Origin of the sequence: Pseudomonas sp. 10S5 (assembly GCF_035019745.1) — a bacterium.
Classification (GTDB): domain Bacteria; phylum Pseudomonadota; class Gammaproteobacteria; order Pseudomonadales; family Pseudomonadaceae; genus Aquipseudomonas.
Window position 1 is genome coordinate 115,343 of the sequence record NZ_JASJVL010000004.1, and the last position, 57,671, is coordinate 173,013.

Annotated in this window: 51 protein-coding genes, 1 tRNA gene and 1 pseudogene (2 of these 53 running past the window's edge); 27 read left to right on the top strand and 26 right to left on the bottom strand. The window is 55.7% G+C overall.

Annotation, left to right across the window (positions count from 1 at the left end; translation table 11 throughout):
* From QN378_RS05370 to QN378_RS05395, 6 genes are all read left to right on the top strand, one after another.
* On the top strand, positions 1-516 hold the 3' portion of the coding sequence (locus QN378_RS05370; RefSeq protein WP_322203050.1) for an IclR family transcriptional regulator. 249 nt of this gene lie to the left of the window's left edge; the window shows 516 of its 765 coding nt (coding positions 250-765); its start codon lies off the left edge, out of view; it ends in the stop codon at positions 514-516.
* A gap of 34 nt (positions 517-550) precedes the next feature.
* Positions 551-1,777 (top strand): amino acid deaminase, encoded by a 1,227-nt coding sequence (locus tag QN378_RS05375; RefSeq protein WP_323546364.1) that lies wholly within the window; start codon positions 551-553, stop codon positions 1,775-1,777.
* A gap of 21 nt (positions 1,778-1,798) precedes the next feature.
* Positions 1,799-2,758 carry a sugar kinase gene (locus QN378_RS05380; protein WP_323546361.1) on the top strand — a complete coding sequence of 320 codons (960 nt, stop codon included), beginning with the start codon at positions 1,799-1,801 and terminating at the stop codon, positions 2,756-2,758.
* Positions 2,759-2,960: 202 nt separating this feature from the next.
* Positions 2,961-3,878, top strand: coding sequence for a DUF4123 domain-containing protein (locus tag QN378_RS05385; protein WP_323546360.1), 918 nt, complete (start codon positions 2,961-2,963; stop codon positions 3,876-3,878).
* 147 nt (positions 3,879-4,025) lie between these two features.
* On the top strand, positions 4,026-5,024 hold the full coding sequence (locus tag QN378_RS05390; RefSeq protein ID WP_323546356.1) for a hypothetical protein: 999 nt from the start codon (positions 4,026-4,028) through the stop codon (positions 5,022-5,024).
* An 11-nt stretch (positions 5,025-5,035) separates the two neighbouring features.
* A complete protein-coding gene (locus QN378_RS05395; RefSeq protein WP_323546355.1) occupies positions 5,036-7,189 on the top strand; it encodes a lipase family protein in 2,154 nt (717 codons plus the stop codon).
* A gap of 308 nt (positions 7,190-7,497) precedes the next feature.
* Here the strand turns inward: QN378_RS05395 and QN378_RS05400 are convergent, their stop codons facing one another.
* On the bottom strand, positions 7,498-7,773 hold the full coding sequence (locus tag QN378_RS05400; RefSeq protein WP_322169494.1) for a peptidylprolyl isomerase: 276 nt from the start codon (positions 7,771-7,773) through the stop codon (positions 7,498-7,500).
* 204 nt (positions 7,774-7,977) lie between these two features.
* On the opposite strand from QN378_RS05400, the gene QN378_RS05405 reads away from it, so the two are divergent.
* Complete coding sequence (locus tag QN378_RS05405; RefSeq protein WP_322203062.1) at positions 7,978-9,150, top strand: PilT/PilU family type 4a pilus ATPase; 1,173 nt, start codon at positions 7,978-7,980, stop codon at positions 9,148-9,150.
* A gap of 10 nt (positions 9,151-9,160) precedes the next feature.
* On the opposite strand, the gene QN378_RS05410 is transcribed toward QN378_RS05405, so the two are convergent.
* The 11 genes from QN378_RS05410 to QN378_RS05460 all read right to left on the bottom strand — a co-directional run bounded on the left by QN378_RS05410 (position 9,161) and on the right by QN378_RS05460 (position 22,640).
* Complete coding sequence (locus QN378_RS05410) at positions 9,161-11,116, bottom strand: acetoacetate--CoA ligase (RefSeq protein ID WP_323546350.1); 1,956 nt, start codon at positions 11,114-11,116, stop codon at positions 9,161-9,163.
* Positions 11,117-11,128: 12 nt separating this feature from the next.
* Positions 11,129-11,911 (bottom strand): 3-hydroxybutyrate dehydrogenase, encoded by a 783-nt coding sequence (locus tag QN378_RS05415; protein ID WP_322203066.1) that lies wholly within the window; start codon positions 11,909-11,911, stop codon positions 11,129-11,131.
* A gap of 10 nt (positions 11,912-11,921) precedes the next feature.
* Positions 11,922-13,313 (bottom strand): GntP family permease, encoded by a 1,392-nt coding sequence (locus tag QN378_RS05420; RefSeq protein ID WP_322203068.1) that lies wholly within the window; start codon positions 13,311-13,313, stop codon positions 11,922-11,924.
* A gap of 330 nt (positions 13,314-13,643) precedes the next feature.
* The gene (locus QN378_RS05425) at positions 13,644-15,056 is read right to left on the bottom strand and encodes a sigma-54 interaction domain-containing protein (RefSeq protein WP_322203070.1); all 1,413 of its coding nucleotides are present in this window, start codon (positions 15,054-15,056) and stop codon (positions 13,644-13,646) included.
* Positions 15,057-15,134: 78 nt separating this feature from the next.
* Positions 15,135-16,718: an ABC transporter ATP-binding protein gene (locus QN378_RS05430; protein WP_323546345.1), complete on the bottom strand. Its 1,584-nt coding sequence runs from the start codon at positions 16,716-16,718 to the stop codon at positions 15,135-15,137.
* A gap of 1 nt (position 16,719) precedes the next feature.
* Positions 16,720-17,742 (bottom strand): ABC transporter permease, encoded by a 1,023-nt coding sequence (locus tag QN378_RS05435; protein ID WP_322203074.1) that lies wholly within the window; start codon positions 17,740-17,742, stop codon positions 16,720-16,722.
* On the bottom strand, positions 17,742-18,812 hold the full coding sequence (locus tag QN378_RS05440) for a microcin C ABC transporter permease YejB (protein ID WP_323546342.1): 1,071 nt from the start codon (positions 18,810-18,812) through the stop codon (positions 17,742-17,744). The genes QN378_RS05435 and QN378_RS05440 overlap by 1 nt, the downstream gene beginning before the upstream one ends.
* Positions 18,813-20,681 (bottom strand): extracellular solute-binding protein, encoded by a 1,869-nt coding sequence (locus tag QN378_RS05445; RefSeq protein WP_322203078.1) that lies wholly within the window; start codon positions 20,679-20,681, stop codon positions 18,813-18,815.
* Between the two features lie 282 nt (positions 20,682-20,963).
* Positions 20,964-21,245: a peptidylprolyl isomerase gene (locus QN378_RS05450; RefSeq protein WP_323546338.1), complete on the bottom strand. Its 282-nt coding sequence runs from the start codon at positions 21,243-21,245 to the stop codon at positions 20,964-20,966.
* A gap of 109 nt (positions 21,246-21,354) precedes the next feature.
* Entirely contained in the window at positions 21,355-22,443 is a 1,089-nt protein-coding gene (locus tag QN378_RS05455; protein ID WP_322203082.1) for a 3-deoxy-7-phosphoheptulonate synthase, read from the bottom strand.
* Positions 22,444-22,487: 44 nt separating this feature from the next.
* Complete coding sequence (locus tag QN378_RS05460; protein ID WP_322203084.1) at positions 22,488-22,640, bottom strand: hypothetical protein; 153 nt, start codon at positions 22,638-22,640, stop codon at positions 22,488-22,490.
* Between the two features lie 471 nt (positions 22,641-23,111).
* Here QN378_RS05460 and QN378_RS05465 point away from each other — a divergent pair, with 471 nt between their 5' ends.
* On the top strand, positions 23,112-23,867 hold the full coding sequence (locus QN378_RS05465) for a carbon-nitrogen hydrolase family protein (RefSeq protein ID WP_322203086.1): 756 nt from the start codon (positions 23,112-23,114) through the stop codon (positions 23,865-23,867).
* Positions 23,868-23,888: 21 nt separating this feature from the next.
* Positions 23,889-24,323, top strand: coding sequence for a GNAT family N-acetyltransferase (locus QN378_RS05470; RefSeq protein ID WP_322203087.1), 435 nt, complete (start codon positions 23,889-23,891; stop codon positions 24,321-24,323).
* 161 nt (positions 24,324-24,484) lie between these two features.
* Here QN378_RS05470 and QN378_RS05475 read toward each other — a convergent pair whose 3' ends face one another.
* The gene (locus QN378_RS05475) at positions 24,485-24,718 is read right to left on the bottom strand and encodes a DNA-binding protein (protein ID WP_322203089.1); all 234 of its coding nucleotides are present in this window, start codon (positions 24,716-24,718) and stop codon (positions 24,485-24,487) included.
* Positions 24,719-24,799: 81 nt separating this feature from the next.
* Between QN378_RS05475 and QN378_RS05480 the strand changes: the two genes are divergently transcribed.
* The 5 genes from QN378_RS05480 to QN378_RS05500 all read left to right on the top strand — a co-directional run bounded on the left by QN378_RS05480 (position 24,800) and on the right by QN378_RS05500 (position 28,551).
* A complete protein-coding gene (locus QN378_RS05480; RefSeq protein ID WP_322203091.1) occupies positions 24,800-25,153 on the top strand; it encodes a helix-turn-helix domain-containing protein in 354 nt (117 codons plus the stop codon).
* 195 nt (positions 25,154-25,348) lie between these two features.
* A complete protein-coding gene (gene uvrY / locus QN378_RS05485; RefSeq protein WP_322183950.1) occupies positions 25,349-25,993 on the top strand; it encodes a UvrY/SirA/GacA family response regulator transcription factor in 645 nt (214 codons plus the stop codon).
* 1 nt (position 25,994) lies between these two features.
* Positions 25,995-27,818, top strand: a complete 1,824-nt coding sequence (gene uvrC, locus QN378_RS05490) for an excinuclease ABC subunit UvrC (protein ID WP_322206856.1) — start codon at positions 25,995-25,997, stop codon at positions 27,816-27,818.
* Between the two features lie 32 nt (positions 27,819-27,850).
* A complete protein-coding gene (gene pgsA / locus QN378_RS05495) occupies positions 27,851-28,411 on the top strand; it encodes a CDP-diacylglycerol--glycerol-3-phosphate 3-phosphatidyltransferase (RefSeq protein ID WP_322203093.1) in 561 nt (186 codons plus the stop codon).
* Positions 28,412-28,475: 64 nt separating this feature from the next.
* Positions 28,476-28,551: transfer RNA gene (locus QN378_RS05500), tRNA-Gly, on the top strand.
* An 83-nt stretch (positions 28,552-28,634) separates the two neighbouring features.
* On the opposite strand, the gene QN378_RS05505 is transcribed toward QN378_RS05500, so the two are convergent.
* Positions 28,635-29,936, bottom strand: coding sequence for an MFS transporter (locus QN378_RS05505; RefSeq protein ID WP_323546331.1), 1,302 nt, complete (start codon positions 29,934-29,936; stop codon positions 28,635-28,637).
* A 288-nt stretch (positions 29,937-30,224) separates the two neighbouring features.
* Here QN378_RS05505 and QN378_RS05510 point away from each other — a divergent pair, with 288 nt between their 5' ends.
* Together QN378_RS05510 and QN378_RS05515 are read left to right on the top strand one after the other, a co-directional pair.
* A complete protein-coding gene (locus QN378_RS05510; RefSeq protein WP_322206857.1) occupies positions 30,225-31,352 on the top strand; it encodes an MFS transporter in 1,128 nt (375 codons plus the stop codon).
* 59 nt (positions 31,353-31,411) lie between these two features.
* A complete protein-coding gene (locus QN378_RS05515; protein ID WP_323546328.1) occupies positions 31,412-32,506 on the top strand; it encodes a LacI family DNA-binding transcriptional regulator in 1,095 nt (364 codons plus the stop codon).
* A gap of 67 nt (positions 32,507-32,573) precedes the next feature.
* Here the strand turns inward: QN378_RS05515 and QN378_RS05520 are convergent, their stop codons facing one another.
* The 3 genes from QN378_RS05520 to QN378_RS05530 are packed head-to-tail and all read right to left on the bottom strand — an operon-like array spanning position 32,574 to position 36,711.
* Positions 32,574-34,184, bottom strand: a complete 1,611-nt coding sequence (locus QN378_RS05520) for a GMC family oxidoreductase (RefSeq protein WP_323546325.1) — start codon at positions 34,182-34,184, stop codon at positions 32,574-32,576.
* A gap of 17 nt (positions 34,185-34,201) precedes the next feature.
* Positions 34,202-35,989, bottom strand: coding sequence for a thiamine pyrophosphate-binding protein (locus tag QN378_RS05525; RefSeq protein ID WP_323546322.1), 1,788 nt, complete (start codon positions 35,987-35,989; stop codon positions 34,202-34,204).
* The gene (locus QN378_RS05530; protein ID WP_322203106.1) at positions 35,986-36,711 is read right to left on the bottom strand and encodes a ThuA domain-containing protein; all 726 of its coding nucleotides are present in this window, start codon (positions 36,709-36,711) and stop codon (positions 35,986-35,988) included. Before QN378_RS05530 ends, QN378_RS05525 begins: the two co-directional genes overlap by 4 nt.
* A gap of 398 nt (positions 36,712-37,109) precedes the next feature.
* Here QN378_RS05530 and hisD point away from each other — a divergent pair, with 398 nt between their 5' ends.
* Together hisD and QN378_RS05540 are read left to right on the top strand one after the other, a co-directional pair.
* The gene (gene hisD / locus QN378_RS05535; RefSeq protein ID WP_322203108.1) at positions 37,110-38,393 is read left to right on the top strand and encodes a histidinol dehydrogenase; all 1,284 of its coding nucleotides are present in this window, start codon (positions 37,110-37,112) and stop codon (positions 38,391-38,393) included.
* Between the two features lie 233 nt (positions 38,394-38,626).
* Positions 38,627-38,775, top strand: a pseudogene (locus tag QN378_RS05540) (hypothetical protein); the annotation flags it as partial.
* Between the two features lie 287 nt (positions 38,776-39,062).
* On the opposite strand, the gene QN378_RS05545 reads toward QN378_RS05540, so the two are convergent.
* The 4 genes from QN378_RS05545 to QN378_RS05560 all read right to left on the bottom strand — a co-directional run bounded on the left by QN378_RS05545 (position 39,063) and on the right by QN378_RS05560 (position 43,287).
* Positions 39,063-40,142 (bottom strand): ABC transporter ATP-binding protein, encoded by a 1,080-nt coding sequence (locus QN378_RS05545; RefSeq protein ID WP_323546320.1) that lies wholly within the window; start codon positions 40,140-40,142, stop codon positions 39,063-39,065.
* 5 nt (positions 40,143-40,147) lie between these two features.
* Entirely contained in the window at positions 40,148-40,939 is a 792-nt protein-coding gene (locus tag QN378_RS05550) for an ABC transporter permease (RefSeq protein WP_323546318.1), read from the bottom strand.
* A gap of 32 nt (positions 40,940-40,971) precedes the next feature.
* Complete coding sequence (locus QN378_RS05555) at positions 40,972-41,910, bottom strand: ABC transporter permease (protein ID WP_323546316.1); 939 nt, start codon at positions 41,908-41,910, stop codon at positions 40,972-40,974.
* Positions 41,911-42,117: 207 nt separating this feature from the next.
* Complete coding sequence (locus QN378_RS05560; protein ID WP_323546315.1) at positions 42,118-43,287, bottom strand: ABC transporter substrate-binding protein; 1,170 nt, start codon at positions 43,285-43,287, stop codon at positions 42,118-42,120.
* Between the two features lie 596 nt (positions 43,288-43,883).
* Here QN378_RS05560 and QN378_RS05565 point away from each other — a divergent pair.
* Together QN378_RS05565 and QN378_RS05570 are read left to right on the top strand one after the other, a co-directional pair.
* Positions 43,884-45,062 (top strand): thiamine pyrophosphate-dependent enzyme, encoded by a 1,179-nt coding sequence (locus QN378_RS05565; RefSeq protein WP_323546312.1) that lies wholly within the window; start codon positions 43,884-43,886, stop codon positions 45,060-45,062.
* 27 nt (positions 45,063-45,089) lie between these two features.
* The gene (locus QN378_RS05570; protein ID WP_323546309.1) at positions 45,090-45,317 is read left to right on the top strand and encodes a twin-arginine translocase TatA/TatE family subunit; all 228 of its coding nucleotides are present in this window, start codon (positions 45,090-45,092) and stop codon (positions 45,315-45,317) included.
* Positions 45,318-45,341: 24 nt separating this feature from the next.
* On the opposite strand, the gene QN378_RS05575 is transcribed toward QN378_RS05570, so the two are convergent.
* The gene (locus QN378_RS05575; RefSeq protein WP_323546306.1) at positions 45,342-46,208 is read right to left on the bottom strand and encodes an XRE family transcriptional regulator; all 867 of its coding nucleotides are present in this window, start codon (positions 46,206-46,208) and stop codon (positions 45,342-45,344) included.
* 592 nt (positions 46,209-46,800) lie between these two features.
* Between QN378_RS05575 and QN378_RS05580 the strand changes: the two genes are divergently transcribed.
* The gene (locus tag QN378_RS05580) at positions 46,801-47,052 is read left to right on the top strand and encodes an acyl carrier protein (RefSeq protein WP_323546304.1); all 252 of its coding nucleotides are present in this window, start codon (positions 46,801-46,803) and stop codon (positions 47,050-47,052) included.
* 311 nt (positions 47,053-47,363) lie between these two features.
* Here QN378_RS05580 and QN378_RS05585 read toward each other — a convergent pair whose 3' ends face one another.
* On the bottom strand, positions 47,364-48,134 hold the full coding sequence (locus QN378_RS05585) for a DeoR/GlpR family DNA-binding transcription regulator (RefSeq protein WP_323546301.1): 771 nt from the start codon (positions 48,132-48,134) through the stop codon (positions 47,364-47,366).
* 150 nt (positions 48,135-48,284) lie between these two features.
* Between QN378_RS05585 and QN378_RS05590 the strand changes: the two genes are divergently transcribed.
* Both QN378_RS05590 and QN378_RS05595 read left to right on the top strand, forming a co-directional pair.
* Positions 48,285-49,319: a glycoside hydrolase family 3 N-terminal domain-containing protein gene (locus QN378_RS05590; RefSeq protein WP_323546298.1), complete on the top strand. Its 1,035-nt coding sequence runs from the start codon at positions 48,285-48,287 to the stop codon at positions 49,317-49,319.
* A 2-nt stretch (positions 49,320-49,321) separates the two neighbouring features.
* Positions 49,322-50,344, top strand: a complete 1,023-nt coding sequence (locus tag QN378_RS05595) for a glycoside hydrolase family 3 N-terminal domain-containing protein (RefSeq protein WP_323546296.1) — start codon at positions 49,322-49,324, stop codon at positions 50,342-50,344.
* On the opposite strand, the gene QN378_RS05600 is transcribed toward QN378_RS05595, so the two are convergent.
* From QN378_RS05600 to QN378_RS05610, 3 genes are all read right to left on the bottom strand, one after another.
* The gene (locus QN378_RS05600) at positions 50,334-50,558 is read right to left on the bottom strand and encodes a hypothetical protein (RefSeq protein WP_323546467.1); all 225 of its coding nucleotides are present in this window, start codon (positions 50,556-50,558) and stop codon (positions 50,334-50,336) included. The two genes, QN378_RS05595 and QN378_RS05600, sit on opposite strands and share 11 nt — an antisense overlap.
* Positions 50,559-50,645: 87 nt before the next feature.
* A complete protein-coding gene (locus QN378_RS05605; RefSeq protein ID WP_323546293.1) occupies positions 50,646-52,244 on the bottom strand; it encodes a choline dehydrogenase in 1,599 nt (532 codons plus the stop codon).
* Positions 52,245-52,316: 72 nt separating this feature from the next.
* A complete protein-coding gene (locus QN378_RS05610) occupies positions 52,317-53,810 on the bottom strand; it encodes an APC family permease (RefSeq protein WP_323546290.1) in 1,494 nt (497 codons plus the stop codon).
* 221 nt (positions 53,811-54,031) lie between these two features.
* Between QN378_RS05610 and QN378_RS05615 the strand changes: the two genes are divergently transcribed.
* The 4 genes from QN378_RS05615 to QN378_RS05630 form a co-directional block, all read left to right on the top strand.
* Positions 54,032-55,063, top strand: coding sequence for an SIS domain-containing protein (locus QN378_RS05615; RefSeq protein WP_323546287.1), 1,032 nt, complete (start codon positions 54,032-54,034; stop codon positions 55,061-55,063).
* Complete coding sequence (locus QN378_RS05620) at positions 55,060-55,974, top strand: ROK family protein (RefSeq protein ID WP_323546285.1); 915 nt, start codon at positions 55,060-55,062, stop codon at positions 55,972-55,974. The genes QN378_RS05615 and QN378_RS05620 overlap by 4 nt, the downstream gene beginning before the upstream one ends.
* Positions 55,975-56,057: 83 nt before the next feature.
* A complete protein-coding gene (locus QN378_RS05625) occupies positions 56,058-56,843 on the top strand; it encodes a DeoR/GlpR family DNA-binding transcription regulator (RefSeq protein ID WP_323546283.1) in 786 nt (261 codons plus the stop codon).
* 115 nt (positions 56,844-56,958) lie between these two features.
* On the top strand, positions 56,959-57,671 hold the 5' portion of the coding sequence (locus QN378_RS05630) for a sugar phosphate isomerase/epimerase family protein (protein ID WP_323546281.1). The gene runs 172 nt beyond the window's last position; only the first 713 of its 885 coding nucleotides appear in the window; it begins with the start codon at positions 56,959-56,961; the stop codon falls past the right edge of the window.

Consider the following 57,671-nt stretch of genomic DNA (forward strand, 5'->3'; position numbering starts at 1 on the left):
CATTTCGACTTCACCCGTGAGGCGGAGGTGTCATTGGCCGAAATCGTCAGCCAAACCCGTGAAACCGCTCAGATGTGTTTGCTCAATGGGCGCAAATACACGGTTGCATTGATGAAGGAAGGTGAGCGGCATTTTCGCATCTCGTCAGACATCGGCGAAAACGCGCCGATTCCCTGGACCGCTTCCGGGCGCTTGCTGCTCAGTCATTTAAGCGATCAGGAAATCAACGACCTCATCGACCCCGAAGACTACGTACTGCCCAGCGGCGAGCTGCTGCCCATTGAAACCTTTCTGCGGGAGATTCGTAAGGCAGGTGAAGACGGGTTTTTTTCCTTCGACAGCGTGGCCGATACCTTCACCCATTGCTTCGCCGCGCCGGTCAAGGACGAACGGGGCGTTTGCGTCGCCACCTTGTGCATCGTCGCCCCCCGTGCGGATGCCAAAAACAATTACAGCGATTACCGTCGGGTGCTGATCGACAGCGCCAACGGTCTTGCGCGCCGAGTCAACGAATAGCGCGGCTCGCGTCGCGCTGATCAGGAGAACAGTCATGAGTTTTGCAACGGCCGACTTGAACGCTACCGCAGTAGAAAAGGGCGCTGCCGCGCCGGGCGACAGCCTGGTTCGCGACGTCAGCCTGCCCGCGTTGGTGATTCATCAGCAGGCGCTGGAACATAACATTCGCTGGATGCAGGCCTTCGTCAGCAACAGCGGTGCCGAGTTGGCACCCCATGGCAAAACCAGCATGGTCCCGGCGCTGTTTCGCCGCCAACTGGAAGAGGGCGCCTGGGGCATAACCCTGGCCACCGCCGTGCAGACCCGCGCCGCCTATGCCCATGGCGTGCGTCGGGTGTTGATGGCCAATCAACTGGTCGGGACGCCGAACATGGCGTTGATCGCGGATTTGCTCGATGACTCGATGTTTGATTTTCACTGCATGGTCGATCACCCAGACAATGTTGCAGCGTTGGGCGAATACTTCGGCGGACGCGGCCTGCGCCTGAACGTAATGATCGAATACGGCGTGCATGGCGGCCGTTGTGGCTGCCGCACCGAGCAAGAAGTGTTGGCGCTGGCTGAATCCATCGCCGTCCAACCGGCGCTGGCGTTGACCGGAATCGAAGGCTACGAAGGCGTGATTCATGGTGACCAGGCCATTGCCGGCATCAAAGCCTTTGCCGCCTCATTAGTGCGGTTGGCGGTAGAGCTGCAAGACAAAGGCGCCTTTGCCTTGACCCGGCCCATCGTCACTGCCTCCGGTTCGGCCTGGTATGACCTGATCGCCGAAGCCTTCGACGCCCAAGCGGTTCGCGAGCGTTTTCTCAGCGTGCTGCGTCCCGGCAGCTATGTGGTGCATGACCACGGCATTTATAAAGACGCGCAATGCTGCGTGCTGGACCGTCGCAGCGAACTGAGCGAGGCATTACGCCCCGCGCTGGAAGTCTGGGCCCACGTGCAATCAATGCCGGAACCGGGTTTTGCGGTGATCGCCATGGGCAAACGCGACGTGGCCTTCGACGCTGGGTTGCCAAATCCTTTGCTGCGCTACCGCCCTGGCGTATTGCCTTCAAAAGGGGATGATGTCAGCGCCTGCACCGTGACAGCGGTCATGGACCAGCATGCATTCATGACCATCGCGCCCGGTTGCGAACTGAAGATTGGCGACATCATTTCCTTTGGCACCTCCCATCCTTGCCTGACCTTTGATAAATGGCGCTCAGGCTGCCTGGTGGATGAAAACCTGAACGTAATCGAAACGCTGAACACCTGTTTCTAGACCGAGGAGCTTGCACGTCCGATGAGCGCATTGATCAGTCACCATCACCCGCGCATCGCCTTGATCGGCGAATGCATGATCGAGCTGCAACAGCACGCCAACGGCACCCTGCAACAGAGTTTTGGTGGCGACACCTTAAACACAGCGGTGTACGTGGCGCGCATGCTCGGCGGCACGTCCCAAGTGGATTACGTCACCGCATTGGGCGACGACAGCTTCAGCGATGCCATGTGCCAAGTCTGGGCTGACGAACAAATCGGCCTGAGCCGGGTTCAACGTCTACCGGGGCGATTGCCAGGGCTCTATTGCATCCAAACCGATGCCAATGGCGAGCGGCGGTTTTTGTATTGGCGCAACGAAGCCGCAGTGCGCGATTGTTTTACCACGCCAGCAGCCGAGCCGATTCTGGCGGCGCTGGTGGAGTATGACGTGCTGTATTTCAGCGGCATCACCCTGGCGGTACTGGGCGAGCAGGGTCGGGCGCGATTGTTGTCGGTGTTGATCGACGCCCGAGCCCGCGGCGCCCGCGTAGCTTTCGACAACAACTACCGCCCGCGACTCTGGGCCAGCGTCGAACAGGCGCGCGAGGCCTATCGGGCGGTATTGCCGCAGGTGGATTTGGCATTGTTGACCGAAGACGACGAGCAGGCCTTGTTTGGCTATACCGACTCGGAACAACTGCTGGCGGTGTATCGGGACTTAGGCATCAGCGAAGTAGTGGTCAAGCGCGGGGCCAACAGCTGCTTGGTAGAATCCCAAGGCGAACGCTTCGAGATCCCTGCGCACGCAGTGACTCGGGTAGTAGACACCACCGCAGCCGGCGACTCATTCAGCGCCGCGTATTTGGCCCAACGGCTCAAAGGCGGCAGCCCGGAACAAGCCGCGCACGCGGGGCATCGGCTGGCGAGTTTAGTGATTCAACATCCGGGGGCGTTGATCCCCAAAAGCGTGATGCCCATGCCATTACGTATTGAGTCGTAAGGGTAGGAGTGAACGTGTTTGCGATGGAGCGCGAAGCGGTCCCAATCGCTGGCAAGCGGGCTATTACAATGGATCGGTGGACCTGAATCTAGGTTTTCGCTGAATTTAAAGAAGTTTCCTACACGCAACATTGAATTGGATGGCATTTTTTTTTGGCGTCATCGCCCAGAGTCAGTCCTTACGTTGAAACAAGGAGTGACGAATGTCTTATCTGGCCGATACCCAAAAAAACGCCACAAATTTAACGGGGGACCAACAAAATAACCTTTTAAAACTCTCGTTCCCCAATCAATGGATCTCCGAGCAGACTCGACTCGCGCGCCCGACGTATTTGATTCTTAACTCAGATGGTGAACAGGAAAATCTCCAAGCGCTACTGACCCAGCAACCCACACCAGAGCACATTAATGTCTACAGTCAAACACCCATAAGCAGCATGGCGGCAGGACCGTTCATCTTCAAAATCAGCAGCACCATTAGGCCGCTGCTCACTTCATTGCTCGCAACCCCCGAGTGCAACTGGGGCTGGCTGGTCAGCTGCAAAGGCGACCAGATTGCGGCCATGGCCGACCATTGGCGCGTACGCATTATCATCGGCCAACGGCCTGAGCAATCGCTGTACCGATTCCACGACAACCGCGTGATCGCGCGGGCATTGAACCATCTTGAACTTGAATCACTGCCCCAATACCTCGGACCAATCGCTGGCCTTTGCTATTGGAATGGACAGGACTGGGCTGCGGCGGAAAATCCGAGTCCTGGTATCTACCCGGTGCCGGCAAATCCGGCTTGGCTGACGGTTCCGGTGCCGGCAAAGAGTTTGAGGGCAGTCCTGCGTCACAATATTGAACTCTATCTTCGTGGGAAACATGCTCTAGAGACATACGAACTGGAACAAAGCATGCCTGTCAGTGACTGGTTAGACATACAACTAGACATGGCAGAGCAGTGGGGATGGGCTGCGCCGGAGAAGTTGCTGTTTTTAATAACGCAACGCCTCAAAGAAGAGAAAGGAAAGATTATTCAAGACTGGCTCCCACTACAGGGCGAGGCGCCGCAGTTGCATTTCGATCGGCTTTATAAAGAAGCGGAATATTGGTGCGATGAGAAATTGCAGTAATGCTAGTCAGGATTAATGACGGCGAATGGAGTGGTTTAGTTTGACGAAAATACAGACCTTTATCGTGGCGCTGTGTATATTTCTGAATCCGGTGACCTTGAGTATTGGCGGGCTAGCTTGGTTTGGAAATGCTTTAAGTAATAGACCATGTCCCTATGGTGGCTCGCAGGTTATATTGAAGTACATCATCCAACCGAAAAGCCTGCTGGACTCCTATGGTTTGAGCGTTCCGTTTGGAATAAGCGCACTTCCGACGGTGATTATTTTGGATATGTTAACGCTTCCAAAAGACTCTCACGGCTGCGCTTCATGGCACGAGGCTATATTTTGAAAAAGCGTGGAATTTTTATAACTGTAGATAAAGCTAAGAATCGCTTCAAGCACGTTGCAGGTGTTTGTACTCTCCTGCTTGTAAGCGGTTGTAGCGACACGGGTAAGGATCAGTTTACGTTAAAAACGGAAATGCCTGCCAATTTTAAACTTCAAGCTGATGCCCACTATGTGCCGGCTACTGGGGAGGTGTGTACTGCGCGGCGTCGAAAAAATGGACGTCTCATAGACAAGAAACGCTTCATAAGCGAAGTGCAGGATTCTCAATATACGGCGGTTTTCAATATTCCTTTGGCGATAGTGGAGAATAATTGTCCGTTGGTATTGGATGGGTTGAAGCTGGATGTTGAGGGTCGATGGGGGCCAGGCCGGTGGGACCTCGATGGAGATATCGCAGGCATCTCATTTCGTGACGGAGCCCCTGTCGATAACGTGAAATCTGGCAGTATAGAAAACACACTTTATAATGGCGAATGTCAGTGGTTTTTTAGGACTGCGGGGCCTGAGCGCTACATTATAAAAGTTTTGAGATGCCGAGCTATTGATAGTGACGGTGAGGTCCTAAAGCATTCTGCGGGAGGTATTCTTCGTCGCGATACATTAGGTGGAAAAACAATAAGCATGGGTTTTAAAGTGGCCGATAGTGAAAAGCCTTATTTTAATAAATATTGGTTTAAAACTGTGGCCGGCTGGAAGCCCTGCGACGGACATTGGGGCGGTGATATGGAGGAGCTGTGCATATCTCCACCTCAATTTAAAACTTTCAAGATGCCTGATGGTCGTGATTGCAGCGTGTATCCAAATTGCACTGAATAAGGAGTGTTAATGTGAAAGGTCGAGATCAATACGTTCCGTTTTTTGAAAGCAAAAGACTTGCCTGTCCATTACGTGGGCAGCGGATAAGCTTTCAGCTGGTGGATGAAGTTGGAAGCGGAAAAACCTACGCCGGACTGGCTTACAAAATAGTCGACAGTGTAGGTCAAAACTACGACGGTAATTTAGATGCAGAAGGATCTGCCGTTCTGGATGGTTGTTATCAAGGGGCGGTTGTTTTAACTCTAAATGAGGTCTGCTCGGAAAGTAATGGGTTTTATAATAAACTGATGAGCCGTGAATATTACCCCCTTCCTATTACTGAGCTCCAAGTGCGGGCTGAAGAATCCCGGTTCGTTAATAACGACGGTTCACGTGTCGAAAAAAATCCAGCGCAAGTAAACGCCGATGAGTTTTTTCACGTTGAGGTCAGAGATTTAGTCGAGCAAGCAGCTCACCTACCGCCTTTGGTAACGCGTGCCCGCGTTCCGCGGTTAGCTCATTGGAGATGGCCGGAAGCGGCCAACGGGAAAGAACAAGAGCGATGGGGCGTTATTCTGATGCCTAACAAACATACGGTTCTGGAGGTTCGACCATTGCGGGCTTTGCGGCCAATCCTTTCAACCGATAACGAATTCTGCGCCCTGAATCTCTACCAACTGGCACTGATGTCCACCTTGACTTACGTCGGCTTTGGGCAGAATCCTTCGGAGAAACCCGTAGAACGGGTTAGCTTCCCGTTTAGTCCGACTCCGGGCAATTTTTTCGGAGACGCCCTCGCCAGTTACAAAGAAATCTGGCGTGTAAACGACGATCAAACGGACGCGTATTATCCGTTGTACGAAGACGTGCCTTACTCAAAACGGTTTGAAGTCTTGCCGTTCAATCCAAAGCTCTATGAGCAAAATCTTCCCGAGAAAGGGGATAAGCAAGAGCACCCGGCTAACCAGCATTTTTTTGATGACACTGACCTTGAAGAAGATACCGATACTCAGGCCTATATAACCCATCACGATGAAATTATCGTTATCGCAGTGAGGGGTACTCAGGAGGCAGCTGACATGTTCAGGGATGCCGATGCGTTGCAAGTTCCATTTGAAGGTGGCGATGAGCGAGTACACCGGGGGTTTTATGGTGCTTACCTTGCGCTCCGCAATTTTGTAAACCGTTATCTGTCTCGATTTCACTTCGGACAGAAAGTGATTATCTGTGGACACAGCTTGGGTGGTGCAATTGCTACTTTGTTGGCGGAAGCGTTACGCCGTTCAAAAAAATACGACGTTCTCCTCTACACCTACGGCGCACCTCGAGTCGGAGACACCGCATTTGTCGATAGCGCCTCAGAGCTCGTCCATCACCGCATCGTCAACCACAACGACCCTGTTCCAAGCGTGCCTTTGCCATGGATGAATGTAAGAAGGGAGGAATTAATAGGCTTGGCGGTTATACCGTCCGGCTGGGTGGGGATACCTACTGCGATGGTGCGAACCAGCGGTGACCCTTATGAGCACCATGGCAAGCAGCAGCATTTCATGCCGATAAAGCTAAATGACGGTGAGAAGTCGTCGGTGCTATGGGATCCCGGCTGTGACTCCATTGAGGGCGCAGCGATTTGCACGTATTTGCAGAGCCAGCAAACCCGTCAGTACGACGGTGGTGATATGCCAAAGCGAGACGGGCTTATCCAGCAATTACTAGAGAGTAGCGATCACCGGATGGTCGTGAGCTATATACCGTTTACCTGGGCTACTTTACGTCGCTGGCAAGAGACGCAGTTGGCCGGTCAAACGGTTGTCACCGACAGAGAATACCGCGTAATCGAAAAGGCTATAACGCAGCTGGGAGATGCGCTCAAACAAAAAGAAACTCATTCCTATGACTTGCCTCGCGGTTTGCGCTCAATGGCAGAAATTGCCAGCCTGAGGGACGAGATTTACCGTTTGAACACGACCCTTGAGCGTTTGAAAAAATTGAATGCGTCCAAGCTCAAACTAGCCGATGTGTACGGAAGTGCGGCGCAGTCGGAAAATATTGAAGGCAGTTTAAAGCGCTGGACTGCTCATAAAGAAAACGTCGCACGCGTGCAGTTGGCAATGATCCCTTCACGACCTGACGATGTATATATCGCCGGGGTTTATCAGGATCGTGATTTAGATTCGAGGGGGTAGGGTCATCTGTGAAAGACAATTCATAAACAGCCTGTAGAAGCTGCCGAAGGCTGCGAAGCCGCTACGACTCTAAGATTCAATTGACAGGGATGATAGCAAGCAGCCGTAGATGCCGTGGGAGCAGGCTTGCCTGCGAAGAGGCCGGTCATCGCGCCGCTGATGTCGACCCAAAATGTGGGTCGCCTGCATTGGCACTTTCGTTGGCAAGCCAACTCCCACAGAGACTTCGGTAGACACGACAGGGTCGGTGCCGAAGACGTGGCGGACCCTCCTACAAAACCGCGTGTTTGCTGCGCCACAGACGACGTTCAATCCCGATAAAACACTTGAACCAAGTGATACCCGAACTTGCTCTTAATCGGCCCATGTATCACCCGAACCGGTTTTTTGAATATCACCGAATCAATCGCGCCGACCAGTTGCCCTGGCCGAACTTCGCCCAGGTCGCCGCCGCGTTTGCCTGAGGGGCAGGTGGAGTATTTTTTGGCTAATACGTCGAACGCCTCGCCCTTGGCAATACGTTGCTTGAGCTGTTCGGCCTCTTCGGCGGTTTTCACCAGGATGTGGCGGGCGAGTGCTTTCATGGTGCGGACGGTCCTGAAAAAAACGGTGGCTATTATGCCTGTGCTCGGGACGGATTGATTGTTTCTGCCGACAGGTGTGCAAGAACTGCAATATCGGTTTGCGCCCGGCCCTTTATCCATCCAAGCTACAGGCTTTCGTCGGCGATCTAATCCTCATCTACTGCTGACGCTTTATTATTTTTCTTTTTCGTGTGGATGTTGCTCATGGATTTCCAAGCGCTGTTGAAAATTCTGGCCAACCAGGACGGATCGGACCTTTTCCTGTCTACCGGTGCGCCACCCTGCGCCAAGTTTAATGGCGTACTTAAGCCGCTGAGTACCGAGGCCTTGAAGCCTGGCGACGTGGCCAGCGTTGCCGACAGCATCATGGATGCCGAGCAGCGGCTTGAGTTTGAGCGCGAGTTGGAGATGAACCTTGCGGTGTCACTGGCGGGCATCGGTCGATTTCGGATCAATATTTTTAAGCAGCGCAACGAAGTGTCGATCGTGGCGCGCAACATCAAGCTGGAGATTCCGCATTTCGAAGATTTGAAATTACCGCCAGTGTTGCTCGAAGTGGTAATGGAAAAACGCGGGCTGGTGCTGGTCATAGGCGCCACCGGTTCGGGTAAGTCGACGTCGCTGGCGGCGATGATTGATTATCGAAATCGCAACAGTGGCGGCCATATCATCACCATTGAAGACCCGGTGGAGTATATCCATCGGCACAAGAAGTCGATCATTAATCAACGTGAAGTGGGCGTAGACACCCGCAGTTTTCACGCGGCGTTGAAGAACACGTTGCGGCAGGCGCCGGACGTTATTTTGATTGGCGAGATCCGTGACCGCGAAACCATGGAGCATGCGCTGGCGTTTGCCGACACCGGCCACTTGGCTATCTCAACGTTGCACGCGAACAACGCCAACCAGGCACTGGACCGTATCATCAATTTTTTCCCGGAAGATCGTCGCCAGCAGTTGCTGCATGATTTGGGCAATAACCTGAAGGCATTCGTGTCCCAGCGACTGGTCAAAACCCTGGACGGCAAACGGCGTGCGGCGGTGGAAGTCATGCTGGGCACGCCAACCATTCTTGATTTTATTCAGCGCAATGAACTGACTGAACTCAAGGGCATCATGGAGAAGTCCACCAACCTGGGGATGCAGACGTTTGACGGTGCGCTGTTTGACTTGGTGGCCGAGGGCGCGATCAGTGAGGAAGAAGCACTGAAAAACGCCGACTCCAAAAACAACGTACGTCTGCGTCTTAAACTGTTCCGTGAGAAAGGTGCGCCCACCCAGATCACCTCGGCACCCGCCGCCCCCGAGCCCGCCTTAGAATCGACCATGGCGAACTGGGGGCTGGTGGATGAAGAAGGCGGTGCGTTCAAGCCGTAAGTACAGTGGCTTAGTTCGCCAGTTCTTCCCGGTCACGAAACTGCTCTAAGGCAACCGGATTGGCCAGGGCGTCGGTATTTTTTACCGGTTGCCCGTGGACCACATTACGTACAGCCAGCTCTACGATTTTTCCGCTGATGGTGCGAGGAATGTCCGAAACCACGACAATCTTGGCCGGCACATGCCGTGGCGTGGTATTGGCGCGAATCACGTCACGAATGCGCTGCTCCAGCTGCGGGGTCAGTGTCAGCTCATCCTGTAAGCGAACGAAGAGCACCACGCGCACGTCATCTTTCCAGTGTTGGCCAATGGCGACGCTTTCCATCACTTCGGCAACCTTGTCCACTTGGCGATAGATCTCCGCCGTGCCGATTCGCACGCCACCAGGGTTAAGCACTGCGTCTGATCGGCCGTGGATGATCAGGCTGCCACGGGCGGTTTCTTCGGCGTAGTCACCCTGAGCCCAAACTCCCGGAAAGTGCGTGAAATACGCAGCCTTGAGCCGTTTTTGTTGGGGGTCATTCCAGAAACCGATGGGAATCGCCGGAAAGTGCCGAGTACAGACCAGTTCTCCTTTTTCTGCAATTACCGGTTGGCCTTGGTCGTTCCAGACTTCGACAGCCATGCCCAAGCCCTTGGACTGCATTTCGCCTCGGTACACCGGCAATAACGGGTTGCCGACGGCAAAGCAGGACACGATGTCGGTGCCCCCGGAAATCGACGACAGGCACAGCTCGCTCTTGATCTCGCGGTACACGTAGTCATAGCTGCTTTGTGCCAGCGGCGAGCCGGTGGACAGCATGGCCTTGAGGCGAGTGAAGTGGTGATTCAGCCGAGGTTTGATCGAATGTCTTTCCAGTTCGGCGAGGTATTTGGCGCTGGTGCCAAACACACTGATACCTTCCTCGTCGATCATGTCCATCAAGCGCTGAGTATGTGGAAAGAAAGGGGAGCCGTCGTACAACACCACGGTCGCGCCGAGCGCCAGCCCTGATACTAGCCAATTCCACATCATCCAACCGCAGGTGGTGTAGTAGAACAGACAATCCTCAGGCCCCAGATCAGAATGCAGACCCAGTTCTTTGACGTGTTGCAGCAACACGCCGCCGGTGCTGTGAATGATGCATTTCGGCACGCCGGTGGTGCCGCTGGAATACAGGATGTACAGCGGATGGGCGAACGGCACGGCGACAAAGGTCGGTTCGCCGCCTGCGGTATAAAAATCGTCCCACAACGTGACCTTGGCCGAGGTCTGAAAGTCTTCGGCACGGGCTTGTGGCCGGGAGAAGGGAACAATGATCAGTTGCTGCAAACCTGGCAAGCGTTCAAGAATCTCGTTGACCTTGGCAGTCTTGTCGATGAGTTTTCCGGCGTAACGGTAACCGGCACAGGTCAGCAGTATTTTGGGTTCGATTTGGCCAAAACGGTCGATGACGCCTTGGGTGCCGAAGTCCGGTGACGAGCAGGACCAAATTGCCCCGAGACTGGTGGTGGCGAGCATGGCCACCAGTGTTTGCCAGGTATTGGGCATGCACGCCGCGACGCGATCACCCACGCCGATCCCTGCGTTGCGCAAGCTTTGCTGCAAGCCGGCCACCTGCTCGGCTAGCTCGGCGTAGGTCAATTGGGTGCGCTGGCGATCTTCGCTGATGGAAATAATCGCTGGGTAATCGTCGCGACGGCGCAACAGGTGTTCGGCAAAATTCACTGTCGCGCCCGGAAACCATTGGGCGCTGGGCATCTGTGGACCTTCGATGAGCACGCTGTCGGGTGGCGCATGGAACCTGATATCGAAGGTGTCAACGATGGCCTGCCAGAAATCCTCGCGTTGGTCGATGCTCCACTGATGCAGTGACGGGTAGTCGGTCAGCTGCAGGCCATGGCGTTGATTGACCCGACGCCGAAAGTCGTCCATACGACTCGCTTTTATGCGTTGCGCGCTGGGGGTCCAAAGTATTGCAGTCATGACCCACTCCGTTTATTGCGCCAACCAACCGCCATCGATATTCCAAGCAGCTCCGCGTACCTGGCTGCCGGCTTCGCTGCACAGAAACAGCACCAACTCGCCCAACTGCGGGGGGGTGACGAACTCCAGCGAGGGCTGTTTCTCGGCCAGCAAGTCGTGCTTGGCTTTTTCCAGGTTGCCATCTGCCGCGCCTCGGGTGTCGATCTGTTGCTGCACCAGCGGGGTCAGCACCCAGCCGGGGCAAATGGCGTTACACGTGACATTGCTGGTGGCGGTTTCCAGTCCCACCACTTTGGTCAACCCGATCACGCCGTGCTTGGCTGCGACATACGCGGCCTTGCCGGTAGAACCAACCAGGCCGTGGACCGAAGCGATGTTGACGATTCGGCCCCAGCCCTTGGTGCGCATGCCAGGCAGGCACAGGCGAGTGCTGTGAAAGACCGAGGACAGGTTGATGGCGATGATCGAATCCCAGCGCTCCACCGGGAATTCCTCTACTGGCGAGACGTGCTGAATGCCCGCGTTGTTGACTAGAATGTCGATGCCGCCGAATTCGCGATCGCCGTAGGCGACCATGTCGGCGATCTGTATCGGGTCACTGACATCGGCGGGGTGGTGGCCGACTTTACCGCCGTCCTTGCCTGCTGCCGCAACCACATCAGCCATTACCGCCGAAGCGTCGCCGAAGCCATTGAGAATCACGTTGGCGCCAGACTTGGCCAGGCTCAGGGCAATACCCAGGCCGATGCCACTGGTGGAACCCGTAACCAGTGCGGTTTTACCTTGCAGACTCATACCCAACTCCTCAAACGATGCCGGTGGCGTAGAACGTGCCGATCACAACAAAGACCGCCAGCGTTTTGATAATGGTGATGCTGAATATATCCTTGTAGGCCTCTCGGTGGGTCAAACCGGTGACGGCCAACAACGTGATCACAGCGCCGTTGTGCGGAAGGGTGTCCATGCCGCCGCTGGCCATGGCGGCGACTCGGTGCAGCACTTCCATTGGAATGTTGGCCGCATGGGCCGCCGCGATGAAGCTGTCAGACATGGCTGCCAGCGCAATGCTCATGCCGCCTGACGCCGAACCGGTGATACCAGCAAGCAAGGTGACGGTGATGGATTCATTGACCAACGGATTGGGAATGGTTTTTAGCGCATCGGCCAACACCAGAAATCCCGGCAGCGAGGCGATCACCGCACCGAAGCCGTACTCCGATGCCGTATTCATTGCCGCCAGCAATGCGCCGCTCACCGCGCTTTTGCTGCCTTCGGCCAGCTTGCCACGCACCGCACTGAAGCCGAACACCAGCACCGTCAAAATGCCGATCAGCAGTGCTGCTTCCACGGCCCAGATAGCCGTTAACTTGGCGATTTCAGTTTGTACCGGGGTTGCCATGCCTGGCAGGCTCAAGATGTTGGTCTTGCCGTACCACTGCGGAATCCAATGGGTGAACAGCAAGTTCATGATGCCAACCAGCAGCAGCGGTGACAGGGCAATCCAGGCGTTGGGCAGTTTGATATTTTCGGCGGTTTCAGGTTCGTTGCGCAGCTCTGTGCCGTAACCTTCGCCGGCCCGCTGGGCTTTATTGCGTTGACGTTGCAGGTACAGCATGCCGGTGCAAAACACGAATAAAGTACCGATCAACCCCAACCATGGCGCTGCCCATGCGGTGGTGTTGAAGAATGTCGCGGGAATGATGTTCTGGATTTGCGGAGTGCCGGGTAGCGCGTCCATGGTGAAGGAAAACGCACCCAGGGCAATGGTGGCTGGAATCAGTCGCTTGGGGATATCGCTCTGGCGGAACATCTCGGCGGCGAACGGGTAAACCGCGAACACCACCACAAACAGTGAAACCCCGCCGTAGGTGAGCACGGCACATACCAACACGATCACCAGCATTGCCTGACGCGTGCCGAGCAGACGAATGGCTGCCGCAACGATGGCGCGGGAGAAACCGGACAGCTCGATCAGCTTGCCAAATACGGCGCCGAGCAGAAATACGGGGAAGTAGAGTTTGACGAAGCCGACCATCTTTTCCATGAACACGCCGCTAAACGCAGGGGCGACGGCTGAAGGGTCGGTCAACAATACCGCGCCGAGGGCGGCAATGGGGGCGAACAGAATGACGCTATAGCCACGGTACGCAGCGAGCATCAGTAGCCCAAGGGCCGCTAACGCGATGATTACACTCATGGAGTGTCTCCTGGATAGTTATTATTTTTTTTGCGGTCGGGCCGCGTGTGAAACATTGCGGGTTTCGTGCCATTTACTTAACTTGTTGAATTTAATGATTATTTATAAAAAACGGATACGAGGGCTGTCTCTATTTAGAGATTTTCCTAGCCATGACACCACTCGGTCACGCAGCAAGCGCCGGATGTGTACTATCTGCCGAAGGCTGTCAGAAGGGCGGTAGGACCTTCGGCGGATGAAGAGTGCGACCGGTTTTTGATCGAATTCCAGCCTGCGGTAGCTCCTGAAAAGGTCAATTAGGAAAGTCTTGTAATTGAGATTTGAGTCTCTTTAATGAGACTCAGCTATGCCCAGTGCCGCCATTTTTTTGTACAGCGTAGAGCGTCCCAACCCAAGGTGCTTGGCCGTTTCGATAACGTTTCCGTTACAGCTGGCTAAGGTTGACTCAATTAGTTGCCTATCAAATCGCGCACGCGCGGCGCTGAAGGTTTCGGTTTTGGTCGTTGGCAGAGCTATCGCCGATGTGCTGAACGGAATCAGCGTACCGATGGCTGAGCGAATCTCCCCGGTATCCAGCAGCAGATTGTCACTGAGCAATGCGGCGCGCTCCAGCACATTACGCAGTTCCCGGATGTTGCCCGGCCAGGCGTGTTGGCCCAGTAAGGCAAGGGCGCCGTGGTCCAGTTCGTGCTGGCTGCATAGCTCTTCAAGAATGGCGTCGCACAAGGCAGGTAGATCGTCCAATCGCTCTCGTAACGGCGGCACCTGGATTGGCAGCACGTTGAGGCGGTAATACAGGTCGGCGCGAAATTCGCCGCGCTTAATCGCTGCCTCAAGGTCGGTGGACGTAGCGGCGATCAGGCGGACATCGCTTTGAATCACTTCGTTGGAGCCGACCGGTTCGTACTCTTTCTCCTGCAACACCCGAAGCAATTTGCTTTGCAACGGCAGCGGCATGTCACCGATTTCGTCCAGAAACAGTGTGCCACCTTGGGCAATCTTCAGTTTGCCGGGGCGGCCCTTGCGGTCGGCGCCGGTGAATGCACCCGGCGCCGTGCCAAAAAACTCGGCTTCGAGCAGCGCTTCCGGGATCGCCGCACTGTTGATGCTGACAAAAGCTTTGTGCGCCCGTGGCGAGGCGTTGTGGATGGCATGGGCCAGTAACTCTTTGCCGGTGCCGGTTTCCCCGAGCAATAGTACCGGGGAGTCGGCACCCGCGCTGCGCCGCGCGCGGCGTTTAACCTCAAGGCTTGCAAAGCTGGTGCCGATAAAGTGCGCGAAGCTGTATTTGGCTTGACGAGCGCGCAGCAGAGATCGAGTCGAGGCCAGCTCTTCTTGCATACTCAGGTAGCGTTTAAGCAACGGCGACAGTGCGTGCAGCTCATCGAATAAAGCGAAACCGATAGCGCCGATCACGGAGCCAGCGTCGTCGTTGATCGGCAACCGCATGACCACCAATGGGTCTTTAGCGGTGTCCATCATGTCCAGCAAAATCGGTCGACCGCTGTTCACCACGTCCCGCAGCAAACTGCCGGGAATCACGCTTTCACAGGGTTGCCCTACGGCCACACTAGCGTCGTCCAACCCGAAGCGGCGCGCGTAACGCTCGTTAATCCAAACAATGCGAGCGTCTTTGTCGACGATCACCGTGCCTTCGCTGGACTGCTCGATGATTTCGAACAACGAGCGGATCGCCAGGCGCCGGACGCGCCGATAATCCTTGAGGCTGTCGCTGTCTTTCATGATGGCCTCAATATGTTCAAAAACCGGGGCAACGCCCACATTGTTCGTCCATCCGTTATTCAGATGCCTACAACCGAATCAAGCAAACCCCGGATGCGCCGCCGCCAGGAGTTCTTTGGTATATGGATGCTGCGGAGAATCGAACACATCGTGGCTGGCGCCGCGTTCAACCACTTTCCCGTCCTTGACCACGATCAGGTCATGGGCCAATGCCTTGACCACGGCCAGGTCATGGCTGATAAACAGATAGGTCAGACCGTGTTTTTCCTGAAGCTGGCGGAGGAGGGCAACCACTTGCTTTTGCACGGTACGGTCTAGCGCCGAGGTCGGTTCATCGAGCAGTATTAGCGCTGGCTTAAGCACCAGCGCTCGGGCAATGGCGATACGTTGGCGCTGTCCTCCGGAAAATTCATGGGGGTAACGATGCCGACTGGCCGGGTCTAGGCCAACCTCTTGCAGCACGCGAATCACTTCGATTTCACACTGTGCGGGTGTGAGATCACTGTGGACCTCCAAGCCCTCGCTGATGATTTGCTCCACTGACATTCGCGGGCTGAGGCTGCCATAAGGGTCTTGAAAAACCACTTGCATTTGTTTACGCCACGGCCGCATTTCTTTCTGACTCAAGCAATCCAGTGGCTGGCCTTGAAATTTAATGCTGCCGCGAGACTCTACCAAGCGCAGGATCGCCTGACCCAAGGTTGACTTGCCTGAACCCGACTCACCGACGATGCCTAACGTCTTGCCACGCTCGATGCTTAGGCTGATGTCGTCCACGGCCTTGAGGTATTCGTGATGCTGACGAAAAATTCCGCCGCCCATGGAAAACCACACGCGCAGGTTTTCAACTTCCAACACCTTTTCGCGGCTGTCACGGGGCAGCGGTTCTCCCACAGGTTCAGCGTCCAGCAGCAAGCGGCTGTAGGGGTGCTGGGGGTGCTTGAATAGCAGGTGACAATTGGACTGCTCGACGATTTCACCGGCGCGCATCACGCACACTCGTTGAGCGATGCTGTGCACCAGATTCAGGTCATGACTGATCAACAACAGCGACATATTCAAGCGTTGTTGCAGCTCTTTGAGCAGCAGCAGAATCTTGCGTTGTACGGTGACGTCAAGCGCTGTGGTGGGTTCGTCGGCGATCAACAAGTCGGGTTCGCAGGCCAAGGCCATAGCGATCATCACCCGTTGCCGCTGACCACCAGACAGTTGATGCGGATATGCCTTGAGACGCTTGTGCGGGTTATGAATGCCCACCAGTTCCAGCAATTCGACAATCCGCTTTTGCGCGGCTTTGCCACTTAAGCCGCGATGCACCAGCAAGGTCTCGCCGATTTGTTTGGCCAAGGTGTGCAACGGGTTGAGCGAGGTCATCGGTTCCTGAAAGATCATCGCGATACGGTTGCCGCGAATCTCGCGCAGTGTCGAGCCTCGGGCGTCGACCAATTGCTGGCCTCGGTAACGAATACTGCCGGTGGTCAGCGTGCCTGCCTTGGGCAGCAGTTGCAGGATCGAATGCGCGGTCACCGATTTGCCGGAGCCGGATTCGCCGACTAACGCCAAGCATTCGCCAGCCGGTATGTCAAAGCTCACGCTGTTGACTACCTTGTGCCCGCTGAAGGCAACCGACAGGTCGCGAATTTCAATCAGGTTTTCGGACATATCAAGACCTCGGGTCGAAAGCATCGCGCAGCGCCTCACCAATGAATACCAGCAGCGACAGGATCAGTGCCAAGGTAAAAAACGCAGTCAGGCCCAGCCAGGGTGCCTGTAGGTTCTGCTTGCCTTGGCCGATCAGTTCACCCAGCGAGGCGCTGCCTGCGGGCATACCGAAACCAAGAAAGTCCAAGGCTGTCAGGGTAGAAATGGCGCCAGTCAAAATGAACGGCAAGTAACTCAAGGTTGCGTTCATGGCGTTGGGCAAAATGTGCCGCATGATCACCTTGCGGTCACTGAGGCCCAATGCTCGGGCGGCTTTGACGTATTCCAGGTTACGCCCGCGCAGGAACTCGGCGCGTACCACGTCTACCAGCGCGAGCCATGAAAACAGCGCCATGATCCCCAATAGCCACCAAAAATTAGGCTCGACAAACCCCGACAGGATTATCAGCAAATACAGCACCGGCAACCCGGACCAAACTTCCAGCACACGCTGGCCGATCAGGTCGACCCATCCTCCGTAATAGCCTTGCAGCGCGCCCGCTGCGATACCGATCAAAGCACTAATGAGCGTGAGGGCCAACGCAAATAAAATCGATACTCGCGCGCCAAAAATTACCCGTGCCAGCACATCGCGGGCCTGGTCATCGGTGCCGAGCCAGTTGGTCGTGGTGGGAGGGCTTGGTGAGGGCTTTGCCAAATCATAGTTAGGTGTGTCGTCGCTGAACGGAATCGGTGGAAATAGCATCCAGCCGCCGTCATTGCTAATCAACTGACGTACGTAATCGCTGCGGTAGTCGGGCTGAAAAGGGAGTTGTCCGCCGAACTCCTGCTCGGTATAGCGCTTGAACGCCGGAAAATACAACGAATGCTGATAACTCAGGATCAACGGTTTGTCGTTAGCAATCAGCTCGCCGCCCAAGCTTAACGAAAACAGGGCACAAAACAGCCACAGCGACCACCAACCACGACGGTTATCACGGAAGCGCTCGAAACGCCGACGACCTAACGGAGAAAGTCTGAACATCAGGCGTTCCTCGCGCTGAAATCAATTCGCGGATCAACCAGGGTGTAGCACACATCCCCGACCAGCTTCATCAACAAGCCAAACAGCGTGAAGATGAACAGCGAACCAAAGACCACAGGATAGTCGCGTGAAACTGCCGCTTCGTAGCTCATTCGACCCAGGCCATCAAGGGAAAAAATCACTTCGATCAGCAGCGAGCCGGCAAAGAACACGCTGATAAACGCCTGTGGAATCCCCGCTACAACCAGCAACATGGCATTTCGAAACACATGGCCGTATAGCACGCGTTTTTCGCTGACGCCTTTAGCTCTGGCCGTCACCACATACTGGCGGGTGATTTCATTGAGAAATGAGTTTTTTGTCAGGATGGTCAAAGTCGCGAAGCCACCGATCACCAATGACAGTACGGGCAGTACCAAGTGCCAGAAGTAGTCGGTAATTTTGCCGACGGTCGACAGTTGTTCAAAGTTCTCTGACACCAGCCCGCGCACCGGAAACCAGTTCAACGACGTGCCGCCAGCAAACATCACCACCAGCAACATCGCGAACAGAAAGGCCGGCATGGCATAACCGATGATGATCGCCGTGCTGCTCCAGATATCGAAATGGCTGCCATGTTTGACGGCTTTGCGAATCCCCAACGGAATTGACACCAGGTAGGTGATCAGTGTCGCCCACAGGCCTAGGGAGATGGAAACCGGCATTTTTTGCAGAATCAAATCGGTGACTTTTGCACCGCGAAAGAAGCTTTTTCCGAAATCCAGTCGCGCATAATTTTTCAGCATCAGCCAGAGGCGCTCATGCAGCGGTTTATCGAAGCCATATTGGTGTTCGATTTCCTTGATGAGCTTTGGGTCGAGGCCGCGGCTGGCGCGCGAAACGGTGCTGCCGCTGTGCGATTCAGTGGGCGATCCGCCGACGGTATTGGCTGAACCGACGCCCTGCAGACGGGCGATCGCTTGTTCAACCGGTCCACCTGGCGCGGCTTGCACGATAAAGAAGTTAACTAACAGGATGCAAATCAGCGTGGGAATAATCAGCAGCAGTCTTCGCAGTAAATAGCCGAGCATTTAATGGACCTCTGCGGGATTGGCCGATGCACCGCGTTTTTTCGCGAATTGCTCATTAGTCAATGGGGTTGGGCTTATCTCCCACCAGGTTTCAATGGCGTCACCATTAGCTGCCTGAAGCTTCGGAATACCGAAGCGATTCCACCAAACCGTGGACGAACCAGGTGGGTAAAAATTTGGAATCCAGTAGTAGCCCCATTGCAAGACCCGGTCTAGCGCGTGGGCGTAGTTAACCATGGTCGCCTTATCGCCGGCTTTGACCAACCCAGTGATCAGGCTATCGACGGCGGGATTTTGCAACACCATGTAGTTGTTCGAGCCGGGGTCTTTGGCGCTTTTAGCACCAAAGCAGTTGTAAAGCTCCAAGCCCGGCGACGTTGAAACGGGGTAGCCGGCGACAATCATGTCGTAATCGCGCGCCATCACCCGATTAAGGTATTGGGCGGCATCTATCCGACGAATGTCGAACGTGATACCGATCTGCGCCAGGTTACGTTTGTACGGCAACAACAAACGCTCAATGCCTGCTTGAGCATTGAGGAACGTGAAGGTGAACGGTTCACCTGCTGCGTTAACCAAATGATCGCCTTTGGGCATCCAACCGGCTTCTTCAAGCAAGTGCAGAGCCTTGAGTTGCTTATCGCGAATGAATCCGGAGCCATCGGTTTTGGGTGTATGGAACACTTGGGTGAACACCTGCGGCGGAACTTGCCCGCGCAGCGGTTCGAGGATTTCCAGCTCGTCTTCGGTGGGCATGTGGTCGGCAGCCAGTGCGCTATTGGAGAAATAACTGTTTTGGCGCACATATACGTTGTGCATCATCTGCCGGTTGCTCCACTCGAAGTCCCAGAGCATCGCCAGCGCTTCACGGACGCGCCGGTCCCGGAACATCGGGCGATCAAGGTTAAATATGTAGCCTTGCGAACTCTGAACAGCGCCCTGGGCCAGTTGCGCTTTCTGCAAGCGTCCGTCGGTCAGGGCCGGGCTTTCATAGCCAATGGAGTAGCTGGTTGCGGAGAACTCTCGGTTGTAGTCATACGCACCACCGCGCAGGACCTGGCGAGCGACGTCGGTGTCACCAAAATACTCGACGCTGAAGTGATCGAAATTGTAGAACCCTCGACTCACTGGGAGGTCTTTTCCCCACCAATCGGGATCGCGCTCGAACGTGATGCTGCGTCCGGCATCGACCTTACTCACTTTGTAGGGGCCGCTCCCCAATGGAATCTCGAATCCACCGCCGTTAGCAAAGTCGCGGGTTTTCCACCAATGCTCAGGAAATACCGGCAGCGATGCCAGGTCTAGCGCAAGGGTGCGATTCTCGTTATTTTTGAAATCAAAGCGAATCTGAGTCGGCGACTCAACCTCAACATGGGTCACGTCTTCGAATTCCGTTCGATATTGCAAGCTGCCCTGGGTCATCAATAGGTCATAGGTGTATCGCACATCCTCGGCGGTGATGGGTACGCCGTCGGCAAACCGTGCTTTAGGGTTTAGAAAAAAACGCAGCGACAGCCCGTCTTTGCTGCGCTCCATGGTTTGTGCGACCAGACCGTAAACCGTGAACGGCTCATCCAGCGAGCGAACGGCGAGGGGTGAATACAAGAGGCCGTTGAGTTGTGCGACACCCGTGCCTTTGTCGATGTACGGCAGCATATGATCGAACTGGCCAATCTCCAACGCCGAGCGCCGCAGGCTGCCACCTTTGGGGGCATCGGGATTGACGTAATCGAAGTGGGTAAAGTTGGCAGGGTATTTAGGTGCCTCACCGTAAACAGTCAGAGCATGTCCTGGGGCGGCGGACAAGGGCTGAAAGCTAGAAACCAAGGCTAGCGTTGCGACAATCAACGATGAAAAAACGAAACGCATTGCTCGAATCCTGACTGACGTCCGCGAGCGAATATCAGGGTTAAGGGTAAAAAACCAAGACTGTGCAGAAGCCTGCCGGATCATAAGCTGCTTCGTGGCGATATAACGAGCGCGTAAGCAACGGGCCTAACCATGCATCGACACATGCAGTTGCACAATCGGTTTTTGTGTTCAGAGGCATGAATGGCCTTAATGCCACGACTCAGGAGGGCTTTGCGAGTGAACAGCACAAACGAAAACGGCTCGTCAGAGAGACGGGCCGTTTGGCAGTCCGCGTGACAGTTAGTCTTGGCGGCTGGTCACTTCCAGCAAGTGATAACCGAACTGAGTTTTTACCGGGCCTTGCACCGCGTTAATCGGTGCGCTGAAGACTACGCTGTCAAACTCCTTGACCATTTGGCCTGGGCCAAAGGAACCCAGGTCACCGCCCTGACGGCTAGATGGGCAGCTAGAGTTCGCTTTGGCGATTTCTGCGAAATCAGCGCCGCCTTCAATTTGGCTTTTCAGTTCGATGCATTTCTCTTCGCTGGCCACAAGGATGTGGCGCGCAGTGGCTTTAGCCATGGTCATTACTCCTGTCAAAAAAGGGAAAGCCTACCGGATTAAGGGCGGCTATTCTCGCGAAAGTTCCGAATGAAGCCCAGATTGCCGCCCAAGGGCAGAGGGCTGGCGATCATTGTCGCAGGCGCAATGTGCTTGCGGCCTCTTGCAACAACTGTTCGCTGGCATCCCAGCCCAGGCAACCGTCTGTCACTGAAACGCCGTATTCAAGCGTATTGCTCAGGGTCTGACAGCCTTCAAACAGGTGGCTTTCAAGCATCATGCCTACCAGCGAGTGATCGCCCCGCAAACGTTGCTCAAGCACGTCGTTAAACACGACGGGCTGACGTAAAGGATCCTTACCACTGTTGGCATGGCTGCAATCGACCATGATCCGTGGGGTGATGCCAACTTTTTGCAGCCCAGAGCGGACAGCAGCCACGCTCTGGCGGTCATAGTTCGGACCGCCGTGGCCGCCGCGCAGCACAACGTGAGTGTCCGGGTTGCCTTGGGTTTCGATGATTGCCGGATGGCCGTGTCGGTCAATACCGAAGTGTCGATGAGGGTGGGCCGCCGAGCGCATTGCATCGGTCGCAACAGAGACGCCGCCGTCAGTGCCGTTCTTGAAACCGACCGGTATGCCCAAACCGCTGGCCATTTCCCGATGAATCTGCGACTCAGTGGTTCTAGCGCCTATCGCCACCCAGCTCAGCACATCATCGAAATAGCCTGCTGCTATGGGTTGCAAGATCTCGGTGGCAATGGGTAAACCCATGCAGAGCATTTCGCGCATCAGTTCGCGGGACAGGGTCAGACCGCCAGCCATGTCGTCGCTGCCGTCGAGCTGTGGGTCGTATGCCAGGCCTTTCCAGCCGATTGTCGTGCGGGGTTTTTCGACATAGGCACGCATTACCAACAATAACTGGTCGCTGACATCTGCAGCGAGCGCCGCCAAGCGTTCGGCGTATTCGAGGGCGGAGCGTGGGTCGTGAATTGAGCAAGGGCCAACGACGATCAGCAAGCGGGAGTCTTCACCGTTGAGAATGGCGCGTACTGCGTGGCGGTGGTCGGCAACTTGTTTGCTGAGCGCTGTGTCAAGTGGCACGAGCTGTTTGAGCTGCAGGCTACTGGGTAGGCGCTGTAGGACTGGGGCGCTGTCGGTCAACGTCACCGCGTGTGCCATCATTTCGGACAGGTTTTTTACCGCAACGGATGAGTTCATGTGCTGGCTTCCTGGGCGGGCGCGGGTTTATCGCGCTCGACGCCCTATTGGGGTGTTCGACAATTGGCCGTGTCGGCCTTCAGTGTTGGCGTGCCACCCGAAAACGACCGGTCGGAGGCGGCAAGCTGTCCCGAGCGCAGGTTGCTAAATCGCCAGGCGAGGTGAATGTCGTTGCGGTAACCAGTGGCGTAGTTCATGTCGGTGTTCCTCGAGTCAATTCAGTGCAATTCAAAAGTTGTCGGGCCTGAAAAACAAAACCCCCGATCAGGTTGCCGACCGGGGGTAGAGAATTCTCTGGTTGGCGTCCCTGTGAGTGTGGGCGCCGTTTGGGTATCAGGCGCGCCAGCGGCTAAACCAATACCCAAAATAAAAGTAAGTCGGGGCTGTGACCACATTCATTTCGTTCAACGCAGTCAAGACCTCTACCAAGCGGCGAGCGCTGGAAGTTTGGTGTGATTGTGATGGCGATGAATGCAACATGGTCTATCTCCGTTTGATGGACCCGAGCTTACTGCAGGTGCAAGCCGCTGTTCAATTAGAAAATTACATGGTTGCGATTGAGGGTGTTGGATGCTGGTCGCACTGGCGAATTGCACCACAGCGTTCGTCGTGGTGTCATCCAGCACAGGTCTTTACAAACCCGAAGACGTTAATCAAGGAACGGCATTGTGGGAGTGCGTGTCATTGCGGCAGCTCAATCAGTCTCTGTACCAGGGGATATCGACGCCAACATCCAGCGTCATTTGGTTTTTATGCGGGCTGCGATAGAGCAGGGGGTGGAATTTCTGTTGTTTCCCGAATTGTCGCTGACCGGTTATGAGCGCGGCTTGGCCTGTGAACTGGCCATCGATCCCGCTGATGCGCGCTTGCAGCCTCTGCATGAACTCGCACACAGCGGTGGAATGGTAACGGTGATCGGTGCGCCGATTCGCCGCGCGGGGAGTGTTGATGTGTTGATAGCGGCGCTGGTGCTGGGCGTGGCGGTTGAAGTGGGTGTTTACAGCAAGCAGCATCTGCACGCAGGCGAGGAGTTGGTGTTTAAGCCTGGAGAGGGCGGTGACGGTGTGCAGATCGACACTGACTACCTCGTCTTGGCAGTGTGTGCAGACTTCACCCACGCCAGCCATGCGAATGCGGCTGCGCAGTCGGGTGCCACGGTGTATGCCGCCAGCGTGTTGATCTCCGCCGACGGCTACGTTGCGGATACTCGGCTGCTGGCTAGTTATGCTGCCGAACACGGTATGGCTGTGCTGATGGCTAACCATGGTAGCGCGACGGGCGGCTGGATATCGGCGGGCCGAAGTGCCTTTTGGTCAGGGGACGGGATAGGGTTTGGTGCCGCCGACGGTTCGGGTGATCTGCTGTTGATCGCGAGCCGTGACGGAGATAGATGGGTAACCAGAATTGTTCCGATAATGGTTTGATGACCTGAGGTTTACGCAGATATGGACCTGAGGCTGCGCCCGGCGACTCTTGCCGACCTGGATTTCGCCAGCGAATTGACCCGCGTGAATATGCGCCGCTATTACGCGGAGTATGGGCGCGTGTGGCAGGGACAATTGTTCAGTGCTGAGTGGGCGTTACGGCACAGCTTCGTTATCGTCAAGGCGGACAAGCAAATTGGGTTTTTTAGCATCAGTCCCGAGGCTGGCTATTTGTATTTGCGGGATGTGCAGCTGTTAGAGCCCTATCGAGGCGAGGGGGTGGGCACTTGGGTTATGGATCAGATTGAATCGATGGCCGAGGAACAAGGCTACAGAAGCATCCGATTGAAGGTGTTTAAAAGTAATCCGGCGATGCAGTTATACCTACGACACGGATTCGCGGTGATTTGTGAAGGGGATGCGTTGTTCGGGATGGAGCACGTTATCGAGCACTGACTCTGTATTGGTAAGAACCAGCGACACGGGTCAGTGGCGATTGCCTGAGGACTTACGAAATCACCGTTTCTGATTATCGATTCCGCTGCACACCTTGACGCAACCCAGCGATAGCTATTTAGACAGAGCGTCCGTTGCACGACCAGCCCACGCGAAAAACTTCATTCCGCTGACGGTGCAATGTCCGAGCCTTTCTCGGCCGGAATGCTGCCAATTTTCATCCCCAGTAAAACGGCCACTTTGTGTGATTCGCCACGTTTTCCTTTTTTGCGTCCTGCCAGGACTTGATAGGTCGTTGCCGGGTCGATGCTGTGTTCCCGGGCAAACTCTTGGACCGATTTTCCTTGTTGTTCCAACCAAGCCTTAGCTTGTGCAGCAGTACGTATTCCGGGCATAGTTCAAAACCGTTCAAATCAGTTTAATTTTCATGGATTCTACCCCTCGTACAGATAGGGTCAACAGGATTATGCATTCAAATGAATGGAATTGGTTCAAGATTGCGAAAAGAACGAGAGCGCCTAGGTCTCTCGCAGCGAGCATTTGGTGAAATTGGTGGTGTAGAAGCTAATGCTCAGGGGAAATACGAAAGCGGCGATCGTGCCCCCAAAGCAGATTATCTTGCAGCTGTTGCAGCTAGGGGCGTGGACGTCTTATTTGTACTCACAGGCACTGCTACGCCGATTCCTGTCGATAATCTCAGTCATTCTGAGGAGAAAGTGCTCGGCAGTTTCCGGACGTTGCATAAAGAGGATCAAGACGCGATCAGACGCTTGACGACGACTATGGCTGAATTATCAGCCTCGTATTTGACTAATAACAAACCGACGTGAACGGCACGTTAGGTAACTATCCTGTCTTTGGACTGCACAAAAAAATCCCAAATATATGAAGACGTTAGTGGTAGCGTGTCACTAACGCCGTTTTTGCATCGGCTTCGCACCAATATCGAGCTTGTAGCTAGGTCTGGCTCGCTGTTTTTGCTAAGGTGGGCCGCATTCGTCATGACCGCTTTGTGAGGTGTCTGCTTGATTAGGGTGCTAGTTGTTGATGACCATGATCTTGTTCGAACAGGCATTACACGGATGTTGGCCGATATCGATGGTCTCCAGGTTGTAGGTCAGGCTGAATCAGGTGAAGAGTCCCTGAAGAAAGCCCGCGAGCTCAAACCCGATGTGGTATTGATGGACGTCAAGATGCCTGGCATCGGCGGTTTGGAAGCGACTCGCAAATTGATACGCAGCCATCCAGACATCAAGGTCGTGGCGGTGACAGTGTGCGAAGAAGATCCATTTCCGACGCGTCTTCTGCAAGCAGGTGCAGCCGGCTATTTGACCAAGGGCGCTGGTCTGCCTGAGATGGTACAAGCCATTCGTCTGGTATTTGCCGGGCAACGCTACATCAGTCCGCAGATCGCTCAACAATTGGCGCTAAAATCTTTCCAGCCGCAGAGCAGTAACTCACCATTTGATTTGTTGTCTGAGCGTGAAATTCAGATTGCGCTGATGATCGTCGGCTGCCAAAAAGTTCAGACCATCTCTGACAAATTGTGCTTGTCGCCCAAAACCGTTAACACCTACCGTTATCGTATTTTTGAAAAGCTTTCGATCGGCAGTGATGTCGAGTTAGCGTTATTGGCCGTTCGCCACGGCATGGTTGATGCCAGTCTCTGAAATGACCCAAACGTTCGATCCAAGCGCCTTCCTTTCAACCTGCAGTGGCCGCCCCGGTGTGTATCGGATGTTCGATACCGAGTCGCGGCTGTTGTACGTGGGTAAAGCAAAAAATCTCAAGAGTCGACTGGCCAGTTATTTTCGCAAGACAGGACATGCGCCAAAGACCAGCGCCCTGGTTGCACGTATTGCACATATTGAAACCACCATCACCGCCAACGAGACCGAGGCCCTGCTGCTGGAGCAGACGCTCATCAAAGAGTGGCGGCCGCCTTACAATATTTTGTTGCGCGATGATAAGTCCTACCCTTACGTGTACCTTTCGGACGGTGATTATCCCCGTCTCAGCATCCATCGTGGCGCCAAAAAAGGTAAAGGTCGTTATTTTGGGCCTTACCCAAGCGCTGGTGCGATTCGTGAAAGTTTGAGTCTGCTGCAAAAAGCATTTCTAGTGCGGCAGTGCGAAGACAGCTATTTCAAGAACCGTGCGCGGCCGTGCCTGCAATACCAGATCAAGCGCTGCAAAGGTCCCTGCGTCGGCTTGGTCGAGCCCGAGGTCTATGCCCAAGACGTCCGACATTCCGTCATGTTCCTTGAAGGCCGCAGCAATGCGTTATCGAACGAGTTGAATGCGGCGATGGAAGAGGCTTCAGTGAACCTTGAGTTCGAGCGCGCGGCGGAGTTGCGCGACCAGATTGCCTTGTTGCGACGGGTTCAAGATCAGCAAAGTATGGACGGCGGTACCGGCGACGTAGATGTGGTGGCTGCGTTCATCAACCCGGGTGGCGCCTGCGTTCACTTGATCAGTGTGCGTGGCGGGCGCGTATTGGGCAGCAAGAGTTTCTTCCCTCAGGTGGGTATCGAGGAGGAAGTGGGTGAGGTGATGTCGGCCTTCCTTTCACAGTATTTCCTTAGCGATCACGACCGCGAATTGCCCAGCGAAGTCATCGTCAACGTCGTCCATGAAGACTTCCCGACGCTGATTGATGCGATTGAAGAAATTCGTGGCCATGAAATGACTATCAGCCACCGGGTGCGTGGTACCCGGGCGCGCTGGCAGCAGTTGGCGGTGACCAACGCTGAGCAAGCGCTCTCTGCGCGTTTGGCTAATCGCCAACACGTTACGGCGCGTTTTGAAGCGTTGGCTAAAGTGTTGAATCTTGACGAGCCACCGCAGCGATTGGAATGCTACGACATCAGCCACTCCAGCGGCGAAGCCACCGTGGCATCCTGCGTAGTCTTTGGTCCCGAGGGGCCGATCAAGTCGGATTACCGGCGTTACAACATCGAAGGCATTACGGGTGGCGATGATTACGCAGCCATGCACCAGGCCTTGATGCGGCGTTTCAGCAAGATCAAGGACGGCGAGGGCAAATTGCCCGATATCTTGCTGGTCGACGGGGGTAAGGGCCAGCTGTCTATGGCCCGCGATGTGATGAACGAACTGGCCATACCAGACATTATTTTGTTGGGCGTGGCAAAAGGTGCAACCCGCAAAGCGGGGTTTGAAACGTTGTACCTGAACGACGCCGCCCACGAATTTACGTTGAAAGGCGACGATCCGGCGTTGCACCTGATTCAGCAAATTCGCGACGAGGCCCACCGTTTTGCCATCACCGGACACCGAGCGCGACGGGGTAAAACCCGTCGTACATCGACGTTGGAAGGGGTCGCAGGAGTAGGGCCGACCCGTCGCCGAGACCTGCTTAAACACTTTGGTGGATTGCAGGAATTGTCTCGCGCCAGCATCGAAGAAATCGCTAAAGCGCCGGGAATTAGTAAAAAGCTCGCAGAGTCGATTTATGCCAGCCTGCACAGCGAGTAGAATGCCCGCTCACCTCGTAGCCAGTTGTGCCGATGAATATCCCTAATCTGATCACCGTAATACGTGTCCTGCTGATACCAATCTTCATTCTGCTGTTTTATTTGCCCTATTACTGGAGCTATACCGCAGCCAGTACGGTCTTCGCCATTGCGGCAGCAACGGATTGGCTTGATGGTTACCTGGCGCGTCGGCTTGAACAAAGCACACCGTTTGGTGCGTTTCTCGATCCGGTGGCCGACAAATTGATGGTCGCAGTAGCCTTGGTGTTATTGGTACAGGCACACGCTAATCTGTGGCTGACATTGCCAGCAGCGGTGATCATCGGCCGTGAGATTGTTATTTCGGCATTGCGCGAGTGGATGGCTGAAATTGGCGCTCGGGCTCACGTTGCCGTATCCAGCCTGGGTAAATGGAAAACTGCCGCGCAGATGATCGCACTGATTATTTTGCTCGCGAACCCGCCTGGGTTTACGTTCTGGGTGGTGCTGGGTTACGTGCTGTTGTTGGTCGCTGCAGGTCTGACATTGTGGTCAATGGTTCAATACTTGCGTGCCGCCTGGCCGCACCTCAGAACTACCACTGAGAAAAAATAAGTTTTTGAATCAATGGCTTGACTAAGCTAGTTGAATCTATACAATAGCGCCTCGTTACCAAAGTGCGGGAATAGCTCAGTTGGTAGAGCACGACCTTGCCAAGGTCGGGGTCGCGAGTTCGAGTCTCGTTTCCCGCTCCAAATATTGCGCCACAGAGTTCCATTGAACTCTGTAAGCGATTTGAAATCAGGACCTTCGGGTCCTTTTTTCGTTCCGGCGGATACTACCGAAGTTCAGCACTATCCAGTCTCTGGACAGCGGCGTCGGTTCTGCACATATCAGGTTGTTTTTCGGTCGTAACGATTTTAGGTGTGCGCATTAGCAATGGGCCGAATGTCGCCAGAAAGCCGAGCATGATCAATGGGAAAAACATCAGCTTGCTCAAGCCGAAATTGCTGACGATCACGGTGATAGCGATGGGCCCTACGAGCATTCCGGAGAAGCCGATGCAGTTGACGATGCCGATGTTACGACCTGCATGCTTGGGGTCTCTGCGTCCCGCAGCGGAAATCATCAGGGGGGCAATGCAGGACAGGCCAAGGCCGAACAGTGCAAAGCCGACGGTGCCGGTCACCGCCGAGCCACCGACGATGGTGATGGTCATGCCGAGGACGCACAAGGTACCGCATCCGAAAACCACGTGTGCATTGCCAAACGCCGCAGCCAGTCGGTCACCGAAAAGCCGCCCGACGAAGGCTGCGCCGACAAAGATGGAAACTGCCATGCCGGCCATCGAGGTCGTCGTCGAGAACTCGCGGTGAATGTATTCCTGACCCCAGTCGGCAATCGCATTTTCCCCCATCATGCTCCCCAGCAGCAGCACGCCCAGCGCAATCATGACCAGCGTTTTTGCTGATGGATTTTTTCCGACTTCATCAGGCGCCTGCGCGCCTGTTTGCCAGTCGCTGGAAGACGGCTGCGGAACATCATGTTTACCCAGCAACCATCGGCTGAAAAAACATCCCACGATAAACAGCGCCACACCAAGCACGGTGTATGGCACTTGCATACTGTCGGTGTAGAAGCCGGTCAGCCAGCTACACACCATCCCCAAAAGAAAGCCGCCCAGTGAATAGAACGCGTGGAAGCCAGACATGATCGAACGCTGATAGAAGCGTTCGACTTGAACGCCATGGGCATTCAATGCGGTGTCTAGCGCCCCTCGCAGGAGTCCGAGCACAACGCCGAAGCTCAGCGCGAACCAGAAACCGCTGACCAGCCCCAGCGCAATGATTGACAGCGGATAGGCGAGTGCACACACGGTAATGACCGGCTTTGCCCCGAAGTTATCCAGCAGACGGCCTACCCAAAGCGCACCGGTCGCGGAACCCACACCAACCCCGAGTGCAATCAAGCCGAAGTTTGCATCCCCCGACTCACCGGTAAAACCCAGTTGCGCTCGGAAGACACTCACGCCGGTCGACCAGATATACATCATGGCGCCGATCATCATGAAACCCAGGAAAGTCGCGATACGCGCTTTGCGAATGCGGGCAGGTACTTGCGGTTGTTGAAGAGTGTTCATTGCGCTGCATCGTCTCTTTTGTTGTTTTTGGGGTGTTAATGCAATTGGAAGGTGAAGCGTTATCAGTTATACGTATAACTTATTAAAACTTACATTATTAATGAGTTGGCTATCAGCTTATTTCAGGTTCTCGGCTTTTACCGCTTTCTTGCTCTGTAAAGCCGTCCTGATTTCGAAGACACATTGGCCTAAAAAATTATTTTAAGTTATACGTATAACTTTAATGGTTCGAATTTAGAGGTTTTCGTGTCTTCTCAAGAATCGGTATTGCCGTGCGCCGCCCCGGATATGGTGGCTTATCGGCTGACGTTCCTCATGTCAGGCCTGTGCATGGGCGCATGGGCTCCGCTGGTTCCCTATGCGCGCAGTCGGGCGGGGGTCGACGACGGAGCGTTGGGCCTGCTTTTACTTTGCCTTGGCCTAGGCTCGCTGGTGATGATGCCGCTCGCAGGCATCCTGAACGCAAGGAAGGGTTGCCGATTTACCATGCATATCGGTATCGCGCTGGTATTGCTGACCTTACCGATGCTCGCGACGGCTCGTTCATTCGCCGGTTTGTTGATCGCCCTGAGCATATTCGGCGCAGGGTGTGGGGCGGTGGACGTGACGATGAACGTACAGGGGGTGATGGTTGAGCGTGCGACCAGTCGGTCGCTCATGTCGGGTTTCCACGGCTTGTTCAGCCTGGGGACGATTGTCAGTGCCGCAGGTATGACCGCACTGTTATGGCTCGGCGCCTCGCCTTTGTGGGCAAGCAGTGGGGTGATCGCGGTACTGATGGCTTTTGTCTTGACCTACGGACAGCAGATGCTTGGGCGTAGCGGTGATGAGGGCAGTCCGATATTTGTCAAACCGACTCGAAAGGTTTTGCTGCTGGGCTTGCTCTGTCTGTTTGCCTTTCTCTCTGAAGGCGCCATTCTCGATTGGAGCGCGGTGTTTCTTGCTGACGTACGAGGCGTTCAGCATTCCATTGCCGGCCTGGGCTACGCAGCCTTTGCCGTGATGATGGCGTTGGGACGATTGAGTGGTGACCGGATTCTGCTGAAGCTGGGCGCGCGTAGAGTGCTCATCGGCGGTGGGCTTATCGTCATAGTGGGCTTCGTGCTGGTGGTGTTTGCCAAGGACTGGCTGTTGAACCTGGTCGGCTTCGCGGTGATTGGCACAGGCTTGGCGAACATTGCGCCGGTTTACCTATCGCTGGCTGGGTCTCAAAAGACCATGCCAGGCGAGTTGGCCATTGCGGCGGCAACTAGTCTCGGTTACCTCGGGATCTTGATGGGCCCGGCGGCTATCGGCTTGGTTGCCCAGGCGACCAATCTGTCGTCAGCGCTGCTTGCGGTTGCCGCGCTGATGATCGCAATCATTTTTAGCGCCACCCGACTGGTTCCGAACGTTTCGCCTCAGCGGTTACACTGAGGCATGGTTTTTATTTAACAGACCTCCTGTGAGGTTTCAAAAAGATCGGGAAGCAAGCGATGGCATCCGTTTCAATGAAAGATGTAGCACTGGCAGCCGGGGTGTCTCAGCCTGCGGTGTCCTACGCTTACAATCGCCCCACCAAGCTGTCCCAAGCCCAGCGCGAGCATATCCTTAAAATCGCCGCGTCGTTGGGCTATCCGGGGCCGAATGTCCTTGGGCGAAGCTTGCGTTCGGGCAAGATCGGGGCGATCGGCTTGATGATGATGGACAAATTGTCCCTGGCGTTCGCCGACCCTTGCACGATTGCCTTGTTACGCGGGATCAGCGAAGTGGGTGAGCTGGAGAACGTCGCGTTGACGTTGTTCCCGCTCAATAACAACCGGCTCGTCGGTCGTACGCAAGCGGCCGATCACGGCAGTCTGGCGCTGCGTGGATTGGTGGATGGCTTGATTATCTCGACCCTGCCCGACGACCATCCGGCCGTATTGGCAGTGGTGAAACAGAACATTCCGTTTGTGGTTATCGATTCGCCATTGGTGGAAAACTCTTTCTTTGTCGGCATCGATGATCGAGGCGCCGCCCGCACGCAGATGGAGCACCTGCTTGGCCTTGGGCATCGCAAGATTGGGATCATCATTGACCGCCTCAACCCTGACGGTTATCGCGGCCCGATTGATCAGCCGCGTTTCAGAAGCGCCAGTGAGCGCATTGTCAGGGAGCGGCTTACCGGATACGTGGAGGCTGCGAACGCAGCCGGTTTGGCATTCGAGGACCTGAGTATTATCGAAGCCGGTGGGCTTGATTCTACCTCTGGGCAAACGGCAGCTTTCACGCTGCTGACGTCCAGCGATGTCACCGCCGTGGTGGCCTGCTCGGACGTCATGGCGATCGCTTGCATGAAGACGGCTCACGCGCTCAATCGCAACGTCCCACAAGCGCTATCGGTGATTGGTTTCGACGATATACCTGAAGCGGTGCAGCTTGGCTTGACCACTATTGGGCAGCCGATGGTGGAGAAAGGCGTGTACGCCGCACGGCTGCTGACCGAGCAGTTGAATGCACCGGTCGGCACTCGGCTAGAACCTGAGCAGAAAATTTTCGCCACGAAACTTATCGTGCGGACTTCGACGCTCAAACTGCAGGACGCTTAACGGTGTTCATGGCTCAAGGCTGCGGAGTAAGAACTACTCTGCAGCCTTGAGGTTCACCTTGTGCCGTTCAAGGCACTGGACGCATGAAATTCGCCGCAACCCGCAGGGCATTGGCAGCGATGGTGAGGGCCGGATTGACCGCGGCCGAAGACGGAAAGAATGAGCTGTCGACCACCCAGACGTTATCCAGGTCGTGCATCTTGCAGTTCAGGTCCAGCACGCTTGAGGCTCGGTCCGTGCCCATGACGGCAGTGCCACATTGATGCGAATTCGTGGCAATCCCCATGCGTGCTTTCAGGATCACGGGGTAGCCAGCCTCGCGCATAACTTTACTGATCTTGCCCACCAAACCTTCATGGGCCTTCAGGTTGTTTGGTGTCCAGTAAACCTTGATCGCGCCACGTTGCTTGTCATACGTGACCCGATTGTCTTGCGTGGGTAAATCCTCTGAGGTCAGGTACAAGTCGACGCTGTGGTCGGTGATGTATCGCGACGCAAACTTTGGAAGCCAGGGGCGCATGGCACTGATCATCGGTTCGCGGATTTTTCCCAGCATCTGCACGTTACCCAGGGGGAATGAATTATGCGGGCCGGCGCGGTACCAGTCGTTGATGGCGAGGGTCTTCTGGAAGATCACCTTGTTCTTGCGCCGCGGGTCTACAGCGAGCATGAACGTGCTGTTGTGGACCATGTAGTTGCGGCCCACTTGCCCCGAGCTGTTGCCCAAGCCTTCAGGGTGATGTTCGTTCGCTGACTTGAACAGCAGGGCTGCGCTGTTCACCGCGCCGCATGCCAGGACGAATCGTTTCGCTCGAAGTGTCACGTTGCGACCATCAATGAGGCCATGGGCCTCGGTCACCGTCTTGCCGTCCGTGCCGGTCTTCAGTTGTTTGATCGTGGTGCGGGTCAACAGCCTGATATTGGCGCTGCGCAGGGCCGGTCTCAAGGCGCTGACTTCAGCATCAGCCTTGGCGTCGACGAGACAAGGATAACCATCGCAGGTGGAACACAATACGCAGTCACCGCCGTCGCCATAATCCACCGCAGCAGGCATCACGAAGGGCTTGAGCCCGGAGCGGCGCATGCTCTGTTCCAGCGGTGCCAACGCGGGGTCATGTTTGAGCGCCGGCTGCGGAAAAGGCTCCGAGCGCCAAGGCTCGCTGGGATCAATGCCCGCCAGGCCATGCACCCGGTAAAGCTTCTCGGCTTCGGCGTACCAGGGCTCCAGGTCTGCGTAGCTAATAGGCCATGCGGGGGAGATGCCCTCGGCGTGTTTGATTTCGGCAAAGTCCTCTTCGCGAAACCGTGGAAGCATTGCGCCGTAGAACTTGGTGTTGCCGCCGACGTAATAGAAAACCCCCGGCGAAAACGGTTTATTGGATTCATCCAGCCACTGCTCGGCATTTCGATAGCGGCCTTCGGCGAACACCGATTCGGCGCTCCAGTTCTGTATTTCACGGGGCAGAAAATCCCCCCGTTCGACGATCACGATGTCGAACCCGCTATCGCGTAACGCATGGGCAAAGGTCGAACCGCCCATGCCCGAGCCGATAATCACGACATCACAGTTGATATTGCCATCTGCATCAGGTGTCACCACGTCGAGGGCGCGCTGCTCGCGCGGCACCCCCGGTTGTGGATTCAGCTCTGCATGATGCGAAATCAATGCATCACTCATTTGAGCCGCTCCAATTCTTATAGGTGCTGTTCGGAATTGCGCAGTTCTTGGTATTCGTCCTGACGTTCATCCGTGATGTAGGCAGGAATCGGGAAGTCCCACCAGCCCGGCACCCAAGGGCCCGCAGCGTCGCGATCGGTCGGGATTTCGATCAGTACCGGGACGTTCAGGTCCAGGGCTTCCTGCAGGATGGGCTCGAGGTCTTCCGGGCGCTCCACACGGTAAGATTTCAGGCCGAAGGCTTCGCCGACCGCTTTGAAGTCCGGGCTGTAGGGCGTGCCGTCCGGATGGTTGAACTCGGTGCCGATATGGCGGCTGGTTTGCTTGCGCTGGCCACCGCGAATCGACATGTACCCGGCGTTGTTCTGAATCATGAACACAACCGGAATGTTGTTGGTTACGCAGATTGCAATTTCCTGGGAAGTCATCAGGAAATCGCCATCGCCAAGGATGCACACCACCGGTTGGTTCGGCGCCGCCAGTTTGGCACCGATGGCTGCTGGCACAGCCCAACCCATTGAGGAGAATCCGCCAGACGTCAGGTGCGTACGGGGGGTGTAAACCGGGAAGGTCTGTTTGACCGCACCTTGGGTGTTGCCAGACCCGACCACCACGATGGTGTCACGCGGAAAAATCTTGCGCAGCGCACCTAGCGGACGTTGCGAGGTAAACGGGAAGCGATCGGAGTCACGACGGCCGGCCAGTTTGGTTTCCCACTCGTCCTGATAGCCGCGCAGGTCGCTCATGTATTCTTCGCGATCAACCGTCTGGCCTTTCAAGCCTTCGACGATATGGGCCAGTGCGTACTTGGCATCGGCACAAATACCCACGGTCACCGGGTAATTCTTGCCGATCTCGTGCGGGTCGATGTCGATATGGATCAGCTTCGACGGCGGAATGGCAAAGGTCACCCCCTTGGCATAACTGGACGATGACCAGTCGGTGAAGCGACAGCCCACGGCGATAATCACATCGGCGGTGGAGGCCACTTTATTGCCGCACATCGTGCCGGTTTGACCGACACTGCCAGCGAACAGTGGGTGGTCTTCCGGGAAGCCGCTTTTGCCGTTCCAGGTAGTAACTACTGGAATTTTCCAGGCCTCGGCCAGGGCGAGCACTTCGGCGCTTGCCTCACCGGTAATGACGCCGCCGCCGATCACCAGCACCGGGCGTTTGCAACCTTTAAGCTCTTCAACCGCACGGGCGGTAGCCGCAGGGTCCGGGAAGCATTTGCCGATGGGGGTGCGTTCATCCAAGGCATGAAGGGTGACTTCAGCCGCTTCAGCCTGAACGTCCATCGGGATTTCAATGTGGACCGGGCCTGGGCGGCCAGTGACCATCGCGCTCCACGCTCGATGCATCATGAACGGCAGTTCTTCAACGCGGGTGGCGACCCAGTGACGCTTGGTGACGGCTTCGGCGATTTTAGGGAAGTCGTTGTCGGTGTAGCGTTCGAGTTCCTGCAGCAAGCCGTGGCCGCGCATGTGCGTGGGTGGCCCGCCGGTGATCAGCATCAGGCTGGTAGAGTCGGTGAAGGCCGTGGCCATGCCGATCACCGTGTTGGTTGCACCGGCACCGATAGAGGTGACGGCGGCCATCGGCTTGCCGGACACCCGGTAGTAACCATCCGCCAAGTGAACCGCACTCTGCTCATGAAAAACCTGAATGAATTTGAGTTTCGAGTCTTCTTCGAGGAAGGCGTCGGTGAGTGTCCAGATCCCGTGACCGGGGATGCCGGCGACATATTCAACGCCGTAGTTTTTCAGGGTTTGAGCCACGATCTGGCTGCCGGTCAATTTAGTCATGACAGGATTCCTTGGGTTGATGAAAGTGCGGTGGATACGGCGGACTTCCCGGTGCTTGCTGCGCGCCCGCGGGTCGCCCAGTTCAAACCCTGCTTGGTCAAGCGCCGGATGTTCGGGTCGGCCAGGTTGCTGGTGTCGTGGCCGATCGAGTGATAGAACACTCGTCCCTCGCCCCATTGCCGAACCCAAGCGACCGGGCTGCGATGGCCTTTGATCCACGGGAACGGGTTGCCATCGAAAGTGGTTTCGGCCAGCACATGAATGTTCGGGTCAACCTGCATGTAGTACTGCTCGGACCGAACATCGAAATCCTCGACGCCTTGAGTGACTTCATGGGTGTGATCGATAACGTTGACCTGGTAAGGATGGGGAAAGCCTTCCCCCGTTGGGTGCTCAAGAAATGAGCCGCCCAGTACCCAGTGATACTTGAGGCTGGCGCGAAACGCTGCGCCCGCACCGTGCCAACCCACCAGCCCGGTGCCGCTTTCTATGGCTTCCAGCAGGCGGTTTTCCTGTGAGGCTGTCAGCGTTTCAGTGGTGACCGCATTGTTCCAGCCGATCACGATCAGGTCGTAACCGGTCAAGTCCCTGTCCAATGTGAAGATGTCGGTTGACTCTTCAACGTCGAAATCCAGTTCCTGAAAAACGGTCCGAGCCCATGCAGCAATTTCATAGGGGTAATGGCCGGGCCAGCCACCGTACAGATACAAGACTTGACTCACGGTTGGTCACCTCTTTAAGTTGGGTGTGATCATTAAGTTATACGTATAACCGTTTATTTAAGCTATCACTCCAAACCAGAGTGTCAATGCCTATATCGTGTTTTTAATGATTACGACCAATGGTCTATGAGTGTTTGCGGGCGAGAAAGAGATTTAAAAGGTACGCGAACAGATTCGGTCGATTCAGCATTTTATAACTTAAGGTTATACGAATAACACGATTGCTCGTGCTAGAGCGGTCAGCGCTGCCGCAACTGCTTCAGCATTGCGTCTGTGCTGCGTCAGATCGCGTCATCAATAAGGAAGCTGCGAAGTTGCCTGGGGTAGGGGCGTGAGAAAAGATGGTTGCCAGTGCTGAGCGCATGCCGCGTGCACCAAGAACCGTCTGGAGCCATTTGATGATCCGTTATCTGAAAAAAACTAAGCCCGTCGAAGCTCAAGCCGAGATCGCCGCCCAAGTCCGCGATACGGTTGAGCAAATCATCGCCAATGTTGCTAAGAACGGGGACGCCGCCGTTCGGGAATACTCGAAGAAATTTGATAAATGGGAACCCGCATCCTTCCGTCTGACCGACGAAGAAATTGCCGCGTGTGTCGCCAGTCTGTCGGAGCAGGAAATCGGCGATATCACTTTTGCCCAAGCGCAAGTACGCCGCTTCGCCGAAGTGCAAAAAGCCTCAATGCACGATGTCGAAGTCGAAACCCTGCCGGGGGTGATCCTGGGGCATCGCAACATTCCGGTGAACTCCGTGGCCTGCTACATCCCCGGTGGGAAATATCCGTTGCTGGCTTCAGCCCACATGAGCGTGCTCACCGCTAAAGTGGCCGGAGTGAAACGCGTGGTCGCGGCGGCGCCACCGTTTGATGGCAAGCCTCATCCGGCCATCGTGACCGCCATGTTCCTGGCCGGTGCTGACGAGATCTATTGCGTCGGCGGCGTACAAGCGATTGCCGCTTTCGCGCTGGGGACAGAGGAATTCAAACCGGTCGACATGATCGTCGGGCCAGGCAATGCATTTGTTGCCGAAGCCAAACGCCAACTGTTCGGCAAGATCGGCATCGATTTGATCGCCGGGCCGACCGAAACCCTAGTGATCGCCGATGACAGCTCCGATGTGGAAATCATCGCCGCCGACTTGCTCGGCCAAGCTGAACATGGCGTCAACTCACCTGCGGTGTTTTTGACCAACAGCGCGGAACTGGCAGAAACCTTGCCGGCGGAAATTGAGCGCCAGTTGGCCATTCTGTCGACCGCGGCAGTCGCTTCGGTCGCTTGGCGTGACTACGGCGAAATCATCCTCTGCGACACCGTGGACGAACTGGTCCAGGAAGCCGACCGGATCGCTTCCGAACACGTGCAAGTCATGACCTGTGACCCGCTCTATTTCCTTGAGCACATGACCAACTACGGTGCGCTGTTCCTCGGCGAGCGGACCAACGTCTCCTACGGCGACAAGGTGATCGGCACCAACCATACGCTGCCGACCACTGGCACGGCGCGTTACACCGGAGGCCTCTGGGTCGGCAAGTTCATCAAGACGTGCACCTATCAACGCATTCTTACGGATGAAGCGTCTGTGCTGGTCGGTGAGTACTGCTCACGCTTGTGCGGCATGGAAGGTTTTGCCGGGCACAAGGAACAGGCCGATATCCGGATTCGCCGGTATAAGAAGCCAGTCTGATTGCTGCTGTTTATAGAGTCGGCTAGCGTCGGTGCCAAGCGTCCTCTGTCGAACTCCGAACTAGCGGATCTCACCAGGGCCGTTGGTTAGTTGCTGCACTTGGCAAGCGAGTAGCGAGAGAAAGAGTCGTTTCTCGGTACTGCTAGTCACTCTACCGTTCAGCCAAGTGCATTCAGGCTCCCCATTTTGGGGAGCTTTTTTTTGAACGGTCGAAAAAACTTGTTGTTCCAGGCTTGTCCGAAGAGGTGAACCGTAACGTTTCGGCGATCAGGGATGAGACCGGTGCATTGGTCGAGCAGGCCGACCAATCCGCCCGGATCAGCCAATCCTTGAATGACCTTGCGAACAGCAACAGCTGCTGATGAACAACTTCAAGGTCTAACCCTTGTGGGAGCGAACAAGCCCACTCCCACGGGGGACTTGAGTCGCACACGAATATTGCGCCTGGCAAAGATCCAAACTGTGGGAGCGAGCTTGCTCGCGAAGAGGCCGTGTCAGTCGACATCAATCCCGTGTACACGCAACGCGTTGTCGACCACTGCCATGTAGCGCTCTGGTCAAAAAAAACGCTGGATCATGCGCTTGTTGAAACGCGCATGACCCAGCGTCGACGTTACGGGTAACCCCACTGCTGAGGGCAGCAATAGCCGTTGTTCAACCCATGCGCATTCAGACCGGTATCACCACAAAACTGTCCGGTTTGCAGGTGAGTGCAACGTCAGATCCAGGTGGCAGCGTGTGGGTGCCTGGGGTGGGCAGTTGTTGGCATTTAAGGTCGATGGTGCCGCCGGCAACCGCCACTCGATAAATGACCCGGTTGCCGATGAACGAAGAGTCTTTCACTTTTCCGGCAAAAGCGCCGTTGGCCAGTGTCGCGCCTTGAGCAGGCTCCAGACCGATGGTTTTCGGACGGATAGACACATTGACCGGTCCGGCACCCAGGCTGTTTTTGGCTGAGTGCGCGTATCGACCGAATGGCAGATCAACATAGCCGCTGCTGGTGTCGCTCAGTCCGTACGTCCCGTTGACGATGTTGGTGTCGCCGAAAAATTTCGCCGCGAACAACGTTCGTGGCGACCAATACATCTCCTGTGGTCCACCGATCTGCTCAATGCCGCCCTTGTTCAGCAGGACCACACGGTCAGACAGAATCATCGCTTCGTCTTGATCATGAGTAACATAAACGAAGGTGGTCGACGTCTCTTCGTGGATCCGTTTGATCTCGTTGAGCATGTGGTGGCGAATCTTCAGGTCCAGTGCCGCTAGCGGTTCGTCGAGCAGCAGCACGGCGGGGCGATTCACCAGTGCGCGGGCCAGCGCGACGCGTTGTGCCTGGCCGCCACTGAGCTCGGAGATCCAGCGATTCTTGAAGCCTTCCAACTGCACCAGTTCGAGTGCCTTGGTCACTTCACGCTTGATCTCATCCTTCGGTTTCTTCTTCAGGCGCAGTCCGAACGCTATGTTGTCAAAGACATCCAGGTGCGGAAACAACGCATATTTCTGGAACACCATGTTGACCGGCCGATGCTCGGGGGCCAGGGACGTGGAGTCCTTGCCGTCGATCACGACTTTGCCGGTGGTGGGCTCTTCGAAGCCCGCGATGATCCGCATCAATGTGGTTTTGCCGCAGCCGCTTGGGCCCAGCAAGGTCAGAATTTCGTTGCGTTTGACGATCAGGTCGACTTTGCCAAGGGCGGTCAGGTTGCCGTAGCTCTTGGAGATTCCGGTCAGTTCAATACTGTTGGTCATGGTGATTACTCTGCAGTTTCAGCACGTTCAAGTTCGAGACGACGACGGCGCAGGGTCATGACCAGGCCGGCGATGACGATGATGGCGATGGTCACGACCAACATGAATACCGAGGCGGCATTGATGGTTGGGCTGACAGCGCGGCGCATCATCGAAAGAATCATGAGTGGCAGCGTGGTGTCGCTGCCGGTGACGAACACGGTGATCAGGAACTCGTCCATTGAAAGCGCTACCGCGAGGATCGCGGCACCGGCAATCGTCGGGCCGATGATCGGCAGCGTTACCAGCCAGAACGCTTTGAGCGGAGTTGCGCCGAGGTCACGCGCTGCTTCTTCGAACGACAGATCGAAGTACTCCAGGCGTGAACGCACGGACTCGACGAAGAACGGAAAGGTGAACAGCGTGTGGCCGATCACCACGGTCAGCAACGAGCGGGGCAAGCCGATCAACGAGAAGAAAATCACCAGCGCGATTCCCAGGAATAAACCGGGCAGGGCGATAGGGGCGAAGTTCATGAACGCAAACACCGACTTCACCCGGCCTTTCATGCGCATCAGCGCCAGTGCCGAGAACGTGCCCAGTAGAGTGGTGATAATGGTTGAGCCGGCCGCAACGATCGCGCTGTTGGTCAGTGCCGACATGAAGTCCGAACTGCTGAACAACGCTTTATACCATTGGGTGGAGAAACCCTCGAACGGGAACGACAGCGAGGCAGATGAGTGAAAGCTGAACAGCGTGATAATCGCGATGGGCGCGTAGAGAAAGAGCATGTAAACGTAAGTGAAGAGTCTGATCATGGCGGTCACCTTGTATTTTTTATTGGCGGCATTCAGTCGTGGTAACGCTTGCCGGGCGCCAGGTTGGTGGCCCGCAACACGCCTAACAGCAGCGCATAAACCAGCATGAAGACAAGCAGCAACAGGTATGCCATCGCCGCACCCAGCGGCCAGTTACCAACCGAGCGGAACTGGTTGGCGATCACCAGGCCCGTGGTCATCGCGTCTCTGCCACCCAGCAATTGGGGGGTGACGTAGTCACTGGCAGCGAGGACAAAGGTGAACATGAACGAGCTGACGATGCTCTTGTGCGCCATCGGCATGATTACGCGCCACAAAATTGTCGAGCCACTGGCGCCCAGATCGGCGGCGGCTTCGAGGTAATCCTTCTTGATATCGCGCAAGCCCGACACCAGCAATAAAAGGGTGAAGGGCAGCATGATGTGCACCAGGGTCAACACCACAGAGAACTTGCTGAACACCAGCCAGTCCAGTGGCTGATCAATCAGCCCGAGGTGCGTCAGGGTGGAGTTGATCACGCCGTTGGTGCCCAGGATCGAGCGCCAGGCATAGACCCGCACCAGGTAACTCGAGAACCATGAGATCAAGGCCAGGTACAGGACGGCGTTGGAGCGCGTGCGATAAACAATGTAATAAGCGACTGGGGCACTGATGACCGTCGATAGCACGGCGGTCCAGAAGCCGTTTTGCAGCGCAATCCACAACGAGTCATAGAACCCGCTGGCACTCAGGGCTCTCGCATAGTTAGTTAGGGTATGGGCGGGTACCATGCTGAAGGTTTTGGCGGTCCAGAAACTGGCGACCAGCAGCAACATCGATGGGATGAGAAAGAACACAACCAGGAAGAACAAGGGTGGCGACGCCAACAAATACCCGCTCAGAGTTTTCTTGTCGATTTTCAAGTGTTTACCGGTCGGCGAATCCACTTCATCAAGAAGGATGGGCTCGCTGTTGTTGACTACGTTCATCATGAGTTTGCCTTTGCTTTTTGTTTCGATAACGAGGGCGCCTTGGCGAGCGCCTGCACGGTGTGGCAGGGGTGTTTTCTGAACCGTAAAAACGGCGCCGACAGGCCATTCCATCGCCTCTATCGAGCCGAGGAGCGCGTGTCCGCAAACACGCACCCTCAGGTAACAGTCCGTTCACCGATCTTTCAGTACTCCGGCTTGTCGATAGCTCTAGAACGAGCCTTTGAAGTTCGCCCACTGATCGATCCATTCAGCATAGGTCACATATTTATCGGAGCTCAGGGGTGGCTGGCCGTAGAGTTTCGATTTCTCGAAAAAGCTGTCCAGGTTTGCGTAGTCGAAGGTGTTTCTCAGGTCAGCCGCGAGCAGGGGTACGGCTTTGGTGTTGACCACACCAGAGAACATGGTGGTGGCCATCTTGGCCTGGGTTTCAGCCTCAAGCGTCTTGTTGATGAACTCGAGCGCCAGCGGTATGTCCTTAGCCGTTTTCGGGATAAACAAGGCATCGCACCAGAGCGCCGCGCCTTCTTTCGGAACGGACAACGCGGTGGTGACGCCGCGCTTGATTGTTTCGCTCGGGGTGTTGGCGGACGCCGAGAACACCGCGTCAACTTCACCCGACACCAGCAGGGAAACGGCGTCGCCCGAGGATGCAGCGAAGACTCGGCATTGATCGCGATACGGCTTCAGTTTCTCGAATGCATCGTCGAACTCGGCACGGGTCAGGTTGGGGAACTTGTCGCCGTAGCCGGCAATGATCGCGATGAGTGACCAGTTAGAGGTGCCGTCATCGACGAAGGTCAGTTTGCCCTTTAATTTCGGGTCCAATAGATCCTTGTATTCAGCAGGTTTTTTGACGTTCTTAGGGTTGTAGACAATGGTGTTCATGCCCCACAGCAGCGGGACGCCCCATTGCTTGCCATCCCAGAACCAGCGTTTGCCTTTATAGAACAGCGCAACAGTATTCTCCGCCGAATAGTTGGGGATCTTCGAGGTGTCGATTGCCTTGAGCAGGCCCATTTCCTGGTAGATGGTCTCGTAGCCCAACGCATACATGGTCAAGTCAAGCTGCACCGGGTCGGACCCGGCCAGGCGAGCGGTAATGTCGTCCTGGTTGCTGGCATAACTTGAACGAACGCTTATGCCACGCTGCTTGCGCCACTCAGCCAGTTCCGCTTCTCCGGTTTCACCTTCCCAGCCCAGGATTTCCAGATGGCCTGCGTTGGCGGCAAATGCGCTCGGCACAAAAGACCCCATGTATAACCCGGCGGCAGAGGCGGCTGCGCCAAGCAAAAACGTGCGGCGCTTCAACGTCATTGAGCTGATCGAGTCCAAGTCAATGCCGGCCAGTCCATAACCCGTCTCTGTTTCTTTTTTCATTTTGAGTTCCTGCCTAGGGTGGTTGTGAGCAAACGATTAGCGACGTGCAATGGCGCGGGCTCGGCGAGTATCACCGGACACATCCTTTTGCATGCAGTCATGTACATCGGCAGAGTTATGGCCAGCAGTGTTTCCACCCAGCTGGGGAGGTTGGCGGCGCTGTAATGCCTGGTTGAGAGAGCATTGCGCAATTGGCCTCCACTGTTCCGATTGACTCTTCCTTGGCTGAGCGGCGCAGCGCTTTCCTCAAGTTGCAAGGTCAAGACTTGAAGCGGCGCGCCCAGCGCTTGATAGGCTCGGCTTGTTGTTTTCATGGTTCGAGTATTGGCCTGGCGCGCAGGGCACTCAATTTCGCAGCCCCTTTAAAAGCGACGCACACTGACGCATCAAAGTGACCTAATCGGCGCAGCCGCCGCCTGATGACGACAGGTGGCCCTGAGCCTGTAGCGGACAATTACCTGCGTCAACCTGCGTCTCTTTTACGGGAGCTGCGAAATTGAGCCGAGCGGGTGCCAGGCGAATACTCCGATAGCGGTCCTGAGAAGGGCTAGGTGTATCCGTTATGACGCCTGCGTCTGTTTGATTGGAGTGTTTCTGTGAAACTCACAGGTGGCCAGATTGTTGCGAAAGCGCTGAAAGCCAATGGTGTCGACTACGTCGCCGGCATGCCGGCTGATGGTGTGTGGGCCCTAGTGGAGGCGTTGCTGACGCCGGGTACTGACATCCCGTTTATTCAAGTGATGCAGGAGCAAAGTGCCGTGCACCTTGCCGACGGTTACTTCCGTGCCTGTGGTCGCCCGATGGCGGTGCTGCTGCCGGTGCCTCTGGGCGTTTCGAAAGCCCTGGGCGGTGTCGCGGCGGCATTGGCGGATTCGTCTGCGATGTTAATCATCAGTGGAGGCAGTGTCGAGTACGGAGGCCATCCGCCTGAAGACACGCCGTTGCGGACCACGAAAGAGCAGATGCAGGTCTCGGCGATTGAACAGTTGCCGCACGCCCTGCGTCATTCGTTCGATACGATGCTCAGTCGCGTCGTTCCGGTCAGCCTGAAGATTCCGGCCGCCGTGCAGAACGCCACGATCGACGTCAGCCTGGGGCCTGCTACTTTTCGGTCGAGCAGCGAATTACAACGTGCGGATCTTGGGTTCAAAACAACCGCATCGCCTAAAGATCGAACGCCGCGCTGGCGCGCCGACAGCCTCAGTGACGCCGCCCCCATGCTTGCTCAACGACCTTTGGCCGAGCTCCGCTTGGTGCTGGAAAGGGATGCGATTCTAGTGGTCGGATCGGGGAGTATTCAGGCACTGATCAGAGAGATGATTCCCGTCTATTACCCCAAGAGTCATTTGTACGCCTCCAGTGTCGGCATGGTCGGTTGGGCGGTGCCAGCGGCTATCGGCGCAAAGCTCGCGATGCCGGCACGTCAGGTGGTTTGTGCCGTGGGAGACGGGGACTTCTTGCAGTCGATGCAGGAAATGGCGGTGTGCGTGATGCACAGTATTCCCGTGGTGTTTCTGGTCTTCAACAACAGCGGATATGTGTCATTGAGCGATGTGCAGACGTCGGTCGTCGAGCAGCATCGCGCCGGTGAGTTCAATCTGCCGGATGGCAAACCTTACTCGCCGGACTTCGCCGGCATCGCGAGGAATTTTGGTCTGGAAGCGTGGCGGGTCGAGCACGCTTCGCAGGTCAATCCCACCTTTATCAAGGCGCTGAACAGCAAAGGTCCGTCGTTGGTCGAAGTGATCACTGCGCGCAGTTCGCGTGTGAACTAATCAAATCTACTTAAGAGGCATCACGCGATGGGCATTCTGGATTGGAAACACTGGATCGTCATTCTGGTGGTGGTTGTCCTCATCTTCGGCACTAAAAAACTGAAGAACCTGGGTACGGATGTCGGGGAATCGATAAAGGGCTTTCGCAAAGCCATGAATGACGATGAGAAGCTCAGCGAACCCTCGCCAGCCCAGCAGGGCAACACGGCAGTTGATGCACCGTCGATCATCGACGGCCAGCATCACCAACGCTGAATGTCGAGGTGGTCCTGGACAGACTCAGTCCTGACCGCCCCAGACAATAGTGGCGTTATCGCCGGTCATGTATTCGCGCACTTCTAGTGGTAATGACTGATCGCTGGGCAGCACGGCAGTTGCATTGCGCAAGTGATGTTTACGGATCTTGCCTTTGTCCACGAGCCCCAATGCCATGCGAGTGGAGAAGGGTTGGCGAAATGAGGAGGAGGCAACTCCGGTGACCAATCCATACAGAAACCGGATTGGCCGGCGATGTTGCGGGGTAAGAATCGAAAACGTCATTTCGTTACGTTGCTTGCCTTCAAAGTCGACCATGAACAAACGGTCTCCGAGGAGCAGGCAAAAACCGTGGTAGGTAAATGAGTAGCCAATTTTTCCGCTGCCATCGAGCAACGGAAAACGTTCTACTGTGACGTACTGGACCATCGAATCTGCGCGATACAGGCAAGTGACCGAGCGCAGGATTCGGCCTTTGTAGATAGACGAGTTGTGGTAGCGGTAATAAACGCCTAGATAATCTTCGAGCAGGTCCGCCGACTGCTTGGCCAAGGGCAGGAAATGATTGAATTGCGCCGAAGCGCGCAAGTCTGTTGGTAACTCGTTTTCATACCCTTCATAGAATTTTTTGAATTCGGTAGGCGGTCGAAAAAGATCTTCAGCTTCCATCATGAAATACCGGCCGATCTTCTGCAAAATCTTCTGCGAAGGGACGTGCTGGCCCACCAGGTACTTGTTGAACTGCTGGCGATTGACGTCGACTTTGCGGCACATGTCTGCAACCGATCGGCAGGACTCAACGAGCGTGCACAGGTTTTTTTGCACGTTCGCTTGCATGTCACTGCGCGCCAGTTGGCGCTCGGGATGCGAACTGGCAGTCGTTAAAGACATGGTGGGCGGATCTCCTCGACGGGGTATGTGTTATCTCGATGTCGGCAGTATTTAATAGCGCAAAGTTATATAGGTTATAAAACAGTTATCTAAATAACCCTTTGCTTAACTGGACGCAGACTCAAGTAATTGAATATCCAGCGTTTTAATTAAGCATGTTCCATGCCCATTCATGAAGTTTAAGGGCTGCCTGTATAAATGAGTCGATGCGTCAGATTGTAAGCGCTTTTGCGGATGTGCCTCACCGACTGCCTGGAGCCGTCGTCACCTATCGTCGTCCAATCCTGCGGGATGGAACGCCCCCGAAGTTACTTCGAGCCCCAGCAAGTAACACATCGTTCCGCTTCCGGTAACACGCAGTGCCGTGTGCAAAGAAGTTTCTCCTGAGTCCGCAACTTCGATTTCGCAGAATGGATCGAGAGGAAGCTTATGTGTAGGTTGATGCATATAGGGCGGAAAACCGACCGAGTGACCGGTCGTCGAGCGGACCTGATTTCCCAGCAAAACCTGTCATTTCTGACAGTTGGGACTCTGGTCATCAGGGGGAGCATTCGGAGTGAGTGTACTTCCTGAACGAGACAAGAGGTGAGCCATGGATAGGACTAGTATTGCTTCCAAATTCAAAGAGATTGTCGCCAATTACATGGAACTTGGAATGGAAACCATCTCAGATTCTTCGATATCCTTCCTGGAGTTAGGGGTTGACTCGCTGGACTCTGTGGAAATCCTGATGGAAACGGAGAAGCAATTCGATATTGTGACGACCAGCGATGAAATTGAAAGTATCAAGACGGTGGAAGAGGCAATCGATTTAATTGTCAAAAAAATTGACGAGAAAGGCTGAAGCGCTGTCGAGTCACGTGGGCCGGACCCCGTTGATGCCGTCATCATCGTCAGGCCCTATCACCTGCACTTTGAACCGTGCCAAGGATTGCTGGTCTTCACCAGTTTGCCGCCGGGCAATACCGAAGGGTATCTGGAGGCGCTCGCGGTTCTCTATGCCAATTTTGCCGAGGCACTCGATGCCGGTGCGGGCTGGCGCACGGCTACCGGATATTCACGAAGGCGTGCGTGGGGTCGTTTTTTCCCAAGCGTGCGTCGAGTTGAATCAGCGGCGTGCCTGGGTGCCGTTTCCAGAACGGTAAATCCATGGATTCAAGAGGCGATCACAACGTTTGAAACCTTGGCTGAAATCGGGCCAAGCCGTTCAGCAGGTGCATCTCTTTCCACCACCAATATGCCCAACTCTTCGCAGGATGCGACTTGGTAATGCGCGATGCTCGAAAGTTTTTCGTTGGTCGCAGCGACCACAATCTGCCCGCTGCGAGAAACCACGGTACGCTTGAATTCCGCATCGTCCATGTCGAACGCCGTCACGCCTTTGATGGCATCAATCGCGCAGGCGCCTAAAAAGCACAGGTCAAAATTGAAATTCGACAATTGCTGAATGGCCGTCAGGCCGACAGTGCTGCCCGTCGCCTTGTGCAGACGGCCGCCCAGCAAGATCACATCGGCCAGTGGCAGTTTTTCCAGTACAAGTGCGATGGCTGGTGAGTTTGTTGTGATCGAAATCGCAAGGTTGTGATCGATTGCGCTCGATATAGATGCGTTGGTGGTGCCGCCATCGATAAAGATATGTTGTCCGGATTTGATCAATGCTGCCGCCGCCAGTCCGAGGGAGTTTTTCCGGTCGGCCTGCAGGTTCTGTCGGTCCTGGTCGCCGCGCACAGGCGCTACGGAAATAGCGCCGCCGTAGACGCGCTTGCAGATGCCTGCTTCCGCCAATGCGGCGAGATCACGCCGGATCGAGTGCTCGGAAACGTTGAACTCCTGTGCGAGATCCCCGGCCAGCACCCGGCCGTGTGTCGCAAGCCGTTGCGCGATCAGACTTTGCCGTTCTCCAGGGAAAGCTTCATGAATGAGCATTGACTAATTTAATTCTCTGAATAAAATGAGCGATATCGAGCATTATTCGGTTACATTGTGCTCGAAGTTGATTGGTATCATGCGTGGCACCTCGCCATGCGTCAATAAAGTTGAGTGTTTTGCTCAAATAACGGTGTTGAGGAAAAAGCAATGTCAAGCGAACTGCATAGAGCGGCGTATTCAGTACTGCTTCCCGCGTTTGGGGATTTGAACCTGGACGAGACTGTCCGTCGTTATTTGAGCCGTGGTGGCGTGTCCCTTTTGCTCGGTGAAACCCGGGAGGAGTACATCGGCCGAGACATGAGCCCGGCGCGAAAGAGCGCCGAGTCGCAGGCCGACTTTGTGAATATCGCGCGCCAAGCAGCGTCACTGGCCGGCATGCCGGTATTGATCGCCGTGGATCAGGAACTCGGCGGTATCGAACGCCTGCACCAATTGGTCCCGGCCGCCGCATCGCGGGAGGCGCTCAAGGACCTCGATTCACAGGAGATTGAACAGCGATGCTTTGAGATGGCCACAGTGGCTCGGCGCTTGGGCGTTAATCTGTTCCTGGCACCAATTGTCGATGTTGTCACCGGCGCCAATCCGTGGCTGCACAATCGGCACTTGGGCGCCGATCCGGTCGAAGTCAGCCGGGTTTCCTGTGCGTTTATTCGTGGGGTGCAACGGGCTGGAGTGATTGCGACCGCCAAGCACTTTCCAGGTCATTACGTCACGGAAGTGGACCCGGCGATCGCTGAAGCGACTGTTCCCGGTCCCCTGGAGTTGCTCCACGACAATCTTGAAGTGTTCAGGGAAGTGATCGCTACCGGCGTGAAAGCGGTGATGCCAGGTCCGGCGGTTTTTCCCGCGATCGACCCGGATCAATCGGCTTCTACCTCGTCCAAGGTTATCGGAATTTTGCGCGACGGCCTTGGGTTCGACGGGCTGATCATTTCAGATGACCTTGATGCGGTGTCCATCCTCAGGGGCAATTCCATCACTGACACTGCGGTTGCTTCACTGGCGGCCGGCGCCCATCTGTTACTTGTGTCCAGTGAATCAGGCCTGGATGCCATCGCCCAAGCCATTGTCGCGGCCGTCCAGGGCGGCACTCTGGACCCTCAGATTTTGTTGAATGCCGCGTTCAAGGTCCGTGAACTGGCTACTGCAACTCATCTACAGAACGCCTCAAGCCAGGACTGATCATGAGCACATTTGAACGCAAGGCATATAGCGTATTGTTTCCGGTGTTGCTTGATCTGGACTTGAATGATGATGTGCGCAGATTTATCGAAGGCGGCGGGCGCAGCCTGCTGTTCGGCGAGACCGCGCAGGAGTACGTCAGCGGAAAAATGAGTGCCGGGCGCCTGGCAGTGGAAACCCTGGAAAAGTGGCAACAATTCACCCGCGCCGTCAAAGAAATTGCCGGGCCGCTTATACTGGCGGCTGATGCGGACATTTCCGCTGTTCACCGTTTACAAGGCGTAACGCCGGCGCTTCCTGAACCAGAGCGCGCCAGGGCGATGGGCCTTGCGGAGCTGGAAGAGGCCTGTTTTAAGGTTGCGGCAGCCGTGCGCAACGCGGGGGTGAATCTGCTCTTGTCGCCGACTGCGGATGTAGTTGGTGGCACCAACGTTTGGCTGCAAGGGCGCACGCTGTCTGATGATGTTGAGCGTGCCGCCGCGATGGTGGCGGCCTATGTCCGTGGCGTTCGACGGGCCGGAGTGGCGAGCACGCTGAAGCATTTTCCCGGGCACCCGGTTTTGTTGCGCCAGCCGGCAATTGAGGAGGCCGTCGTCACCGAATCAATGGATCAGCTACGTGCTTTCTGGCCTGCGTTTCAAGCCGGGATCGATGCCGGAGCGGACGCGGTGATGATGGGCCCGGCGATATTCGCGGCCTGTGAGCCACCTGTTGCGGCGTCGGTTTCGCCTGAGCTGATCGGTCTGCTGCGACATGAGCTGGGGTTCAAGGGGTTGGTCATGACGATTGACCTGGATCACCGCTCCACCATCGGCCACTTATCTCTTGGCGAGGTGGCGGTGGCGGCACTGAAAGCTGGGGCGGATCTGCTGCTTATTTCCGCAAAGGCGATGCCTGAAATTCCACAGATTGTCAGCGCCATTGCCTCTGCTGTTGCTGAGGGCACCTTGCCGCAGGAACGACTTGAGGCAGCTGCAATGGCTGTTACTAAGTTGGCCAATCGCCTGGAAAATTTTAGCTCGTAACCCCGCCGTAAATTTTGTGTTCAACGCAAACGGTCGGTGTGGACTTAACCGCGGTGACGACCACGGAAGTACTAAGGGTGAACTCATTAAAACGCTGCGGGTCTGCACTGAACGCTTCACGCATGCTGAAATTCTGCATGGTTTTACGGTGTTCGGTCAGCGCGTGCCAAGCGGGTAGGGTGGTCACGTCGAGAGGAGTGCGGTAGTACGTCATCGCTGCGGATTTCCTTTTGCGATTGGTGCCAAGTACTCAAGTGCGTCCGCTGCGCTGTTCCTGCCGCGGCCGGGGCATGACAACCCTTTAGCGGGCGGCCATTGACGCGGCAATTTTCTCCGCCACCATGATGATCGGCGCGTTGATATTGGCTGTTGGAACGCGTGGAAGGATTGAGCCATCGACCACCCGCAAGCGACTCATGCCATGGACGCAACCCTGGCTATCGGTGACGGCCATGTCGTCCACGCCCATGCGACAAGTGCTGGTGGGATGGTGCTCGGTGTTGGCTACCTGGCGCAACCACGCGGCCAGTTCGTTGTCCGTCGCGTGGGGGCCGGGTGTGTCCACTGACTCGCCGCGATAACGTGACCAGGCCGGTTGCTCGACCATTTGCAGGGTTTTGCGAATACCTTGAACCATCTGCGTGACGTCCCGCTGATCGGTCAGATAGTTGAAGCGGATCACTGGCTTATGACGTGGATCGGCCGAGCGCAGCGTAATACTGCCCCGACTGTGCGGGCGCATCTGGCTGACGAAGTATTGGAAGCCGTCGGCGATGTGCACCTTGCCGGACTGAAAGTCCGCCAGGAAGGGCAGGAACTCATGCTGCATGTTGAAGTAGTCGACCGTGTCGCTGCTCTTGAAGAACGAACCCACTTCAAAGAACGGCGTAGCCCCAAGCCCGGTCTTGAACAGCAACCATTGCACCCCGAGCTTCAGCCGTCCCAGAGCATTCAGCTCGTTGCAGATGGATACACCTGCCGGTGAACGAAAGCGCAACGGCGCAACCACATGATCTTGCAGGTCGGCACCGACGCCGGGCAGGTGCAGGCGGGAAATCACACCGTGAGCGGCAAGTTCATCGCGGTGGCCGATACCCGAAAGCATCAGCAAGTGAGGTGAGCCAATGGTGCCGGCGCTGAGCACGACTTCACGGGCGGCATGGATAACGCACTGTTCTCCCTTGTGCTGCACCGTGACGCCGCTGGCGACACTGCCGTTGAGGTTCACGCGTTTGACCAGACAGTTGGTCAGGACAGTCAGGTTCGGCCGGCGGATCGCAGGTTTCAAATAGGCCAGGCTTGTGCTGCAACGTACGCCATTGCGGATAGTGGCCTGCGTAACGTGCACGCCTTCCTGGTTTCCGCTGTTGTAGTCGCCGGCGTCGTCCAGGCCGAATTGCTGGCCGGCGTTCAGAAACGACTGATACAGCGGGTGGTCAGCCTTGCTGCGTACCACCGTGATCGGCCCATCTGCACCGCGCGCGGGGTCGACGCCATTTTCGAAACTTTCCATTTTGCGGAAGAACGGTAGGCAATCGGCAAAGTCCCAGCCGTCGACGCCCAGCGTACGCCAATGGTCATAGTCCTTTTCGCTGCCTCGTACGTAGACCATGCCGTTGATTGATGAACTGCCGCCCAGGCAGCGGCCGCGTGCCTGACCGATCACCCGGCCATGCAGTTCGGGCTCGGGTTCGCTCTCGAACTTCCAGTTGAAGACATCGCTTTCAATGGGAAACGTCAAGGCTGCGGGCATATTGATAAAAATGCTTTTGTCGCTGGGGCCGGCCTCGATCAGGCAGACCGTGACGGCGGAGTTTTCGGTCAAGCGGTTGGCCAGGACACAGCCTGCCGATCCTGCACCGACGATGACGTAATCGAATTCATTAACCTTATTGACCATCTTGAGTATTCCGGTAAAGACATGTTTGGCTAAACCAGCCCCGTGAGCCTGGGGCTGGATGGTGTCGAGGCGTCAGGTTTTGCGCGCTTGAGCAACAGGGGTGCGCGCAGGCGACGTTTGTTTCGGTGACGCATCACCGAGATTGTCGTTCTCCACCACATACGTCGACAGCGTCTTCCAGGTGTTGCTGTCGCTGCGTTTGAGCTGCACCAGGCGCCACAAACCGAGGACCATCAGCACAACGAAAGCGATCGGCGCATAACCTACCGGGGGCTCCGGCAGCGGCACGAGCGAATAGTAAAGAACGCAGAACAGCGCGATGGTCGAGATGATTGGGAAGACGATATGCACGACGACATTCAGGTCCTTGCGCATGACGGTAGTAAAGAATCGCGCGACACCGATGTTGCCCATGAAGTAGACGAACACGTAAATGATCGTTGCCAGCGTCGCCAGCATAAAGAAGGCCTGGTCAGGTTGCATGAATGTTCCGCCTACCAGCCCGACAATTAGCGCCAGAATGGTTTGCGTCAGGATCGCCGTATGGGGAGTGCGGTGCACGGGATGCACCTTTTTCAGCCAGCCTGGAATCGATTCGGCGCGGGCCATGGCATACCAGTTGCGCGAGGAGTCCACGGTGCAGGCGATGCACACCGCGATCCCGGAGTTGAGTAGCGCCAGCAGAATCAGGATCCAGCCACTGCCCCACAGACGGTGCGCGACGGCAAACGTCGGGTTGTCTTTGGAGTCGGCCAGCGTATCAAGATGCGCAATGCCCCAGCCGGTCTGAATACCCCAGGCGCAGAACACATAATAGACACCCAAAAGAATCAGCGACCCGATGATGGCTTGCGGGATGACCTTGCGCGGATTGCGCGCTTCTTCGGCCACAGCGGCTGCGCCTTCCCAACCTGTAAAAGCGAAAATAGACAACACAACAGCCAGGAAAAATCCGTGAGAACTGGTGCTGCTGGCCGGATTGAAACCCTCCAGCGACACGCCGCCTTCACCCGGAGAAATCAACCCGCCCACCGCCAGCGCAGCGACGATCAGCATCTCCACCACCGACAGCACGGTCAGCATCTTTCCGGAAGTCTTAATGCCTTTGTAGGCGATGAAACCCACAATTATCAGGATGGCGCCCGCGATGTACTGCCACGGAATGTCTATTCCATAGTTCTTGCTGATTTCAGTTTGCAAAACGTAGCCGGTAAAGGCGGCCAGGCCACCCGGAATCAACGCCACAATCCAGGAATAGAGCCAGCCGACCATGAAGCCGGCACTCGGGCCGACCGTGGCACTGACGTATGTATAGAAACCGCCAGCGGAGGGAAAGTGCTTGCCCAGTTGTGCCAGGGATACGGCGACGATCAACCCGATGATGAAGGCCGCGATATACGCAGAAGGCGCACCTAGACCTGCTTGCTGGGTATTGAACCCAATGGTGGTAAGCACGCCGACAGCGGGGGCGATCTGGGCAATGCTTTGCATCAGTACGGTGGTCAGACCGACGGAGTTGCTTTGCAAACCGGTGCCTGGCGCCGAGTGGGGGTGATCGTCGTTCATCGAAATCTCCTCATCTTATTGTGGGAGGAGCGGTTGTGCGCACCGAACCTCCGAGAACCTGAGTATTAATGCGCGAAAGTGTGCAGTCAATACCCTATTTCGCGTATTTGTTTGCGATTGTCGCTTGATTTGCTAGGGTTTGGAGCGCTATATGTGCGTTGACTGCTCGATATCGTGCATATAGCATTGAAAAACACGCACATTAATCTCGGAGCTTTCTGATGCCTTTTACTGCCAGTCCTTATGAACTAGACATTGACGACCAAATCGCCGCGCTGGACGATCAGTTGGCTTATAAGCTGCCATCAGCCCTTGCCGAACTGGACCTGAAAGCCTATGACCGAATCATTCTCACAGGCATGGGTTCTTCCGATTACACCGCGCTGCCGATCGAACGCGACCTTGCTGCCCGTGGCTATCCGGTCTGGCGCATTGATGCGGGTCGCTTGCTGGACGTCCCTCAGTTGATCACTTCTCGCACGCTGCTGTGGGCGACTTCGCAGTCGGGAATGAGCGGGGAAATTGTCACGTTGCTTTCGCAGTTGACCGGGACGAAACGGCCGAAAACTATCATTGGCGTCACCAACGCGGAAAACAGCACGCTGGCGCAGGCTTGCGATATTTTAGTGGCGCTGAAATCCGGAAGCGAGGCGACGGTCAGTTCGAAAAGTTACATCAACACTTTGGTCGCGCAATACCGTATTTCCCTCGCGTTGCGTGGTGAAAGTGAAGCGCCGTTGCTCGCGACGCTGAGCGGTTTTCGAGAAAAAATGGCGACCCTTGTCAATGACCGCCAGTGCGTTCAACAGCTGACCGACGAAGCCTTCAATAACGCTCAACCGCGCCTGGCATTGGTGGGTATTGGCGCTGACGGTGCCACGGCAATGACGGGGGCGTTGATTCTCAAGGAAGCGTGTAAAGTCATGGCCGAGGGCTACCTGGGCGGGGAATTTCGCCATGGGCCATTGGAAACTTCGGGCCCTGGAATGATCGCATTGTTGATTGGCGAGGGTACTGACAGCACCCTTGAAAATCTCGCCCAAGATTTGATCGCCAACGGTACGACAGTGGTGACCATAGGACCAAAAGCTTACGCTCAGAGCCAACTGTTACCCACCGACGAGCAGGAGGAGGTTGTTCGCCTGATCGCCGGGATTCTTTATGTCCAACACTTTACTGTGACTATTGCGAGAGCTCGGGGTCTGGTGCCCGGCGAATTTCTCTACGGCAATAAAATCACGGTGAAACTATGAGTGGGGCAGGTGATGGAGGCGTTCGGGCCGGTGTCGACATCGGCGGCACCGGCATTCGCGTGGTCGTCCTTGAGGATCGTCGTGAAATCGCTGCTGTCACGCTAACCACGTCGTCCTTCGAACGCTTCGAGCGTCAGCATCGATCATTCGAACTGGCTCGCAGTATCCGTGCACTTGTCCCGAATGACAAAACGCTGTTGTCGTTGGGGATTGGTGCCAGTGGGCCGGTAAATACCGTTGCAGGGGTCATTGAAAACCCCTGCACGCTGCCGACCTTTTCCGAATTGCCACTGGTGGCAGAGTTGTCGGCGCATCTCCAGGTGCCGGTGCGTATTGATAATGATGCGGTGACTGCCGCCTTGGGGGAATTTCATCTGGGGGTCGGTAAGGCCAGCGGCAGAATGCTCGCCGTCACGCTCGGAACAGGTGTTGGCGTGGCGTTGCTGATCGGTGGCCAACCATTGCGAACAGCAAACGGTGCGCACCCGGAAGGCGGACATATTCCTGTGGGTCACACGGAAACGTCTTGCTACTGTGGTTTGTCTGGTTGCTGGGAAACCCTGGCTTCACGCACTTGGTTGCAAGCAGAACTGGCGCGGCTGTTGCCCGAGATCACCTATGAGGAACATGACCTGCATTTCTATCGAAACCTCTGCCAGAGAGATTCCCGGGTTGCCCAGTTGTTTGAACGTTACGGGCATCAAGTCGGTCGCGGACTAGGGTCGTTGATGTCGCTCTACGGGCCCGATCTGACCGTGCTAAGCGGCAGTGCGGCGAAGCTTTTTCCTATATACGAAGACGCGGTTCAGATTTCGTTGATACGTTCGAAAGGCTTCGAGTTGAGCACACGCATCGTGGTTTCAGCGTTGGGTGATGGAGCTGGCGCTATTGGTGCGGCTCTTCTGTCCTAACGGTCAGGTACTTTGCGTTCAAGGGTTGAAATCGCTACTCTTTGCACGCAATCGTGCAATCCCTTTTAGCAGATGAGCAAAAAATGACAGCGTCCGAACGGCGGCTTCAGATCGTGGAACTCATGAAAGAACGTGGCTACATTAACGCCGCAGAGTTATCCGAAATGTTCTCGGTCAACAGTTCCACTATCCGCCGGGACCTGTCATTCCTGGAGAACAACGGCAAACTGATTCGTACTCACGGCGGCGTGCTCCCTTCGCAGGATGCTCATCAAGGCGATACGCCCTACAACGTACGGCGAAGCATGCATGAGCAAGGCAAAGCTGCTATTGCCCTGGCCGCACTGGACTACATTGAAGATGGTCAATCGATCATTCTCGACAACGGCTCAACGGTTTTTCAGTTGGCGCTGGCCTTGAAGGCCCGCAAGAACATCACGGTCATTACTAATGACCTGATGATCGCGATGCAACTCTCCCAGCACCCGAGCATTACTTTGCACGTCGCCGGCGGCATGATGCTCAACAATGTCTTCACATTGGTGGGGTCCGACACTGTTCAGAGATTCGAGAACATCCACACCGATTGGGCGTTCTTGGGGGCTGAAGGAGTGCACCCGGAAAGTGGTATCACCAATATCAACACGGTCGAAATCCCGATCAAGCAAGCAATGATCGCCTCAGCGAATCAGACCATCGTCCTGGCCGACAGCTCGAAGCTCGGTTACAAGGCCTTTTCACATGTTTGCAGTCTCGACGCGATCACGAAAGTCATCACGGATGACCAGCAAATCATCAAACATCGGCAGGCTTATGCCGACAAACTTGAGGTTGTGCCCGTTCGCCGGACCGCAGGTGCAAAGACCTAGTCGCCAATAAACCTGACGCAGCAACTGCGTCAGGTTGCGCCGCATTTGCCCTAGGTGCGAAATAACTGCCGAGACCCTATCGCTCTACACTGACAGTCAACGGTGGGAGCCTGATATGAACACTCAAAACAACATCCTGGCCTTGCATTCCACAGTCGCGAAACATTCGACGCTGGCGATGGATATCGACATTGCGAAGTCTGTAGGTTTCGACGCACTGGAAATTTACAGCGGCAAACTTGAAGATTATTTGCGGGCCGGTTATTCCGAGCCGGACCTGAAAGCGTTATTGAAGAATGTTCATGTCACCGGGATCGGTTACTTGAGGGACATCGAGCGCCAAGGCACTGAACGCGCTGATCTGCTGAACGAAGCGGAGCGGCTTTTTCAACTGGCCAATGTGGCAGGTGCCAAGGGTGTTCAAGTGCTCACCGGGCCGATCAACGTTCAGGCGGTAATCGATTATCAAAAGCGCGGCAAGAGTGCGCATTACTCCGGTTTGTTGGGGCTGGATGAAGCCGCGCAATATGCGCTGACCGCAAAAAACCTTGCATTGCTGGCTGACCTGGCCAAGCAATACGACATTCTTCTGTACCTGGAAGCGTTGTCATGGACACCGTTAAATACACTGGAGCACCAACTGCAGCTTATTGATCGCACCGAACGCAACAACGTGAAAATGGTAATTGACTACTGGCATTGTTTTACCTCCGGCGTTAAGCCCGAAGACATTGCGCGCATGAACAAGAACGTTATCTACGGTGTGCATGTGTGTGACTCACTGCCGTTCGAAGGCGGTATTCCCAATGAGGAAATACTCCGCGATGT

What these genes read in the sequence shown, in the direction of transcription:
- QN378_RS05595 (WP_323546296.1), top strand. Translation starts at nt 49,322, where the DNA reads ATGAGCACATTTGAACGCAAGGCATATAGCGTATTGTTTCCGGTGTTG.
- QN378_RS05470 (WP_322203087.1), top strand. Translation starts at nt 23,889, where the DNA reads ATGGACCTGAGGCTGCGCCCGGCGACTCTTGCCGACCTGGATTTCGCC.
- QN378_RS05575 (WP_323546306.1), bottom strand. Translation starts at nt 46,208, where the DNA reads ATGTCTTTAACGACTGCCAGTTCGCATCCCGAGCGCCAACTGGCGCGC.
- QN378_RS05625 (WP_323546283.1), top strand. Translation starts at nt 56,058, where the DNA reads ATGACAGCGTCCGAACGGCGGCTTCAGATCGTGGAACTCATGAAAGAA.
- QN378_RS05450 (WP_323546338.1), bottom strand. Translation starts at nt 21,245, where the DNA reads ATGGCTAAAGCCACTGCGCGCCACATCCTTGTGGCCAGCGAAGAGAAA.
- QN378_RS05590 (WP_323546298.1), top strand. Translation starts at nt 48,285, where the DNA reads ATGTCAAGCGAACTGCATAGAGCGGCGTATTCAGTACTGCTTCCCGCG.
- QN378_RS05420 (WP_322203068.1), bottom strand. Translation starts at nt 13,313, where the DNA reads ATGAGTGTAATCATCGCGTTAGCGGCCCTTGGGCTACTGATGCTCGCT.
- QN378_RS05435 (WP_322203074.1), bottom strand. Translation starts at nt 17,742, where the DNA reads ATGTTCAGACTTTCTCCGTTAGGTCGTCGGCGTTTCGAGCGCTTCCGT.
- pgsA (WP_322203093.1), top strand. Translation starts at nt 27,851, where the DNA reads ATGAATATCCCTAATCTGATCACCGTAATACGTGTCCTGCTGATACCA.
- QN378_RS05585 (WP_323546301.1), bottom strand. Translation starts at nt 48,134, where the DNA reads ATGCTCATTCATGAAGCTTTCCCTGGAGAACGGCAAAGTCTGATCGCG.
- QN378_RS05560 (WP_323546315.1), bottom strand. Translation starts at nt 43,287, where the DNA reads ATGAAAAAAGAAACAGAGACGGGTTATGGACTGGCCGGCATTGACTTG.
- QN378_RS05440 (WP_323546342.1), bottom strand. Translation starts at nt 18,812, where the DNA reads ATGCTCGGCTATTTACTGCGAAGACTGCTGCTGATTATTCCCACGCTG.
- QN378_RS05520 (WP_323546325.1), bottom strand. Translation starts at nt 34,184, where the DNA reads ATGAGTGATGCATTGATTTCGCATCATGCAGAGCTGAATCCACAACCG.
- QN378_RS05430 (WP_323546345.1), bottom strand. Translation starts at nt 16,718, where the DNA reads ATGTCCGAAAACCTGATTGAAATTCGCGACCTGTCGGTTGCCTTCAGC.
- QN378_RS05600 (WP_323546467.1), bottom strand. Translation starts at nt 50,558, where the DNA reads ATGACGTACTACCGCACTCCTCTCGACGTGACCACCCTACCCGCTTGG.
- QN378_RS05545 (WP_323546320.1), bottom strand. Translation starts at nt 40,142, where the DNA reads ATGACCAACAGTATTGAACTGACCGGAATCTCCAAGAGCTACGGCAAC.
- uvrC (WP_322206856.1), top strand. Translation starts at nt 25,995, where the DNA reads ATGACCCAAACGTTCGATCCAAGCGCCTTCCTTTCAACCTGCAGTGGC.
- QN378_RS05610 (WP_323546290.1), bottom strand. Translation starts at nt 53,810, where the DNA reads ATGAACGACGATCACCCCCACTCGGCGCCAGGCACCGGTTTGCAAAGC.
- QN378_RS05375 (WP_323546364.1), top strand. Translation starts at nt 551, where the DNA reads ATGAGTTTTGCAACGGCCGACTTGAACGCTACCGCAGTAGAAAAGGGC.
- QN378_RS05580 (WP_323546304.1), top strand. Translation starts at nt 46,801, where the DNA reads ATGGATAGGACTAGTATTGCTTCCAAATTCAAAGAGATTGTCGCCAAT.
- QN378_RS05415 (WP_322203066.1), bottom strand. Translation starts at nt 11,911, where the DNA reads ATGAGTCTGCAAGGTAAAACCGCACTGGTTACGGGTTCCACCAGTGGC.
- QN378_RS05550 (WP_323546318.1), bottom strand. Translation starts at nt 40,939, where the DNA reads ATGATCAGACTCTTCACTTACGTTTACATGCTCTTTCTCTACGCGCCC.
- QN378_RS05400 (WP_322169494.1), bottom strand. Translation starts at nt 7,773, where the DNA reads ATGAAAGCACTCGCCCGCCACATCCTGGTGAAAACCGCCGAAGAGGCC.
- QN378_RS05445 (WP_322203078.1), bottom strand. Translation starts at nt 20,681, where the DNA reads ATGCGTTTCGTTTTTTCATCGTTGATTGTCGCAACGCTAGCCTTGGTT.
- QN378_RS05405 (WP_322203062.1), top strand. Translation starts at nt 7,978, where the DNA reads ATGGATTTCCAAGCGCTGTTGAAAATTCTGGCCAACCAGGACGGATCG.
- QN378_RS05460 (WP_322203084.1), bottom strand. Translation starts at nt 22,640, where the DNA reads ATGAACTACGCCACTGGTTACCGCAACGACATTCACCTCGCCTGGCGA.
- QN378_RS05515 (WP_323546328.1), top strand. Translation starts at nt 31,412, where the DNA reads ATGGCATCCGTTTCAATGAAAGATGTAGCACTGGCAGCCGGGGTGTCT.
- QN378_RS05505 (WP_323546331.1), bottom strand. Translation starts at nt 29,936, where the DNA reads ATGAACACTCTTCAACAACCGCAAGTACCTGCCCGCATTCGCAAAGCG.
- QN378_RS05380 (WP_323546361.1), top strand. Translation starts at nt 1,799, where the DNA reads ATGAGCGCATTGATCAGTCACCATCACCCGCGCATCGCCTTGATCGGC.
- QN378_RS05525 (WP_323546322.1), bottom strand. Translation starts at nt 35,989, where the DNA reads ATGACTAAATTGACCGGCAGCCAGATCGTGGCTCAAACCCTGAAAAAC.
- QN378_RS05475 (WP_322203089.1), bottom strand. Translation starts at nt 24,718, where the DNA reads ATGCCCGGAATACGTACTGCTGCACAAGCTAAGGCTTGGTTGGAACAA.
- QN378_RS05410 (WP_323546350.1), bottom strand. Translation starts at nt 11,116, where the DNA reads ATGACTGCAATACTTTGGACCCCCAGCGCGCAACGCATAAAAGCGAGT.
- QN378_RS05455 (WP_322203082.1), bottom strand. Translation starts at nt 22,443, where the DNA reads ATGAACTCATCCGTTGCGGTAAAAAACCTGTCCGAAATGATGGCACAC.
- QN378_RS05570 (WP_323546309.1), top strand. Translation starts at nt 45,090, where the DNA reads ATGGGCATTCTGGATTGGAAACACTGGATCGTCATTCTGGTGGTGGTT.
- QN378_RS05480 (WP_322203091.1), top strand. Translation starts at nt 24,800, where the DNA reads ATGAATGGAATTGGTTCAAGATTGCGAAAAGAACGAGAGCGCCTAGGT.
- QN378_RS05425 (WP_322203070.1), bottom strand. Translation starts at nt 15,056, where the DNA reads ATGAAAGACAGCGACAGCCTCAAGGATTATCGGCGCGTCCGGCGCCTG.
- QN378_RS05555 (WP_323546316.1), bottom strand. Translation starts at nt 41,910, where the DNA reads ATGATGAACGTAGTCAACAACAGCGAGCCCATCCTTCTTGATGAAGTG.
- QN378_RS05605 (WP_323546293.1), bottom strand. Translation starts at nt 52,244, where the DNA reads ATGGTCAATAAGGTTAATGAATTCGATTACGTCATCGTCGGTGCAGGA.
- QN378_RS05620 (WP_323546285.1), top strand. Translation starts at nt 55,060, where the DNA reads ATGAGTGGGGCAGGTGATGGAGGCGTTCGGGCCGGTGTCGACATCGGC.
- hisD (WP_322203108.1), top strand. Translation starts at nt 37,110, where the DNA reads ATGATCCGTTATCTGAAAAAAACTAAGCCCGTCGAAGCTCAAGCCGAG.
- QN378_RS05510 (WP_322206857.1), top strand. Translation starts at nt 30,225, where the DNA reads ATGGTGGCTTATCGGCTGACGTTCCTCATGTCAGGCCTGTGCATGGGC.
- QN378_RS05385 (WP_323546360.1), top strand. Translation starts at nt 2,961, where the DNA reads ATGTCTTATCTGGCCGATACCCAAAAAAACGCCACAAATTTAACGGGG.
- QN378_RS05390 (WP_323546356.1), top strand. Translation starts at nt 4,026, where the DNA reads ATGTCCCTATGGTGGCTCGCAGGTTATATTGAAGTACATCATCCAACC.
- QN378_RS05615 (WP_323546287.1), top strand. Translation starts at nt 54,032, where the DNA reads ATGCCTTTTACTGCCAGTCCTTATGAACTAGACATTGACGACCAAATC.